This window comes from Actinophytocola xanthii, assembly GCF_001921205.1.
Taxonomy (GTDB): Bacteria; Actinomycetota; Actinomycetes; order Mycobacteriales; family Pseudonocardiaceae; genus Actinophytocola; species Actinophytocola xanthii.
This window is the reverse complement of record NZ_MSIE01000032.1, coordinates 57022-113701: the sequence shown is the minus strand read 5'-3', so window position 1 is coordinate 113701 and position 56680 is coordinate 57022. Positions and strand designations below refer to the sequence as shown.

At 72.2% G+C, this 56680-nt stretch carries 54 protein-coding genes (2 of these 54 running past the window's edge); 21 read left to right on the top strand and 33 right to left on the bottom strand.

The genetic code is table 11. The features are described from left to right. From BU204_RS18595 to BU204_RS18580, 4 genes are all read right to left on the bottom strand, one after another. Positions 1-1717: the 5' portion of a helix-turn-helix transcriptional regulator gene (locus BU204_RS18595; RefSeq protein ID WP_075126956.1), read on the bottom strand. The gene continues 1316 nt to the left of window position 1, outside the view; only the first 1717 of its 3033 coding nucleotides appear in the window; its start codon is at positions 1715-1717; its stop codon lies off the left edge, out of view. 11 nt (positions 1718-1728) lie between these two features. Continuing rightward, positions 1729-1914: a hypothetical protein gene (locus BU204_RS40125; protein WP_075126955.1), complete on the bottom strand. Its 186-nt coding sequence runs from the start codon at positions 1912-1914 to the stop codon at positions 1729-1731. Positions 1915-2195: 281 nt separating this feature from the next. Continuing rightward, complete coding sequence (locus tag BU204_RS42275; protein WP_408608018.1) at positions 2196-2321, bottom strand: DUF397 domain-containing protein; 126 nt, start codon at positions 2319-2321, stop codon at positions 2196-2198. Between the two features lie 102 nt (positions 2322-2423). After that, a complete protein-coding gene (locus BU204_RS18580) occupies positions 2424-3275 on the bottom strand; it encodes a helix-turn-helix domain-containing protein (protein WP_075126953.1) in 852 nt (283 codons plus the stop codon). Positions 3276-3613: 338 nt separating this feature from the next. On the opposite strand from BU204_RS18580, the gene BU204_RS18575 reads away from it, so the two are divergent. Beyond that, entirely contained in the window at positions 3614-3982 is a 369-nt protein-coding gene (locus tag BU204_RS18575) for a hypothetical protein (RefSeq protein WP_075126952.1), read from the top strand. A 147-nt stretch (positions 3983-4129) separates the two neighbouring features. Here BU204_RS18575 and dacB read toward each other — a convergent pair whose 3' ends face one another. From dacB to BU204_RS18550, 5 genes are all read right to left on the bottom strand, one after another. Continuing rightward, positions 4130-5692, bottom strand: a complete 1563-nt coding sequence (gene dacB, locus BU204_RS18570) for a D-alanyl-D-alanine carboxypeptidase/D-alanyl-D-alanine endopeptidase (RefSeq protein ID WP_233160400.1) — start codon at positions 5690-5692, stop codon at positions 4130-4132. 95 nt (positions 5693-5787) lie between these two features. Further along, a complete protein-coding gene (gene tesB / locus BU204_RS18565; RefSeq protein WP_075126951.1) occupies positions 5788-6714 on the bottom strand; it encodes an acyl-CoA thioesterase II in 927 nt (308 codons plus the stop codon). Positions 6715-6741: 27 nt separating this feature from the next. Next, positions 6742-8166 carry a pyruvate kinase gene (pyk, locus tag BU204_RS18560; RefSeq protein ID WP_075126950.1) on the bottom strand — a complete coding sequence of 475 codons (1425 nt, stop codon included), beginning with the start codon at positions 8164-8166 and terminating at the stop codon, positions 6742-6744. Between the two features lie 86 nt (positions 8167-8252). Further along, positions 8253-8927, bottom strand: coding sequence for a DUF2461 domain-containing protein (locus BU204_RS18555; RefSeq protein ID WP_075126949.1), 675 nt, complete (start codon positions 8925-8927; stop codon positions 8253-8255). A gap of 62 nt (positions 8928-8989) precedes the next feature. After that, positions 8990-9958 (bottom strand): trypsin-like serine peptidase, encoded by a 969-nt coding sequence (locus BU204_RS18550; protein WP_075126948.1) that lies wholly within the window; start codon positions 9956-9958, stop codon positions 8990-8992. Between the two features lie 165 nt (positions 9959-10123). On the opposite strand from BU204_RS18550, the gene BU204_RS18545 reads away from it, so the two are divergent. Both BU204_RS18545 and BU204_RS18540 read left to right on the top strand, forming a co-directional pair. Then, positions 10124-11575 (top strand): aromatic amino acid ammonia-lyase, encoded by a 1452-nt coding sequence (locus tag BU204_RS18545; protein ID WP_075126947.1) that lies wholly within the window; start codon positions 10124-10126, stop codon positions 11573-11575. 66 nt (positions 11576-11641) lie between these two features. Further along, positions 11642-12031, top strand: a complete 390-nt coding sequence (locus BU204_RS18540; protein ID WP_075126946.1) for a VOC family protein — start codon at positions 11642-11644, stop codon at positions 12029-12031. Between the two features lie 35 nt (positions 12032-12066). Here BU204_RS18540 and BU204_RS18535 read toward each other — a convergent pair whose 3' ends face one another. After that, positions 12067-13581: a glutamate synthase subunit beta gene (locus BU204_RS18535; protein WP_075126945.1), complete on the bottom strand. Its 1515-nt coding sequence runs from the start codon at positions 13579-13581 to the stop codon at positions 12067-12069. Then, positions 13574-18142, bottom strand: a complete 4569-nt coding sequence (gene gltB / locus BU204_RS18530; protein ID WP_075126944.1) for a glutamate synthase large subunit — start codon at positions 18140-18142, stop codon at positions 13574-13576. Before gltB ends, BU204_RS18535 begins: the two co-directional genes overlap by 8 nt. A 373-nt stretch (positions 18143-18515) precedes the next feature. On the opposite strand from gltB, the gene BU204_RS18525 reads away from it, so the two are divergent. From BU204_RS18525 to BU204_RS18500, 6 genes are all read left to right on the top strand, one after another. Beyond that, positions 18516-19898, top strand: a complete 1383-nt coding sequence (locus BU204_RS18525) for a glycoside hydrolase family 16 protein (protein WP_075126943.1) — start codon at positions 18516-18518, stop codon at positions 19896-19898. 251 nt (positions 19899-20149) lie between these two features. Further along, the gene (locus BU204_RS18520; protein ID WP_075126942.1) at positions 20150-21439 is read left to right on the top strand and encodes an ABC transporter substrate-binding protein; all 1290 of its coding nucleotides are present in this window, start codon (positions 20150-20152) and stop codon (positions 21437-21439) included. Further along, on the top strand, positions 21436-22434 hold the full coding sequence (locus BU204_RS18515; RefSeq protein WP_083661415.1) for a carbohydrate ABC transporter permease: 999 nt from the start codon (positions 21436-21438) through the stop codon (positions 22432-22434). Before BU204_RS18520 ends, BU204_RS18515 begins: the two co-directional genes overlap by 4 nt. A gap of 1 nt (position 22435) precedes the next feature. Beyond that, complete coding sequence (locus BU204_RS18510) at positions 22436-23299, top strand: carbohydrate ABC transporter permease (RefSeq protein ID WP_075126941.1); 864 nt, start codon at positions 22436-22438, stop codon at positions 23297-23299. Beyond that, positions 23296-24669, top strand: coding sequence for a GH1 family beta-glucosidase (locus BU204_RS18505; RefSeq protein WP_075126940.1), 1374 nt, complete (start codon positions 23296-23298; stop codon positions 24667-24669). Before BU204_RS18510 ends, BU204_RS18505 begins: the two co-directional genes overlap by 4 nt. Beyond that, positions 24666-25688, top strand: a complete 1023-nt coding sequence (locus BU204_RS18500) for a LacI family DNA-binding transcriptional regulator (RefSeq protein WP_075126939.1) — start codon at positions 24666-24668, stop codon at positions 25686-25688. The genes BU204_RS18505 and BU204_RS18500 overlap by 4 nt, the downstream gene beginning before the upstream one ends. On the opposite strand, the gene BU204_RS18495 is transcribed toward BU204_RS18500, so the two are convergent. Next, positions 25689-26309 carry a DJ-1/PfpI family protein gene (locus BU204_RS18495; RefSeq protein ID WP_075126975.1) on the bottom strand — a complete coding sequence of 207 codons (621 nt, stop codon included), beginning with the start codon at positions 26307-26309 and terminating at the stop codon, positions 25689-25691. An 11-nt stretch (positions 26310-26320) separates the two neighbouring features. After that, on the bottom strand, positions 26321-27283 hold the full coding sequence (locus BU204_RS18490) for a GlxA family transcriptional regulator (protein ID WP_075126938.1): 963 nt from the start codon (positions 27281-27283) through the stop codon (positions 26321-26323). Between the two features lie 345 nt (positions 27284-27628). On the opposite strand from BU204_RS18490, the gene BU204_RS18485 reads away from it, so the two are divergent. The 5 genes from BU204_RS18485 (at position 27629) to BU204_RS18465 (ending at position 32496) form a co-directional block, all read left to right on the top strand. Beyond that, a complete protein-coding gene (locus BU204_RS18485) occupies positions 27629-28594 on the top strand; it encodes an ABC transporter substrate-binding protein (protein WP_075126937.1) in 966 nt (321 codons plus the stop codon). Continuing rightward, positions 28594-29643: a FecCD family ABC transporter permease gene (locus BU204_RS18480; RefSeq protein WP_075126936.1), complete on the top strand. Its 1050-nt coding sequence runs from the start codon at positions 28594-28596 to the stop codon at positions 29641-29643. The genes BU204_RS18485 and BU204_RS18480 overlap by 1 nt, the downstream gene beginning before the upstream one ends. A 23-nt stretch (positions 29644-29666) precedes the next feature. Further along, on the top strand, positions 29667-30461 hold the full coding sequence (locus BU204_RS18475; RefSeq protein ID WP_075126935.1) for an ABC transporter ATP-binding protein: 795 nt from the start codon (positions 29667-29669) through the stop codon (positions 30459-30461). 182 nt (positions 30462-30643) lie between these two features. After that, complete coding sequence (locus BU204_RS18470; protein ID WP_075126934.1) at positions 30644-31432, top strand: SDR family oxidoreductase; 789 nt, start codon at positions 30644-30646, stop codon at positions 31430-31432. After that, a complete protein-coding gene (locus tag BU204_RS18465) occupies positions 31429-32496 on the top strand; it encodes an NAD(P)H-dependent amine dehydrogenase family protein (RefSeq protein ID WP_075126933.1) in 1068 nt (355 codons plus the stop codon). Before BU204_RS18470 ends, BU204_RS18465 begins: the two co-directional genes overlap by 4 nt. A 21-nt stretch (positions 32497-32517) precedes the next feature. Here the strand turns inward: BU204_RS18465 and lgt are convergent, their stop codons facing one another. From lgt to BU204_RS18435, 6 genes are all read right to left on the bottom strand, one after another. After that, a complete protein-coding gene (gene lgt, locus BU204_RS18460) occupies positions 32518-33744 on the bottom strand; it encodes a prolipoprotein diacylglyceryl transferase (RefSeq protein WP_083661420.1) in 1227 nt (408 codons plus the stop codon). A gap of 51 nt (positions 33745-33795) precedes the next feature. Beyond that, the gene (trpA, locus tag BU204_RS18455) at positions 33796-34584 is read right to left on the bottom strand and encodes a tryptophan synthase subunit alpha (protein WP_075126932.1); all 789 of its coding nucleotides are present in this window, start codon (positions 34582-34584) and stop codon (positions 33796-33798) included. Then, complete coding sequence (gene trpB, locus BU204_RS18450; protein WP_075126931.1) at positions 34584-35855, bottom strand: tryptophan synthase subunit beta; 1272 nt, start codon at positions 35853-35855, stop codon at positions 34584-34586. Before trpB ends, trpA begins: the two co-directional genes overlap by 1 nt. Beyond that, entirely contained in the window at positions 35852-36661 is an 810-nt protein-coding gene (gene trpC / locus BU204_RS18445) for an indole-3-glycerol phosphate synthase TrpC (RefSeq protein WP_075126930.1), read from the bottom strand. Before trpC ends, trpB begins: the two co-directional genes overlap by 4 nt. Before the next feature lie 193 nt (positions 36662-36854). Next, entirely contained in the window at positions 36855-37334 is a 480-nt protein-coding gene (locus BU204_RS18440) for a Trp biosynthesis-associated membrane protein (protein WP_075126929.1), read from the bottom strand. Next, the gene (locus BU204_RS18435) at positions 37327-38874 is read right to left on the bottom strand and encodes an anthranilate synthase component I (RefSeq protein WP_075126928.1); all 1548 of its coding nucleotides are present in this window, start codon (positions 38872-38874) and stop codon (positions 37327-37329) included. The genes BU204_RS18440 and BU204_RS18435 overlap by 8 nt, the downstream gene beginning before the upstream one ends. Positions 38875-38986: 112 nt before the next feature. Here BU204_RS18435 and BU204_RS18430 point away from each other — a divergent pair, with 112 nt between their 5' ends. Then, positions 38987-39601, top strand: a complete 615-nt coding sequence (locus BU204_RS18430) for a TetR/AcrR family transcriptional regulator (protein ID WP_233160399.1) — start codon at positions 38987-38989, stop codon at positions 39599-39601. Here the strand turns inward: BU204_RS18430 and hisI are convergent. Together hisI and hisF are read right to left on the bottom strand one after the other, a co-directional pair. Continuing rightward, positions 39594-39935 (bottom strand): phosphoribosyl-AMP cyclohydrolase, encoded by a 342-nt coding sequence (gene hisI / locus BU204_RS18425; RefSeq protein WP_075126926.1) that lies wholly within the window; start codon positions 39933-39935, stop codon positions 39594-39596. The two genes, BU204_RS18430 and hisI, sit on opposite strands and share 8 nt — an antisense overlap. Beyond that, positions 39932-40693, bottom strand: coding sequence for an imidazole glycerol phosphate synthase subunit HisF (gene hisF / locus BU204_RS18420; protein ID WP_075126925.1), 762 nt, complete (start codon positions 40691-40693; stop codon positions 39932-39934). Before hisF ends, hisI begins: the two co-directional genes overlap by 4 nt. A gap of 79 nt (positions 40694-40772) precedes the next feature. On the opposite strand from hisF, the gene BU204_RS18415 reads away from it, so the two are divergent. From BU204_RS18415 to BU204_RS18405, 3 genes are read left to right on the top strand one after another with little or no spacing between them, the layout of a single operon-like run. Beyond that, positions 40773-41495 (top strand): ABC transporter ATP-binding protein, encoded by a 723-nt coding sequence (locus BU204_RS18415; protein ID WP_075126924.1) that lies wholly within the window; start codon positions 40773-40775, stop codon positions 41493-41495. Continuing rightward, on the top strand, positions 41492-42226 hold the full coding sequence (locus BU204_RS18410) for an ABC transporter permease (RefSeq protein WP_075126923.1): 735 nt from the start codon (positions 41492-41494) through the stop codon (positions 42224-42226). Before BU204_RS18415 ends, BU204_RS18410 begins: the two co-directional genes overlap by 4 nt. 53 nt (positions 42227-42279) lie before the next feature. Further along, entirely contained in the window at positions 42280-42660 is a 381-nt protein-coding gene (locus tag BU204_RS18405; RefSeq protein ID WP_075126922.1) for a PPOX class F420-dependent oxidoreductase, read from the top strand. Here BU204_RS18405 and priA read toward each other — a convergent pair. The 4 genes from priA to BU204_RS18385 are packed head-to-tail and all read right to left on the bottom strand — an operon-like array spanning position 42647 to position 45680. Further along, positions 42647-43387 (bottom strand): bifunctional 1-(5-phosphoribosyl)-5-((5-phosphoribosylamino)methylideneamino)imidazole-4-carboxamide isomerase/phosphoribosylanthranilate isomerase PriA, encoded by a 741-nt coding sequence (priA, locus tag BU204_RS18400; protein WP_075126921.1) that lies wholly within the window; start codon positions 43385-43387, stop codon positions 42647-42649. The genes BU204_RS18405 and priA overlap by 14 nt on opposite strands. A 42-nt stretch (positions 43388-43429) precedes the next feature. Then, positions 43430-44062, bottom strand: coding sequence for an imidazole glycerol phosphate synthase subunit HisH (gene hisH / locus BU204_RS18395; protein ID WP_075126920.1), 633 nt, complete (start codon positions 44060-44062; stop codon positions 43430-43432). Between the two features lie 35 nt (positions 44063-44097). Continuing rightward, on the bottom strand, positions 44098-45006 hold the full coding sequence (locus BU204_RS18390; protein ID WP_075126919.1) for a transketolase family protein: 909 nt from the start codon (positions 45004-45006) through the stop codon (positions 44098-44100). Further along, positions 45003-45680 carry a thiamine pyrophosphate-dependent enzyme gene (locus BU204_RS18385; protein WP_075126918.1) on the bottom strand — a complete coding sequence of 226 codons (678 nt, stop codon included), beginning with the start codon at positions 45678-45680 and terminating at the stop codon, positions 45003-45005. Before BU204_RS18385 ends, BU204_RS18390 begins: the two co-directional genes overlap by 4 nt. Positions 45681-45763: 83 nt before the next feature. Between BU204_RS18385 and soxR the strand changes: the two genes are divergently transcribed. Then, positions 45764-46228: a redox-sensitive transcriptional activator SoxR gene (gene soxR / locus BU204_RS18380; protein WP_075126917.1), complete on the top strand. Its 465-nt coding sequence runs from the start codon at positions 45764-45766 to the stop codon at positions 46226-46228. On the opposite strand, the gene BU204_RS40790 is transcribed toward soxR, so the two are convergent. The 6 genes from BU204_RS40790 to BU204_RS18355 form a co-directional block, all read right to left on the bottom strand. Next, a complete protein-coding gene (locus BU204_RS40790) occupies positions 46221-46379 on the bottom strand; it encodes a hypothetical protein (protein WP_198942911.1) in 159 nt (52 codons plus the stop codon). The genes soxR and BU204_RS40790 overlap by 8 nt on opposite strands. Before the next feature lie 18 nt (positions 46380-46397). Beyond that, positions 46398-46997 (bottom strand): imidazoleglycerol-phosphate dehydratase HisB, encoded by a 600-nt coding sequence (gene hisB, locus BU204_RS18375; protein ID WP_075126916.1) that lies wholly within the window; start codon positions 46995-46997, stop codon positions 46398-46400. Next, complete coding sequence (locus BU204_RS18370) at positions 46994-48091, bottom strand: histidinol-phosphate transaminase (protein WP_075126915.1); 1098 nt, start codon at positions 48089-48091, stop codon at positions 46994-46996. The genes hisB and BU204_RS18370 overlap by 4 nt, the downstream gene beginning before the upstream one ends. Continuing rightward, positions 48088-49410 (bottom strand): histidinol dehydrogenase, encoded by a 1323-nt coding sequence (gene hisD, locus BU204_RS18365; protein WP_075126914.1) that lies wholly within the window; start codon positions 49408-49410, stop codon positions 48088-48090. The genes BU204_RS18370 and hisD overlap by 4 nt, the downstream gene beginning before the upstream one ends. A 398-nt stretch (positions 49411-49808) precedes the next feature. Further along, entirely contained in the window at positions 49809-50999 is a 1191-nt protein-coding gene (locus BU204_RS18360) for an aminotransferase class V-fold PLP-dependent enzyme (RefSeq protein WP_075126974.1), read from the bottom strand. Then, positions 50996-52546, bottom strand: a complete 1551-nt coding sequence (locus BU204_RS18355) for an ABC transporter substrate-binding protein (protein WP_075126913.1) — start codon at positions 52544-52546, stop codon at positions 50996-50998. Before BU204_RS18355 ends, BU204_RS18360 begins: the two co-directional genes overlap by 4 nt. Positions 52547-52624: 78 nt before the next feature. On the opposite strand from BU204_RS18355, the gene BU204_RS18350 reads away from it, so the two are divergent. Beyond that, a complete protein-coding gene (locus BU204_RS18350; RefSeq protein WP_075126912.1) occupies positions 52625-53416 on the top strand; it encodes a carbon-nitrogen hydrolase family protein in 792 nt (263 codons plus the stop codon). Positions 53417-53420: 4 nt separating this feature from the next. Here BU204_RS18350 and BU204_RS18345 read toward each other — a convergent pair whose 3' ends face one another. Beyond that, a complete protein-coding gene (locus BU204_RS18345) occupies positions 53421-54731 on the bottom strand; it encodes a cytochrome P450 (RefSeq protein WP_075126911.1) in 1311 nt (436 codons plus the stop codon). 147 nt (positions 54732-54878) lie between these two features. Between BU204_RS18345 and BU204_RS38335 the strand changes: the two genes are divergently transcribed. Then, a complete protein-coding gene (locus tag BU204_RS38335; protein WP_143229577.1) occupies positions 54879-55493 on the top strand; it encodes a GNAT family N-acetyltransferase in 615 nt (204 codons plus the stop codon). Positions 55494-56409: 916 nt separating this feature from the next. On the opposite strand, the gene nadC is transcribed toward BU204_RS38335, so the two are convergent. After that, positions 56410-56680 carry the 3' portion of a carboxylating nicotinate-nucleotide diphosphorylase gene (gene nadC, locus BU204_RS18335; protein ID WP_075126910.1) on the bottom strand. Its footprint extends 578 nt past the window's final position, so only the last 271 of its 849 coding nucleotides appear in the window; its start codon lies beyond the right edge, outside the window — the gene reads right to left on this strand; its stop codon occupies positions 56410-56412.

Sequence of the window (56680 nt, the reverse complement as noted above, 5' to 3'; positions counted from 1 at the left end):
CGCGGGCGTCGCGCACCGCGAGCTCGGCGAACGTGCGGGCCTCCACGGGCTCCCGGCTGCCGCGCAGGATCGTCGCGTACACGGCGAGCACCCACGCCTTCTCACAGCTCGCCGGCAGGCCGGCGATGAGCTCCCAGGCCTCCTCGATGACCCGCCTCGCCTCCCCGTCCCGGCCCTCCAGCCCGAACAGCGCCGAGGCCAGCCTGCGCCTGGTCAGCGCGGCCTCCTCCGGGTCGCCGGTCTGGTCGACGAGCTTGACCGCCTGCTTGGCGAAGGCCACCGCCCGCTCCGGCTCGCCGGCGATCCGGGCGAGGTAGGAGGCCTGGCGCAGCAGGTTCGCCTCGTCGGGGCCGCTGGGCCGGTCGGCCTCCGCCACCGCGTCCCAGAGCTTGAGCGCGCGCTCGTAGTGGTGCAGCCCTTCGGTCGGCGCGCCGGCATGCTTGGCCTCCTTGCCGGCCCTGATCGAGGCGGCCAGCGCCTGCGGCAGCTGGTGGCTCTCCATGCTGTGGTGCGCCAGTGCCGCCGCGGTCCCCCGCCGCTGCGGCCCCCGGGCCAGACAGCTGGCGTAGGCGGCGTGCAGTCGCACCCGCTCGCCGGGCAGGAGGTCGGAGTAGACGGCCTCGCGCAGCAGGGCGTGGCGGAACACGTACACCGGCAGGCCCTGGTCCTGCGTGGCAACCAGGACGTGGTGCTGAACCGCCTCCCGCAGCGCCTCCTCGAGCTCCTGCTCGCCGAGGTCGGCGACCTCGAGCAGCACGTCGTGGCCGCAGCGGCGCCCGGCCACCGACGCCACCCGGACCACGTGCTGGGCAGGCTCGGCGAGCCGCTCGACCCTGGCCAGCAACACGTCGACGAGGGTCGCCGGCAGGCCCGCACCGTCCTCGGTGTACGCGGCGACCAGCTCCTCGGCGAAGAACGCGTTGCCCTCCGACCGCTCGGCGACCTCGCGCAGCATGTCCTCGGCCAGTACCTCGTCGGCGAGCGCCGCGACGAACGTGCGCGAGTCCTCCGCGCCGAACGGGGCCAGCTCCAGCCGTTCGGTCGCCGGCAGCCGGACCAGCTCGGCCAGCAGCGGGCGCAGCGGGTGGCGCCGATGCAGGTCGTCGCCGCGGTAGGTGCCCACCACGAGCACCCGCTGCTGACGCAGCCGGGAGACCAGGAAGGCGAGCAGCCACCGGGTCGACCCGTCGGCCCAGTGCAGGTCCTCCAGCACCAGCACGACGCAACGCTGCGCGGCGAGGTCGGTCAGCACCCCGTGCACGGCGTCGAAGACCTGCAGCTGGCCGACGTCCTGCTCGGGCCGCGCGCCGGTACGCGCGCCGACGCCGGCACGCAGGGCCGGCATGACCTCGCGACCGGCGGCCGGCTCCCCGGCCGACAGGACGACGTCCGGCAGCAGTCTGGCGAGCGCGGGGTGGGCGAGGACCGCCTGCTCCGGGTCGGGGATCTGCGCCATCGCCTCCGCGAACGGCAGGTAGGGCAGGCCGGCCTCGCCGGCGTCCAGGCAGCGCCCGGTCAGCACCAGGGCGTCCTTCTCCCTGGCCAGTGCGGCCAGTTCCTCGGTCAACCGGGTCTTGCCGACCCCGGCGTCGCCGGAGATGAGCACGGCGGCCGGGGTTCCGGCGGCGGACTGCTCGAGGGCGGCACGCAACCGGCCGAGCTCCCGGTCACGTGCCACCAGTTCGATTCCGGATCCCAGGCGTGCCACGCTGTGCATGCTCGCACACCTCAGGCGGCGAGCCGCGCCTCATTATTGGCCGCCGGCGGCTCCTCGGTGTGGTGGCCGAACACGCGCTGCCACCAACTGGCCCGCAGCGCGCGTGCCTCGCGCCGGTACTCGAGCGCGATGCCGCCGCTCGCCTGCTCCATGCGGTAGTCCATCTCGGCCTTGACGACCTCGGGGGTCACGTACATCTCGACTCCTCGTTGCGTTGATTCGCTGACGATGTCGAGAGTCGTGCTGAGGCGGGGTGTCCGGCATCGGGTGACCACGCACGGACTGAGGTCGGGATGGCCCGGTGCGGTCGGATCGGGAGGTAAGGGTGGAGGTAAGGGCTCGCCGGCAGGTAAGGCCCCGGGTAAGGGCGGGTAAGGAGCCGGTGCTCCAGGGTCTGGAGAGCACCTGGCGACGAGATCGACGTGGCGGTGCGGTGACGGTCGGACACCGTCACCGAAGGGGTCAGACGGCGGCCGGGTCAGGCGTTGTCGAGCTGCCCGTCCTTCAGGACCCTCATGAAGTCGCCCCACCCGGTCACCTCGAAGGCGATGTGGCCGGAGCCGGGGCTCTTGGAGTCACGCACCGCTGCGCCGTTTCTGGCCACGACAAGCTCGACGCAGTCGTTGTACGCACCGCTACGGCTGCTCTTCCGCCAGCGTGCACCTGTCAGGTCAGAAAGGGTCACAGTCTGCTCCTCTCGGAATCGTCACTGGGCGAGCCGGGCGGCCGCCCGTTCGACCATGGCAGCGGTATCGTCCGGTTTCAACGCCGCCGCTCGTAAATGGTCGAACATCAACGTATACCGGCGGACGTCCGCTTGCTGTTCCAAGTAGACACCGGCTGTGGTGTTCTCGACGTAGACCACGTCCGGGTCTGCCTGCTCGGGGAACCCGAGGATGAGGAACGGACCCTCCATCCCGGCGTGGGCCCCGGCCGAGAACGGCACCACCTGCAGTGTGACCTGCGGCAACGCGGCGAGATCGACGAGCCGAAGCAGTTGCTCCCGCATGATCTCCGGACCGCCGACGACCCGGTGCAGCACCGCCTCGTCGAGGATCGCCCAGTACTCGGGAGGGTTAGTGTCGGTGAGCAGCCGCTGGCGGGCGAGGCGGGCCTGCACCCGGCGTTCGATCTCCTGCTCCGTCGCGTCTGGACGGCTCGCCCGGTGCACCGCACGGGTGTAGTTCTCGGTCTGCAGCAGACCGGGCACGAGCAGCGCCTGGTGGGTGTGCAAGAAGGACGCGTCGGACTCCAGCCCCACGAAGGAGCCGGTGAAGACCTCGTTGTAGGAGTGCCACCACCCCTTCTTGCGCGCCTCGCGTGCCAGTTGGACGAGCGCCTCGCGCTGGTCGTCCTCGATCCCGTACACCTCCAGCATGTCCCGCACGTCACGCGGTGTCACACCGACGTGGCCCGTCTCGATGCGACTGATCTTGGACGCCGAGCACTCCAGCTTCTCGCCGACCTCGTCGATGGTCAGCTCGGCGGCCTCCCGTAGCCGGCGCAGCTCGCTGGCGAGCCGTCGGCGTCGGACCGTCGGGCTTGGACCTCGGGTCACTGGGGATCACCTCATGTGTTCGTCATGCGCGAGTTGCTCTGGGGGAACGATGCTCTCACCCCTGCTTCGAGCAACCGCGCGGGAATGCGCGAAACCGGCACAAGAGTGCATGCGGGGCGGAAGCAATTCCACACACGCTCCTACCTCTCACCCGATCGTGTATTGCAAGTTGCAGAGTGCCGCTGACATGCCGCAAGCTGCTATTCACGCCGGACGTTGCTGTCGAAGGCGAACGCGCCGATTCGCTCGTCGCGCCGCAATGTGCCCCGGTTGCAGGGAGTACGCAACTCCCGGACGTCAGGTTAACCGCTCGTCATCACCGGTCAACAGGAGTCGTAGTGGGTAGTTCTGCCTTTGGCCAGCTCAGAACCTCCCTGGCCGAGTACCTGGCCGAGATCTGGTCGTCGACCAAGCAGGGCGACGACCGGGCTGTCGCCGTTCTGGCCAGGAAAGCGCTGCCCCGGCTCGTCGAGGCGCTCAACGCCGTGCTCGACGAGCACTCTCCCGACGCGGACGGGCGGTGCGCCAGCTGCCGCTCGCGCCGGTTCGGGCGCACGCCGCGGCCCTGCCGCGCCTACCTCAGCGCGCACCTGTGCCTGCTGCCCGCGGCCGACGAGCCCGAACCGGTGCCGGTGGCCCCCCAGCCCCGGCGGTCGGTGGTCGTGGCCGAGCCCGCCAGACGTTCCGTGCTGCGCACCCCGAGCTGACACCCCGGACCGCGAGCGCGTGGTTTGCCCGAACCCCGCGGCTCGCGCGGGCGACCCGTCTCCCCCACTTCTCCCCCGGGTCGCCCGCACGGCGAGGCCCGGGACCCGCGACAGCGCGGATCCCGGGCCCGCCTCGTGAACCTTTCCTCAGCAGGCCTTGCGCCAGCTGCACTCCAGTTCGGTCTCCTGGTCGACCGCGTGGTCGCTCCGCTGGTCGGCACCGCGTGGAGCGACTCGCGGGGAGACCGGTCCGCCCTCCTCGGCCAGGCGGATCGCGACCTTGTCCTCGATGGCCTTCGCGTTCACCCCGATGGTGTTGTTGCTGACCATCGAGAAGATCCACCGCTCCCCGCTCGCCGTGTCCACGTAGCCGGACAGGCCGGTCACCCCGGTCAGCGTCCCGGTCTTGGCGTGCACGACACCCGCCGCGGCGGTGCCGCGCATCCGGTTGCGCAGCGTGCCGCCCACCAGCCGGTCGGGCTCGCCGGCAATCGGCAGGGCCTCGTACCACTCGCCGAACCAGGGGCGGTCGGCCGCGCCGGCGAGCAGCTGGGCGAGCTGGTCCGGCGAGATCTGGTCCATGCGGGACAGGCCGGAACCGTCGGCCATCGACAGCCGTCCGGTGACCCCGAGCCGGGTCAGCGCGTCGACCAGGACGGGCCGTCCGGCATCCCAGCTGCCCTGCCCAGCGCTCGCCCGGCCCATCGACTTGACCAGGATCTCGGCATGCAGGTTGTTGCTCAGCTTGAGGAACGGCACCTGCAGCTCGCGCAGCGGCATCGACTCGCGCCTGGCCAGCTCGGTGGCGCCGGCCGGGGTCGCACCGCGGGTGGTCGGGCCCAGCACGGTGACCCCGTGGCGCCGCAGCGCCGAGCGGAACAGGGCCGCGGCGTACCCGGTCGGCTCCCAGACCGCCATCCACTCGCTGGTCACCGCGCCACCGGCGGGGATCGAGCCGGTGACGGTGAACGTGTTGGACCCGTGCTCGCGGTCGACCGAGATCGTGTTCGCCGACCCGGGCGCGCCGGTGGTCGCCGTGTTGACGACCCGCACGTAGTCGGTCGGCGGCTCGGTGGTCACCTTCGCCTTGGCGCCGGCGGCACCCGGTGCCACCCGGACGATGACCGAGCCCGCGTCGTAGTCGGTGTCGGGAGACGCGGTGAGCGCTGAGACCTGGGCGTTGTAGTAGTACGGCTCGTCGTCCCAGGCCCAGGACAGGCCGAGCCGGACGTCGTCGAACCAGGTGTCGTCGGCGGTCAGCGGGCCTCGGACCACCCGGATCCCGCTCCGCGCGACCCGCGCCGCCAGGGCGTCGTAGTCAGCGGCGAGCATCGTCGGATCGCCGGTCCCGCGCAGGTACAGCCCGCCGTGGAGCACGGGGCCGTGCCGCCGGCCGGTGCTCGCCACCGTCGTGGTGAACGTGTGGTCGGGCCCGAGCACCTCGAGCGCTGCCGCCGAGGTGGCGAGCTTGGCGTTGGACGCCGGCTGCTGGCGGCGCTCGCCCGCCCGCCGGTAGACAGGCTCCCCGTCCAGGGTGGTGACGACCAGACCGACGTCCGCGCCGGCGAGCCCGGGGTCGGCGAGGATCGCGTCCAGGTCGGCACCGAGCTCGGAGCGGTCCTGCGCCTGCACGGGGGCGGCGGCCCCGAGAAGGATCAGGCCAGCCAACAGGGCGGTCGACATCGCGGTCGGGCGGTGGGGTCTGCGCACGAGGACTCCCGGGGTGTCTACGGCATCGTCAAGTGAGGAATCCTCCTACTCGACGAGCGCCCTGACAATCACCAACAAGGGTCCTCTTCGGAACGTCAGTCCTCGAGGATGCGCAGCAGGCCCTCCTGCACCACGGTGGCGATCAGCGTGCCGTCCCGGGCGAAGAACCGGCCGGTGGCGAGCCCTCGGGCACCCGAGGCGCTGGGCGAGGCGCAGTCGTAGAGGAACCACTCGTCGGCACGGAACGGCCGGTGGAACCAGAGCGCGTGGTCCAGGCTGGCCCCGACGACCTTGTCGAAACCCCAGTAGGCGCCGTGGCGGACCAGGATCGAGTCGAGCAGCGTCATGTCCGAGGCGTAGGTCAGCACGCAGACATGCAGCCGCTCGTCGTCCGAGAGCGTGCCGTCGGCCCGCATCCACACCTGGCTGCGGGCCGCGCTGGGGCCGTGCTCCCGGCGCACCCACGGCGGCTCGCCGACGTAGCGGATGTCGATCGGGCGGGGTGCCGTGGCGTAAACGCCGAGCTTGTCGGCGTGCTCGGCCATCAGTTGGGAGCGCTGCGGCAGCTCCTCCGGGCCCGGCACCTCGGGCATCGGCTCGGCGTGCTCCAGCCCGGGTTCCCGCTGGTGGAACGAGGCGGACAACGCGAAGATCGCCTTGCCGCGCTGGACCGCGACCACCCGGCGGGTGGTGAACGAACGCCCGTCCCGGATGCGGTCGACCTCGTAGACGATCGGAACGCTCGGGTCGCCCGGCCGGATGAAGTAGGCGTGCAGCGAGTGCACCCCGCGCTCCGGGGCCACCGTGCGCCCCGCCGCCACCAGCGCCTGGCCGGCCACCTGCCCGCCGAACACCCGCACCGGCGACTGGGCAGGGCTCACCCCGCGGAAGATGTTCTCCTCGATCCGCTCCAGGTCGAGCAGCGCGACCAGCCGGTCAAGTACCGGCTGGCCCTGCGCCGCTCGTTCCCCTGAGCGCAGCTCGGCCAGATCCAGGGCCGCCTGCCGCGCCGCTTCAGTCATCAACCACTCCTCAAGCCACGAGCTGGCTCAGGCGTGGTCCTCCTCGCCGAGCCGGTGCACCCGGATGAGGTTAGTCGAGCCCACCGTCCCCGGCGGGGATCCTGCGACGACCACCACGAGGTCTCCCGGTTGGTAGCGCCCGATCGACAGCATCGAGGTGTCGACCTGGCGGACCATGAGGTCGGTCGAGTCGACCTCGGGGACCATGAACGTCTCCACGCCCCAGGTCAGCGAGAGCTGGCTGCGCACCGAGGGCTCCGGGGTGAACGCCAGCAGCGGCAGGTGGGTGTGCAACCTGGCCAGCCGGCGAACGGTGTCCCCGGACTGGGTGAAGGCGACCAGAGCCTTGGCGTTGAGCCGCTCGCCGATGTCGCGGGCCGCGTAGGACAGCACGCCCCGCTTGGTCCGCGGCACGTGGGTCAGCGGCGGAACGACCGTCGACTCGCTCTCCACCGCCTCGACGATCCGGCTCATCGTGCGCACGGTCTCGATCGGGTACCGGCCAACACTGGTCTCGCCGGAGAGCATGACCGCGTCCGCGCCGTCGAGCACGGCGTTGGCGACGTCGGAGGCCTCGGCCCGGGTCGGCCGAGAGTTGTTGATCATGGACTCCAGCATCTGGGTCGCCACGATCACCGGCTTGGCGTTCTCCCGCGCGATCTGGATCGTGCGCTTCTGCACCAGCGGCACCTGCTCGAGCGGCAGCTCGACACCCAGGTCACCGCGGGCGACCATGACGCCGTCGAAGGCCAGCACGATGGCCTCGAGGTTCGACACCGCCTCCGGCTTCTCCAGCTTCGCGATCACCGGCAGCCGCCCGCGCCCGACGCGGTCCATCACCTGGTGCACGAGGTCGATGTCGGCCGGGGACCGGACGAACGACAACGCGACGAAGTCCACCCCGAGCTGGAGGGCGAACTCCAGGTCCTCGATGTCCTTCTCCGACATCGCGGGGACCGAGACGTCCATGCCCGGCAGGGAGATTCCCTTGTTGTTGCTGACCTTGCCGCCCTCGGTGACCTCGCAGACGACGTCCGGGCCCTCGATCTTGAGCACGGTCAGACCGACGTTGCCGTCGTCGACCAGGAGCCGGTCGCCCGCCTTCGCGTCCTTGGCCAGACCTTTGTAGGTGGTGGACACGCGGCCGTGGGTGCCCTCGATGTCCTCCACGGTGATCCGGACGACGTCGCCGACGTGCCACTCCGCCTTGCCGCCGGCGAACGTGCCGAGACGGATCTTGGGACCCTGCAGGTCGCCCATGATGCCCACGGCGCGGCCCGACTCGTCGGAGGCGGCCCGCACCAGGTCGTAGACCTGCTTGTGGTCGCTCTGACTACCGTGGCTGAAGTTCATCCTGGCGACGTCCATACCGGCCGCGACCAGGTCGCGTACCTTCTCCGGGGTCGCCGTCGCCGGTCCCAGAGTGCAGACAATCTTCGCTCGTCGACTCACGGGTATGCAGCCTAGCCCTCGATCCTGGAACGATCCCGAAGTACTCAGCAGTAATACACGCATCGATCCAGAACGTCACCGGCTGGTCACCGCCGCGTCGACTTCTCGGTGACTCCAACGTGGTCACGGGCCCACTCGTTGAGGGGGCGCAGCGCGCGGAACGCGGTGCGCACCCGATCGAGCAACGCCCGTTCGTGCAGGACGTCGTCCGGCGGCCAGCCGCGCATGGCGTAGACCGAGCGGTAGCGCAGCAGGTCGATCCGCGGGTGTTCCGGGTCGACGCCGCGCGGCCGGGTGCGCAGCCGGTCCCCCTTGAGCTCCCAGCCCGACTTCTCCAGCGTGCCGAGGATCCGGTCCAGGGCGACGCCGTGGATCTCCTCGGCGACGGCCGTCCGGAAGCGCGCGAGCTGGTCGGACTCGAGGTGGAAGCAGCCGCCGCCCGCCCGCACCCCCGCCGGGCCCACCTCGACGTAGTAGGCGCCGGCACCGCGGCCGTGCTCGATCACGCCGCCGCAGTGGTCCTTGTACGGCCGCTTGTCCCTGGCGAAGCGCACGTCCCGGTAGGGCCGGAAGACCGAGACCCGCGCCTGCTCGGTCGCGAACTCGGCGGACAGCTCCGCGAGCAGCGCCTCCATCGGCTCGCGGACGTCGGACTGGTAGACGTGCCGGTTGTCGGTCCAGTACGGCTTGGAGTTGTCGGCGACCAGCCCGTCGTAGAAGTCGATCGCGTGCTCGCCGAAGCCGGTGAATCGGGTGCGCATCGCCGCCGAGGATATGCCGGCCGCGGGTGGCGCCGGGCCGGCGCCACCCGCGGCGGCGTCTCTCAGGCGGCCTGCGCCGTGGTGTACACGCCCTGCGCGTCCGTGCCGAAGTACGGCCCGAACATCCAGGTGGGAATGAAATTGATCTTGTAACTGTTCACCGAGTTCTGGATCCCGGTCCCGGTCGACTCGGTGAAGTTCAGCAGCCAGGGGCCGCCGCTGGACCCCCCGGTCATGTCACAGGTCATGCCGATCCCGTCGCTGATCAGCGCGTTGAACGTGCGGCCGCTGCAGTAGACCATCTGGCTGCCGTCGTAGGGCGCGGCGGCCGGCCAGCCGAACGCGTACATGTTCTGGCCGCGCGCCTGGTTGAACGCGATGCCCTGGGCGCCGACGACGTCGGTCAGGCTCTGGCCGGACAGCGGGGCGACCACCGCGGCGCCGACGTCGTAGTTGATGTCCTCGGTCGCGGTCCACTGCGGGGTGGCGAAGGTCGCCCGCGCGCTCCAGGTGCCGTACGGGGTGGCGCCGTTGTCGTAGGCGGGCACGAACACCCAGTCGGTGTGCCAGGCGCCGTCGAGCTTCACGCAGTGCCCGGCGGTCATCACCACGCTCTTGTTGGCGCTGGTCACGGCGTTGCCACTGCAGGAGGCCCGACGGCCGGCGTAGGTGAAGAAGACCCGCCCCGCGGTGGACTCGATCGCGCCGCCACCGGGCCAGGGCGCGCCGCCCTCGGGGAAGGCCATCGGTGTCACGTCCCTGGCCGGCGGGCTGGTCGGCGGGACGACCTGCGGGGTGCCGCGCCGGACGTCGCGGGTGAGCTCCCGCGCGTCCGCCGCTGGGAGGAGCCGCTCGATCGGCACCGCGGAGCGCATCGCCTCGGGTGTCCACCGCGCCGCGACCGACTCGGGGCTGGCGGCGACGCGGTGCACACCCACCGGGGAGGCGGGGGCCGCGGTGGCGGGTCCCGCGAGGGCGGTGACCGCCAGACCGGTGACGGCGAGGAGGGTGGGCCAGTAGAGCTTTCTCATCCGAACCTACCTTTCGTAGACCACCCGCACGGGGGTCATCCAGCAGGGGACGGGCGGTCACAGGGAGAACCGGAACAGGAGGAGCCAGCGTTACCGCGAAGGACCGCACCGGTCGCGGAACGTGATGTCCACACTTGAGCACAGCGACGAGTTCCGGGAGGTGCCATGGGTGAACGCGAGGTACTGGTGGTGGACGGCGCCACCCTGGACTGCACGGACGTGGCCCTGGTGGCCGACCGGGAGGTGGTCGTCGAGGTCTCGCCGGAGGCGGAACGGCGGGCGGGGGCCGCATGGCGCCTGGTCGCCGACCTGTCCGCCACCCGGGAGATCTACGGTCGGACGACCGGTGTCGGCGCGAACCGCGACCTCACGATCGGCCCGCACGAGGGCCCCGAGCACGGCCGACGCCTGTTACGCAGCCATGCCGGCGGCACCGGGGAGCTCCTGCCGGCCAGGACGCTGCGGGCGATGCTGCTGATCCGGCTGAACCAGCTGGCGGCCGGCGGGTCCGGCGCCCACCCACGTCTGCTCGCGGCACTGGCCGCAGCCCTGACCGCGGGAGCCGTTCCCCAGGTGCACCGCACCGGGTCGATCGGCACCGGCGACCTGACCGTGCTGGCCGAGACCGCGCTGACCCTGTCCGGCGAGCGACCGTGGGTGGTGGGGGGCCTGCCCCCGGTGCCGCTGGACACCTCCGACGCGCTGGCGTTCATGAGCAGCAACGCCGCGACGCTGGCCGAGGCGGTCCTGGCCACGCTCGAGCTGGACCGGCTGCTGCGGGCGAGCCACGTGGTGGCGGCGCTGTCCTACGTGGTGCTCGGCGGGTCGCCCGAGGCCTACGCGTCGCCGGTGCACCAGGCGCGCCCGCACCCCGGCCAGGTGCGGTGCGCTGCCGAGCTGCGCCGGCTGCTGGGGATGTCGGGGATTCCGCAGCGGGGGCGCCGGATCCAGGACCCGTACGGCCTGCGCGCGTTCCCCCAGGTGCAGGGGCCGGCCCTGGACGCGGTCGCGTACCTGCGCCGGGTGCTGACGATCGAGATCAACGCGGTGACCGAGAACCCGATGGTGAGCCTGGCGGCCGGGGACGTGTTCCACCACGCCCACTTCCACACCGCCTACGTGGCGGTGGCCCTGGACCAGGCCCGGGCGACGATCCACCACGTGGCCGAGCTGTCCGCCGCGCGCCTGGGCGACCTGGTCGAGCCGTCGTTCACCGGCCTGCCGGCGTTCCTGGCGTCCGGGCCGCCGGGAAGCTCGGGGGTGATGATCCTGGAGTACGTCAGCCACGACGCGCTGGCCGCACTGCGCCAGGCCGCGCTGCCGGTGACGCTCGGAACGGCGGTGGTGTCGCGGGGCGTGGAGGACCACGCGAGCTTCTCCACCCAGGCAGCACGCCAGGCGGCGCAGGTCGCGCGGGCCTACCGGCAGGTGCTGGCGTGCGAGCTGGTCGCCGCGGTACGGGCCCTGCGCATGCGGCCCGCGGACCTGATGGACCTCCCCGTCCGCGACGCCTTCGCCCTGGCCGACGCCGTCCTGGACCCGGACCTGAGCGACCGCCCGCTGTCCGCCGACCTGTCCGCGGCCGGCGCGCTACTGGACCGATTGGCCGAGTTCTAGCGATACCTCAGACAGCCACCTGATACAGTCTGTGCTTATATAAGAGAGACCTACAGGAGTTCGTCGATGCCGCAGAAAATCCACACCTTCCTGATGTTCCAGGGGCAGGCCGAGGAGGCGATGAACTACTACGTCTCCCTCTTCGACGACGGCGAGGTTCTCTCCGTCGTCCACTACGGACCGGACGGGCCCGGCAGGGAGGGCTCGGTCGTGCACGCGCTGTTCCGCCTGGCCGGGCAGGAGTACATGTGCGTCGACTCCTCGCAGGAGCACGACTTCGGTTTCACGCCAGCGGTCTCGCTCTACGTGAGCTGCGCGGACGAGGCCGAGATCGACCGGCTGTACCAGGCGCTCGCGGACAAGGAGCTCATGCCGCTCGGCGACTACGGCTTCAGCGCGAAGTTCGGTTGGGTCGTGGACCGGTTCGGCGTCTCCTGGCAGCTGAACCTGGTGTGAGCGCGGAGCCCGGCGACGCTGCCGGGTCTCCCGGCTCACACCACCGCGAGCGGCAGCGCCGTCGGGTGTACCGGTGCGGGCAGGTCCGACGCGCCGGTCAGGTACGCGTCCACCGCCTGGGCGACCGAGCGGCCCTCGGCGATGGCCCAGACGACCAGGGACGCGCCGCGGTGCGCGTCGCCGCAGACGAAGACGCCTTCGGTGGAGGTCTGCCAGTCGGAGCCGCAGGAGAGGGTGCCGCGTTTGGTCAGGGACAGGCCCAGGCCCTCCAGCAGCGGCATCCGCTCCACGCCCTCGAAGCCGATCGCCAGCAGCACCAGGTCGACCGGCACCTCCTCGACGTGGTCGCCGACCGGGATGACCTCGCGGCGGCCCGTCTCCGGGTCCTTGCGGACGACCACCTCGCGCAGGCGTACCGACTCCACCCGCTCGGCGCCGACGAACTCCTCGACGGCCACGGCGAACCGGCGCTCCCCCGTCTCCTCGTGCACGGGGTAGTTGCGCAGGATCACCGGCCACACCGGCCACGGCGTGAGGTCCGCGTCGCGCACCTCCGGCGGGCGCGGGTACTGGTCGAGCTGGGTGACCGACAGCGCGCCCTGCCGGGTCGCCGTGCCGTAGCAGTCGGCGCCCGTGTCGCCGCCACCGATGATCAGCACGTGCTTGCCCTCGGCGGAGATCGGCGTGGGGCCGTCGCCCTCGCACTCCTTGTTCGCCGCGACGAGGTGCTCCATCGCGAGGTGGATGCCGGCCAGCGAACGGCCGGGGACCTCGGGCGCGTCCCGCCCCTGGAGCGCGCCGACAGCGAGGACCACCGCGTCGTAGGACTTGCGCAACGTGGCCACCGACAGGTCGCCCGGCTTGTCGCCGCCGACCTCGCAGCCGGTCACGAACCGGGTGCCCTCCTCGCGCAGCTGCGCCAGGCGCCGGTCGAGGACCTTCTTCTCCATCTTGAACTCGGGGATCCCGTAGCGCAGCAGGCCACCGAGCCGGTCGTCGCGCTCGTAGACGGTCACCTCGTGGCCGGCGCGGGTCAGCTGCTGCGCGGCGGCGAGACCCGCCGGCCCGGAGCCGACGACCGCGACCCGCTTGCCGGAGGACACCGCCGCCTGCCGCGCCCGCACCAGGTCCCGCTCCCAGGAGACGTCCGCGATCGCCTCCTCCACCCGCTTGATCGCCACCGGGCCGCCGGACTCCGGCGAGATCGACAGCACGCACGCCGCCTCGCAGGGCGCCGGGCACAGGCGGCCGGTGAACTCGGGGAAGTTGTTGGTGGCGTGCAGACGTTCGCTGGCCGACGCCCAGTCGCCGACGCGGACCAGGTCGTTCCACTCCGGAATCAGGTTCCCGAGCGGACACCCCGCGGATCCCGAGTGGCAGAACGGGATCCCGCAGTCCATGCACCGCGTCGCCTGGGCGCGTACCTGCCTGTCGCGCTCCTCGGCCGGCAGGTCCTGGTAGACCTCGCGCCAGTCGGACAGCCGCTCGGGCACCGGCCGCTTGGGCGCCTCGGCCCTGCCGTGCTTGAGAAAGCCTGATGGGTCAGCCACGCGAAGCCTCCATGACCGCCTTGTCGACGTCGCGTCCCTCGGCGGCCGCCAGCCGCATCGCCTCGAGCACGCGTTGGTAGTCGCGCGGCATCACCTTGGTGAACGACGCCGCACGTCGGGTCCAGTCACCCAGCAGCGACGCCGCCACCGCCGAGCCGGTGTACCTGTGGTGTGCGGTGACCACCTCGCGCAGCCACCGGAGGTCCTCCCCGGTCGGCCGCTGGAGCTCCACCATGGCGGTGTTGACCATCTTCTTGTTCAGGTCGAGCACGTAGGCGATACCGCCGGACATGCCCGCGGCGAGGTTGCGACCGGTCGGACCGAGCACCACCGCCCGACCGCCGGTCATGTACTCGAACGCGTGGTCGCCGACGCCCTCGGCGACCGCGACCGCGCCGGAGTTCCTGACGCAGAACCGTTCCCCGACGCGGCCGCGGAGGAAGAGCTCGCCGCCGGTGGCGCCGTAGCCGATCACGTTGCCGCCGATCACCTGCTGCTCGGCGGCGAACGGGGAGTCGGGGTGGGGCCGCACGATGATCCGTCCGCCGGACAGGCCCTTGCCGACGTAGTCGTTCGCGTCGCCGACGAGGTCCAGGGTGATGCCGGCCGGCAGGAACGCGCCGAGCGACTGCCCGGCCGAGCCCTCGAGTCCGATGTGGATCGTGTCGTCCGGCAGGCCCTCCCCGCCGTAGCGGCGGGTGACCTCGGAGCCGAGCAGCGTGCCCACGGTCCGGTTCACGTTGCGCACCGGCAGTTCCAGCCGAAGCGGGTGCGCGTCCTCGAGCGCGGCCTCGGCGAGCTGGATCAGCGTGCGGTCCAGCGCCTCGGCCAGCCCGTGGTCCTGCGGACGCACCCGGCGCCGCGCGCTGCTGTAGCCGGTGTCGGGCACCGCGAAGATCGGCGTGAGGTCGAGCCCGCGCGCCTTCCAGTGCTCGACGGCGTCGTCGACGTCGAGCAGCTCGGCGTGCCCGATCGCCTCGTCGAGCGTGCGGAACCCGAGCTCGGCCAGCAGCTCCCGTACCTCGTTCGCGACGAAGTGGAAGAAGTTCACCACGTGCTCGGCCTGGCCGGTGTACCGCTCGCGCAGCGCCGGGTCCTGCGTCGCCACGCCGACCGGACAGGTGTCCAGGTGGCACACCCGCATCATCACGCAGCCGGCCACGATCAGCGGTGCGGTGGCGAAGCCGTACTCCTCGGCGCCGAGCAACGCGGCGATCACCACGTCCCGGCCGGTCTTCATCGCCCCGTCCACCTGGACGGTGATCCGGTCGCGCAGGCCGTTGAGCATCAACGTCTGCTGGGTCTCGGCGAGGCCGACCTCCCACGGCGTGCCCGCGTGCTTGAGCGAGTTCAGCGGGGAGGCACCGGTGCCGCCGTCGTGCCCGGAGATCAGCACGACGTCCGCGTGCGCCTTGGACACGCCCGCGGCGACCGTGCCGACACCCAGCTCGCTGACCAGCTTCACGTGGACGCGAGCCTGCTCGTTGGCGTTCTTGAGGTCGTGGATGAGCTGGGCGAGGTCCTCGATGGAGTAGATGTCGTGGTGCGGCGGCGGGGAGATCAGACCGACGCCGGCGGTGGAGTGCCGGGTGCGGGCGATCCACGGCCACACCTTGTTCGGCGGCAGCTGCCCACCCTCGCCCGGCTTCGCGCCCTGTGCCATCTTGATCTGCAGGTCGGTCGCGTTGACCAGGTACTCGCTGGTGACGCCGAACCGCCCGCTGGCGATCTGCTTGATCGCCGACCGCCGCTCCGGGTCGTAGAGGCGGTCGGTGTCCTCGCCGCCCTCGCCGGTGTTGGAGCGCCCGCCGATGCGGTTCATCGCGATCGCCAGCGTCTCGTGCGCCTCCGCGCTGATCGAGCCGTAGGACATCGCGCCGGTGTTGAACCGGCGGAGGATGTTCTCCACCGGCTCCACCTCCTCCAGCGGCACCGGCGTGCGCTCCTCGGTGCGCATCCGGAACAGCCCCCGCAGGGCGCCACCCTCGCGGTTGAGGCGCTCGACCTCGTCGACGTAGCGGCGGTAGACCTCCTCCTTGCGGGTCTTTGTCGCGTGCTGCAACAGGAAGACGGTCTCCGGAGTGAACAGGTGCAGCTCGCCCTCGCGCCGGTAGGCGTACTCGCCGCCGGCCTCGAGCCGCCGGTGTGCCCGGTCGGTCGGGTTCTCCGGGTAGGCCCGGCGGTGCCGCAGGGCCACCTCCTCGGCGATCACGTCGAGGCCGACGCCGCCGAGCTTGGAGCTGGTTCCGGTGAAGTACTCGTCGAGGACGTCCTGCGCGAGCCCGAAGGCCTCGAAGACCTGGGCCGCGGTGTAGGCACCCACCGTCGAGATGCCCATCTTGGACATGATCTTCAGGACGCCCTTGACCAACGCCGTGACGTAGTTGCGGATCGCCTGGGCGGGCTCGACACCGCTGACCACGCCGCGGCGGATCTGGTTCTCGATCGTCTCGAACGCCAGGTACGGGTTGACCGCCGCGGCGCCGTAGCCGAGCAGCAGCGCGACGTGGTGCACCTCGCGTGCGTCACCGGTCTCCACCACCAGCGCGACCCGCAGGCGCTCCTTGGTGCGCACCAGGTGGTGGTGCACGGCGGACACCAGCAGCAGCGACGGGATCGGGGCCATCCGGTGGTCGGAGTCCCGGTCGGAGAGCACGAGGATCCGCGCGCCGGCCGTGATCGCCTCGGAGGCCTCCCGGCGCACCCGGGCGACGGCCTCCACCAGCGCCTCGCCTCCGCCGTCCACTTCGTACAGTCCGTTGACGACCGTCGAGGCGAAGCCGGGCATGTCGCCGTCGTCGTTGACGTGGATGAGCTTGGCGAGCTCGTCGTTGTCGATGACCGGGTACGGCAGCTGGATGTGCCGGCAGGAGGCCGGGTTCGGCTGCAGCAGGTTCTGCTCGGGGCCCATGATCCGCTCCACCGAGGTGACGATCTCCTCGCGGATCGCGTCCAGCGGGGGGTTGGTCACCTGGGCGAAGTTCTGCTTGAAGTAGTCGTAGAGCAGCCGTGACCGCTGCGACAGCGCGGCCGGCGGGGTGTCCGAGCCCATCGAGCCGATCGGCTCGGCACCGGTCAGTGCCATCGGCGCGAGCAGGATCTTGAGCTCCTCCTCGGTGTAGCCGAAGGAGAGCTGGCGGCGCAGGACGGACTCGTTGGTCTGCACGACGTGCTCGCGGTCGGGCAGGTGCGCGATCTTGAGCAGCCCGGCGTGCAGCCACTCCTCGTAGGGCAGCTCCGCGGCGAGCGCGGTCTTGATCTCGTCGTCGTCGACGATCTTGCCGGCCGCGGTGTCCACCAGGAACATCCGGCCCGGCTGGAGGCGCCCCTTGGCCACGACCTGGTCCGGCGGCACGTCGAGCACGCCGGTCTCGCTGGCCAGCACGACGCGGTCGTCGCGGGTCCGCCACCACCTGGCCGGGCGCAGGCCGTTGCGGTCGAGCACCGCTCCGACCAGCGTTCCATCGGAGAAGGTGACGCTGGCGGGCCCGTCCCACGGCTCCATCAGGCTCGCGTGAAACCTGTAGAACGCCTTCCGCTTCGGGTCCATCGCGGTGTTGTTCTCCCAGGCCTCCGGGATCATCATCAACACCGAGTGCGGCAGCGACCGCCCGCCGAGGTGCAGCAGCTCCAGGACCTCGTCGAAGGAGGCGGAGTCGGAACCGTCGGGGTCGCAGATCGGGTAGAGACGGCTCAGGTCGCCGGGGATCCGGTCGCTGGCCAACAACGCTTCGCGGGCCCGCATCCGGTTGCGGTTGCCGCGGATCGTGTTGATCTCACCGTTGTGCGCGACGAACCGAAAGGGGTGGGCCAGCGGCCAGGAGGGGAACGTGTTGGTCGAGAACCGGCTGTGCACCAGGGCGATCGCGCTGGTCAGCCGCTCGTCGGTGAGGTCGGCGAAGAACACCGGCAGCTGCGCGGTGGTCAGCATTCCCTTGTAGACGAGCGTGCGCGCGGACAGCGAGGGGAAGTACACCCCGCAGCCGGCCGCGACGCTCTCGTGCTCGGCACGCTTGCGCAGGCAGAGGGTCAGCCGGTCCAGCTCGATGCCGGCCGGCCGGTTGCTCGAGGCACCCGCCCGGGCGGTCACGAACGGCATGGCGAAGTACGGCATGACCGACAGCGCCGTCGGTCCGACGTCGGCGGCGGTGGGGGCGACCGGCACCTCGCGCCAGCCGAGCACCTCCAGCCCCTCCTCGCCGGCGACGCGCTCGATCAGCGAGACGGCGTTGGCCCGCTGGTCGGGGTCCTGGGGCAGGAACGCGAGCCCCGTCGCGTAGGTGTGCGCGCCCTGCTCGTCGGGCTCGGGCAGGTCGAAGTCGACTACGGCGCGGAGCAGCTCGTCGGGCAGCTGGAGCAGGATGCCCGCCCCGTCGCCGCTGGTCGGCTCGGCGCCCGCGGCCCCTCGGTGCTCGAGGTTGGCCAAGGCGACCAGGGCGTCGGTGACGATCCCGTGGGACCGGCGACCCTGGATGTCGGCGACCATCGCCACGCCACACGCGTCACGCTCAGCATCGGGGTCGTAGAGACCCTGCGCAGTGGGAATGGCAGAAAAAATCACGCGTCGACCTCCCTCGTCGTCCTCGCGCTCAGTGGTGGTACCTGGGCGCGGGACGCCAGTGGCCCGCGTGTTGACGCGAGCTTAACAGTCCCGAAACCCAGTGAGCTACGCGTCGAGCGTGGAATCGAGGGCATCGGGTGTAACGATTTGCCTGATCCACGCGATATGCGGGCCCCCGCCCCGGGTGAGGGACGTCCGGCCGGTCGGCTCCGAGCTACTCCAGGGTAACCGAGCATGGGGGAAAGGGAAGCGTGACGCTGAGTGAGCACCGGTTGACATCCGGACGTGAGAGCGCTTCCATTGGCACCGGCAATATCTGCGGCCTGCATAGGCACTCGGAACCCTGCCCGAGCGTGACGAGGAGGTCACCGCCATGCCCCAATCTCCCCCTGCCCACCGCCGGCTGTCCCGACTATCCGCCATCGGCGCCGCCGTCGCGGTGGCCGTGCTCCCCCTGGCCGCCCCCGCGCAGGCCGCCATCCCGCCACCGGACCCCGGCTGGACCCAGGTCTGGGGTGACGACTTCACCGGCGCGGCGAACACGCTCCCCTCCAGCGCCAACTGGATCATCGACCTGGGTCACGGCTATCCCGGCGGTCCGGCCAACTGGGGCACCGGCGAGATCGCCGCGCACACCAACAACCCCGCGAACCTCAGCCACGACGGCGCCGGAAACCTGCGCATCACCCCGCTGCGCGACGCCGCCGGGAACTGGACCTCCGGGCGCATCGAGACCCAGCGGTCGAACTTCCGGCCGCCGGCCGGCGGCGTGCTGCGCATCGAGGGCCGGATCCAGATGCCGAACGTGACCGGCAACGCCGCCCTCGGCTACTGGCCGGCGTTCTGGGCGCTCGGCTCGCCCTACCGCGGCAACTACTGGAACTGGCCGGGTATCGGCGAGTACGACATCATGGAGAACGTCAACGGGATCAACTCCGTCTGGGGCGTGCTCCACTGTGGCGTCTCGCCCGGCGGGCCGTGCAACGAGACCAACGGCATCGGCGCGAGCCGCGCCTGTCCCGGCGCGAGCTGCCAGTCGGCCTTCCACACCTACCGCTTCGAATGGGACCAGAGCGTCTCGCCCAACCAGCTCCGCTGGTACGTCGACGGCCAACAGTTCCACAGCATCAGCCAGAACCAGCTGCCGGCCGACACGTGGAACCAGATGACCAGCCACGCCGGCTACTTCATCATCCTCAACGTCGCCATGGGCGGCGGCTTCCCCGACGGTGTCGCCGGCCGGGCGACGCCGGTGCCCGAGACCGTGCCCGGCCGCTCGATGCTGGTCGACTACGTGGCGGTGTGGACCCGCGGCGGAGGCGGCCAGGAGCCGCCGCCGCCCGGCGGCAACGCCTACGAGCGCATCCAGGCCGAGGGCTTCCAGCAGCAGAGTGGGCTGTCCACCGGCACCACGACCGACGTCGACGGTGGCGGCTACGTCGGCTGGGCCGCGAACGGCGACTGGGCCCGGTACAACCGCATCGACTTCGGCTCGACGCCGGCCAGGCAGTTCGTGGCCAGGGTCGCCTCCGGGGCGGCCGGCGGGGTCAGCGGGTTGGTCGAGGTGCGGCTGGGCTCGCCGACGGCGACGCCGATCGGCAGCTTCTCGGTCGGCAACACCGGCGGCTGGGAGAGCTGGCGCACGGTGCCGGCCAACATCAGCCCGACGACCGGCGTGCACGACGTCTACCTGACGTTCAGCAGCGGCCAGCCGGCCGACTTCGTGAACGTCAACTGGTTCAACTTCGCCCGCTGATCCCGGCGCGGCACCGACAGCGGTCCGCCTGACCAGATGGCCACCTGGAAACGGATCGCCCGCCGGTTCTCCCGCACCCCGTCCCTTGGTGCGGGAGAACCGGTTCCCCGGCTCGGCAACAGCCCGGTTACGAACTCTTGACATGCGCATGTGGGGACGACATTCTTCGGGCGTTCATGAGAGCGCTCTCACGTTCGAACCGCGACACACCACAGCGACGTGGCCGGTCGGCCGGCCGCAGGAGGCCCCACATGCGAACGTCACGACGACCCGCGCGCGCTATGGCGGCGCTCACCGCGGCCAGCGCCCTCGTGCTCGCCGCGTGCGGGAGCGGCGAGGAGGGCGCGGACCCCAACGGTGAGATCACGTTGACGGTCAACGTCTTCGGCGACAGCTTCTCGTTACCGGACAACCGGTCGCTCTACGACGAGTACGAGCGCCAGCACGACAACATCAAGATCGTGGAGAACCGGAGCGACTTCGGTACCCACCACCAGAACCTCCAGGCCAGGCTGACCGCCGGCTCCGGCGCGGCCGACCTCGAAGTGATCGAGGTCGGGCAGATCTCGGGCTACATCGGCCAGCCGGACAAGTTCGTCAACTTCCGCGACCAGAACGTGGACACCGGGCAGTGGACGGAGTCGACGGTCCAGCGGGCGTCCACCGTGGACGGGAACACGCTGATCGGCCTGCCGACCGACATCGGCGGCCTCGCGATCTGCTACCGCAAGGACCTGTTCGCCGCCGCCGGCCTGCCCACCGAGCGGGACGAGGTGTCCGCGCTGTGGAGCACGTGGGAGGACTACGTCGCCGTCGGCGACCGGTTCCTGAGCAAGTCGCCGAAGGTCAAGTGGTTCGACGCGGGCGGTCACGTGTTCACCGGCATCATCGGCAACGAGGAGGAGACCTACTACAACGCCGAGGGTGACCTCGTCGTCGAGGAGAACCAGGCCGTCCGCGACGCCTGGGACCTGTCGGTGCAGGCCATCGAGAAGGGCCAGTCCGCCGCGTTGGCGGAGTTCTCGCCCGAGTGGAACACCGGTTTCCAGAAGGGTCAGTTCGCCACGGTCACCTGCCCGGCGTGGATGATGGGCTACATCCAGGCCAACGCCGCCGACACCAAGGGCAAGTGGGACATCGCGAAGATCCCCGGCGGCTCGGGCAACTGGGGCGGCTCCTATCTGACGGTGCCCAGCCAGGGCGCCAACACCGAGGCCGCCGTCGAGCTCGCCAAGTGGCTGACCGCTCCCGAGCAGAACATCAAGCTGTTCAAGATGATCGGCAACTTCCCGAGCCAGACCAGCACCTGGACCGAGCCCGAGGTCGCGGACTACACCTCGGAGTTCTTCTCCAACGCACCGGCGGGCAAGATCTTCCCCGAGTCGCTGGAGAACGCGCCGGTGCAGATCTACGGCCCGGAGAGCGGGGTCATCGGCAACACCTTCGCCGGCGCGCTGAACAGCGTCGAACAGGGCACGGATCCCGACGAGGCCTGGGAGTCGGCGATGAACGACATCAAGGCCGCCGCGGGCGAAGGATGACAGCCGACCTGGACCACCGGGGGGCGCCGCCGGGACAGACCCGGCGGCGTCCTCCGGGACAGGCGTCGCCGCACCGGCAGGCCTGGCGCTCCCGTCTCTACCGCCTGGACGTCAAGGGCTCGCCGTACCTCTACATCTTCCCGTTCTTCGGGCTGTTCGCGGTGTTCGGCCTGTTCCCCCTGATCTACACGGCGGTCATCTCGACGACGTCGTGGAGCCCGCGCCGGCCCGGCAGCGAGGACACCTCGGTCGGGTTGGAGAACTACCAGAACCTGCTCGGCGACGAGAACTTCCACAACGCCCTGCTCAACACGTTCGGCATCGGCCTGGTCTCGACGGTGCCGCAGCTGTTGCTGGCGCTGGGGATCGCGCACCTGCTGAACTACAAGCTGCGCGGCCGGCTGTTCCTGCGAATGGGCGTGCTCGTCCCCTACATCACCTCGGTCGCGGCGGTCGCGCTGATCTTCAACCAGATGTTCGCCCGGGACTTCGGGCTGCTGAACTGGTTCCTCCAGCCCTTCATCGAGAACCCGATCGACTGGCGGGCGGAGAAGTGGAGCTCCTGGCTCGCCGTCTCGGCCATGGTGACCTGGCACTGGACCGGCTACAACGCGCTGATCTACCTGGCCGCGATGCAGACGGTCCCCTACGAGCTCTACGAGTCGGCCTCGATCGACGGCGCGAGCAAGTGGCAGCAGTTCTGGCACGTGACGATCCCCAGCCTGCGCCCGACGATCATCTTCACCGTCGTCGTCTCCACGATCGGCGCGTTGCAGCTGTTCGCCGAACCGTTCCTGTTCGACACCACGCGCAACAACAACGGCGGCTCGGAGCGGCAGTTCCAGACCGTCGTGCTCTACCTGTACCAGCAGTTCTGGACCAACGGCCGGTACGGCTACGGGGCCGCGATCGCCTGGACGCTGTTCCTCGTCACGGTGGTCGTCGCGCTGGCCAACTTCCTGCTGGTGCGCCGGATCCGCTCGGCGGAGGACTGACATGACCACAACGGTCGCCACCCGACCCCGACGCCCCGTCAAGGATCCCGCCGCGGCCGGCCGTGGCGTGTACGTGATCCTGTTCGTGATCATCCTGTTCTCGATCTTCCCGCTCTACTGGTCGCTCGTGGTCTCCTCGCGGGACCAGTCGGCGGTCAGCAACTACCCGCCGCCGCTGGTGCCGGGGGGCAACCTCTGGGACAACCTGTCCACCGCGTTCGAGCAGGGCAAGTTCGGGCTGGCGCTGACGAACTCGGTGATCGTCGCCGGGACGATCACCGTGGCGGTGGTGTTCACCTCGACGCTCGCCGGGTTCGCCTTCGCCAAGCTGGCCTTCCGCGGCCGCAACGCCCTGTTCACCAGCGTCGTCGCGACGATGCTGGTGCCGACCCAGCTCTCGATCATCCCGCTGTACATCATGGTGACGCAGTGGTTCGGGTGGGCCAACGACCTGCGCGGGGTGATCCTGCCGGCCCTGATGAGCGCGTTCGGCGTGTTCTTCATGCGCCAGTACCTGTCCTCTGCGATGCCGACCGAGCTGCTCGAGGCCGGCCGGGTCGACGGGGCGAGCACGGCACGCATCTACTGGAGCGTGGTCCTGCCGGTGGCCCGGCCCGGCGCCGCGGTACTGGGCCTGCTCACGTTCATCACCTACTGGAACGACCTGTTCTGGCCGCTCATCCTGCTCAACACGCAGAACCCCACGGTTCAGGTGGCGATCGCCAACACGGCGAGCGGTATCGAGGTGGACTACTCGCTGGTGCTCGCGGGCACGGTGATCGCCACCTTCCCGATGTTGCTCGTGTTCCTGCTGCTCGGTCGTCAGATCATTGGAGGCATCATGCAAGGGGCGGTGAAGGGATGACAGGCAGGCTCACGTTCCCACCGGATTTCGTGTGGGGCGCTGCTACGGCCGCGTACCAGATCGAAGGGTCGACCACTGTAGACGGTCGTGGTCCGTCGATCTGGGACACGTTCGCGCACACGCCGGGTCGGGTTCTGGGCGGCGACACCGGTGACGTCGCCGCCGAGCACTACCGCCAGTTCCGCTCCGACGTCGCCCTGATGGCCGAGCTCGGCCTGCCGGCGTACCGGTTCTCGGTGTCCTGGCCGCGGGTGCAGCCGGGCGGCCGGGGACCGGCCAACCAGGCCGGGCTGGACCACTACGAGCGGCTGGTGGACGAGCTGCTCGGGCACGGCATCACCCCGGTGCTGACGCTCTACCACTGGGACCTGCCACAGGAGCTGGAGGACCTCGGCGGCTGGGGCGCCCGCGACACCGCGTCGCGCTTCGCCGAGTACAGCCGGCTGGTCGCCGAGCGCCTCGGCGACCGGGTTCCCATGTGGACCACGCTGAACGAGCCGTGGTGCGCGGCCTTCCTCGGCTACGCCTCGGGTGAGCACGCACCCGGCCACACCGACCCGGCGCTGGCCCTGCGCGCTGCCCACCACCTGCTGCTGGCCCACGGCCTCGGCGTCGAGGCACTGCGTGCCGAGCTGCCGGCCGGCGCCCAGGTGTCGGTCACGCTCAACCTCTCCGCGGTCATGCCGGGTGCGACCTCGCCCGAGGCGACCGACGCGGTGCGCCGCATCGACGGGCTGGCCAACCGGCTGTTCCTCGACCCGCTGTTCCGTGGCCACTACCCGGCCGACGTGCAGCGCGACACCTCGGCGCTGAGCGACTGGTCCTTCGTCGAGGACCGCGACCTCGCGGTGATCTCCCAGCCGCTGGACGTGTTGGGGATCAACTACTACGCGCCGACCCTGGTCGACGCCGGCGAGCCGAAGGAGGGGCCGTCGCCGTGGCCGGCGTGCGAGCACGTCCGGTTCGTCGACCAACCGGGGCCGACGACGGCGATGGGCTGGGCGATCGACGCGCAGGGGCTGCGCGCGGTGGTGCACCGGCTGCACGAGGAGTACGCCCCGATCCCCCTGATGATCACCGAGAACGGCGCGGCGTTCGACGACCAGCTGGCGCCCGACGGCGTCCGGGACCACGAGCGCATCTCCTACCTGCGCGATCACCTGACCGTCGTGCACCAGGCGATCGAGTCAGGGGTGGACCTTCGTGGATACTTCGTGTGGTCGCTGCTGGACAACTTCGAGTGGGCCTACGGTTACTCGAAGCGGTTCGGCATCGTCCACGTCGACTATCCGACACAGCGCCGGGTCTGGAAGGACAGCGCGTACTGGTACCGCCAGGTGATCACGACGAACGGCATCGACACGGCATGAGTGGGCTCTCGGTCGGGCGGCAGAAGCCGACCCTGGACACGGTCGCGGCGGAGGCAGGGGTGTCCCGTGCGACCGTGTCCAGGGTGATCAACGGCTCACCGCGGGTGTCCCCCGAGGTGAAGACCGCCGTGGAGACCGCCATAACGCGCCTGGGCTACGTGCCCAACCGGGCGGCCCGGAGCCTCGCCATGCGCCGCACCGACTCGATAGCCCTGGTCATGCGCGAGCCAGACGCCACGGTGCTCGCCGACCCCTACCTCGGCAACATCATCATCGCCACCAGCCAGGCCCTGGTCGGGACCGGCGTGCAGCTGGTGTTGGTGAACGCCCAGAACGACGCGGAACACTCGCGGCTGGCCGACTACGTCCGCAGCGGCCATGTCGACGGGGTGCTGCTGGCCTCGATGCACGACGACGACCCCCTCCCCCGGCTGCTGCTGGAGGCCGGCATCCCGACGGTCGTCGGCGGCCGTCCACAGCGGCACCTGCCCGGCCTGTCCTACGTCGACGTGGACAACGTGGGCGGCGCCCAGATGGCGACCGAGCACCTGCTCGCCTCCGGCCGGCGCCGCATCGCGACGATCGCGGGACCGCAGGACATGACGGCCGGCGCGGACCGCCTCGGCGGCTACCGCCGCGCCCTGGCCGACGCCGGCCGCAAGGCCGACCGGGTGGCCTACGGCGACTTCACCCGCGAGTCGGGCGAGCAGGCGATGGCGGCGCTGCTGTCCCGCCACCCCGACCTCGACGGGGTGTTCGCCGCCAACGACCTGATGGCCGTCGGCGCCCTGCGCGCCCTCCGCGCCGCCGGCCGCACCGTCCCCGACGACGTGGCCGTGGTCGGCTACGACGACATCGAGATGGCCCGCCACACCGAGCCCCCGCTCACCACCATCCACCAGCCGATCATCGACCAGGCCAGGACGATGACGGAGCTCCTCCTCACCCAGATCGGCGGCGACCCGGTAGGCGACCCGGTCGTCCTGCCCACGGAACTGGTGGAACGCGGCTCGGCCTGATCACCCCATCAGGGCCACGGCGGCGGCGAGGGTCTCCGGCGTGGCCCGGGCCGGCGAGCCGCTGTCGAACGGTGGCTGCGGGTCGTACTCGAGCATCAGCTGCACCACTCGCGCCACCTCCTCCCCCCACAGCGACGCGGCCAGCGTCAACCCCATGTCGATGCCCGCCGACACCCCGGCGGCGGTGATCAGCCGCCCGTCGCGGACCACGCGCTCGTCGCGCACCTCCACCCCGTACGCGGCGAGCACGTCATGTACGCCCCAGTGGGTCGTCGCCGGGCGGCCGGTCAGCAGACCGGCCTCGGCCAGGAGCAGCGAGCCCGTGCACACCGAGGTAGTCCACGTCGCCGTCGGAGACGCCGAGCGCAGCCAGCTCACCAGTGCCGTGTTGGCCAGCGCGTCGCGCCACCGGGAGCTCCCGGGCACGACGATCAGGTCCGGCCGGGGCAGCTCGTCGAACGCCGTGTCGGCGTGCAGGGTCAGGCCGTTGTCGGCCCGGACCGGTCCGACGCGGTCGGCCACGAAGTGCGCGCGCACCGACGCGTGGGCGGCGAGCGTCTCGTAGGGGCCGACCAGGTCGAGCGCGGTCAACTCGTCGTACAGCACGAAGGCGGTGTCCACCACGGGTCCTCTCAGTGTGCGGCCAGCGATGGCCGAAAACGTCGTCGGTACTCGGTCGGCCCGACGCCCAACTGCCGGTGGAACGCCCGGCGCATGGTCTCGGCGGTCCCGAACCCACACCGCGCCGCGACCACCTCCACCCCGTCCGCACCGCCGGTCAGCTCCCGGCGGGCAGCCTCCACCCGCGCCCGCTCCACGAACGCGCCGGGCGTCATCCCGAACTCGCGCTGGAACACCCGGGCGAAGTTGCGCGGGCTCATGCACGCACGCTCGGCGAGCACCTCGACCCGCAGGTCCGCCGCGAGGTTCGCCAGCACCCACTCCCGCACGTCGCCCAGCACCCCCCGCCCGCCGCCGGGCGGCGGCACCAGCGGACCGCGGAACTGCGACTGACCCCCCGGCCGCCGCACGTACCAGACCAGCCACCGCGCCAGCTCGAGCGACACCTCCCGCCCGAGGTCGTCCTCGACCAGCGCCAACGCCAGGTCCATCCCGCTGGTCACCCCGCCGGAGGTCCACACGTCGCCGTCCCGCACGTACAGCCGGTCCTCCTCGACCAGCACGTCCGGGTAGCGCCGCGCCAGCGCCCGGGCGGCCACCCAGTGGGTGGTGGCGCGCCTGCCGTCCAGCAGACCGACGTGGGCGAGCAGCAGTGCGCCGGTGCACACCGAGGCGACCCGACGCGAGCGCCGCGCCGCTCCGGCGAGCCAGCCGACCAGTTCCTCGTCGGCCAGGGCCAGCTCGACACCCGGGCCGCCGACCACCACCAGCGTGTCGATCTCCCCGTCGGGAAGCGGGCCGTCCGGGGTCAGCGGCAGGCCGCTGGAGGTCGTCACCCCCTCCCGCGCCACGACGTCGGCGACGTAGCTACCCGGGATCAGCTGGGCGGCGCCGCGGAAGACCTCGAGCGGGCCGGCGATGTCGAGCAGCTGCGCCCCGGGGTAGGCCACGAGGACGACCGGTCGGGGTGCCATGGCTCCATCCTGGGGAGGGGACAGGGCTGGCGGCAATGACAAAGACCCCTCGGTTCCTGCCACGCGTGGCAGTCCCCAACCGGGGTGGTAGCGTCCTTCTGCTGGTCAGCGAGCTGACCGGCGACGCGAACAGTTCGCCCGCCACCCGGCGGGCGGCAGGTGGTAGCGAAGTCCGGTGCGAACCCGGCGCTGTCCCGCAACTGTGGAGGCCCCGCCCGGCGGTGCCCGAGCCAGGTCGCCTACTCCCTCCCCGCGTCGACGCCAACCGCCCCCGGAGCAGGGATGCGGCGTCCGCCGCTTCGGGGGCGCACGCGACCGCGCCGGACGACACCCCGAGGTGGTCCCATGTCCGTACCCACCCCCAGGCGCGCGCGACGCCTGGCGGTCCTCACCCTGGCGAGCGCGTTCGTGCTGGCCGGCTGCGCCGAGCGCGCCGAGGAGCCGGCCCCGCCGAGCTCCAGCGCCGAGGAGGCCGCCGCCACGTTCCCGGTCACGCTCACCCCGGCCGAGGGCGAACCGGTCACGATCGAGGAGCGCCCGGAGCGCATCGTGTCGCTGTCGGCGAGCAACACCGAGACCCTGTTCGCGATCGGCGCCGGCGAGCAGGTGGTCGCGGTGGACGACCAGTCGACCTACCCGGAGGAGGCGCCGCGGACCGACCTGTCCGGGCTGACGCCGAACGTGGAGGCCGTCGTCGGCTACGACCCGGACCTGGTCGTGCTCTCCGACGACGCGAACAACCTGGTCGCCTCGCTGACCCAGCTGGACCGGGACGTGCTGATCGTGCCGGCGGCGGCGACCCTGGACGACCTGTACGAGGGCATGGAGCTGCTCGGTGAGGCCACCGGCCACGCCGAGGAGGCAGGCGACGTTGCCGAGCGCGTGCGCGGGGACCTGGAGAAGGTCGTCGCCGACACCCCGAAGCCGGACGAGCCGCTCAGCTACTACCACGAGCTGGACACGACCTTCTACAGCGCGACGTCCAAGACGTTCATCGGCCAGGTGTACGGCCTGTTCGGGCTGACCAACATCGCCGACCCGGCCGACAAGGACGCGGGTGGCTACCCGCAGCTGTCGGTCGAGCACATCCTGCGGTCCGACCCGGACCTGATCTTCCTGGCGGACGTGAACTGCTGCGGCCAGAACGCGCGGACCGTCGCGGCGAGGCCGGGGTGGAACGCGTTGACCGCGGTGCGCGAGGGCAACGTGGTCGAGCTCGACGACGACCTCGCCTCGCGCTGGGGACCGCGGGTCGTCGACCTGGCCGAGTCCGTCGCGGAGGCGGTCACGAAGGCGAGCCAGGGTCGCTGATGCTCGACCGCTCGAGCTCCGGGGTCCGCCCGACCAGGCTCGCCCCCGGCGTCCTGGTCGTGGCGGTCGTCGGGCTCGTCGCCGTGATGGCCGTGTCGACACTGCTCGGGGCGGCGAACCTGGGCTGGACGCGGGTCGTCGCGGAGTTCTGGGCCCAGGTCAGCGGCGGCGTGTCGCCGTTGTCGAGCACGGAGGCGGCCATCGTGTGGGAGGTGCGGCTGCCCAGGGTCGTGCTGGCCGGGCTGGTCGGTGCCGCACTCGCGATGGCCGGCGCGGCGTTCCAGGGCGTGTTCCGCAACCCGCTGGCCGACCCGTACCTGCTGGGCGCGGCCGCGGGCGCGGGGATGGCGGCGACGATCGTCGTCGTCGCCGCGCCCGCGGTGGTCGGGTGGGTGGTCGGTCCGCTGCCGCTCGCCGCGTTCGCCGGCTCGATCGGCGGTGTGACGCTGACCTGGCTGCTCGGCCGCTCGGCCGGCGGCGGGACGGCCGTGCTGCTGCTGGCCGGGGTGGCCGTGGCGTCGTTCCTGACCGCCATCCAGACGCTCGTCCAGCAGCTCAACACCGACACGATCCGCCAGGTGTACAGCTGGATGCTGGGCGGGCTGAACACGACCGGCTGGCGGGAGGTGCTGGTCACGCTGCCCTACATCGTGCTGGCCGCCGCGGTGCTGTGCCTGTGCGCGCGCCTGCTCGACGTGCTGGGCGTCGGCGACGACGAGGCGGCCTCGCTGGGCGTGCACCCGGGCCGGGTGCGGATCGTGGTGCTGCTGGCGGCGTCGCTGGCGACCGCGGCGGCCGTGGCGGTGAGCGGGTTGATCGGGTTCGTGGGGATCGTGGTGCCGCACGTGGTCCGGCTCCTGGCCGGGGCGAGCTACCGGGTCGTGGTGCCGTTGTCGATGCTGGGCGGCGGGATGTTCCTGATCGTCGCCGACCACATCGCCCGGACCGCGTTCGCGCCGGCGGAGCTGCCGATCGGCGTCATCACGGCGTTCACCGGAGCCCCGTTCTTCCTGCTGGTGCTGCGGACGAACCGGGGCCAGCTCCGATGAGACCCTCCCGTGGAGGCGGCGCGGTGCTGGAGCTTCGGGCGGTGTCGGTGCGGTACGGGCCGCGGGCGGTGGTCAGGTCGGTGTCACTCGACCTGCCGGCCGGGAGCTGGCTGGCCGTCATCGGCCCGAACGGGGCCGGGAAGTCGTCGCTGCTCAAGGCCGTCGCCGGGCTGGTCGCCCACGACGGCGAGGTCCTGGTCGGCGGGCGGCCGTTGGGCGGTCTGACGAGCCGGGAGCGGGCCCGCGCGGTGGCGTACGCGCCGCAGACCCCCGAGCTGCCCGACCGGCTCACGGTCACCGACTACGTGTTGCTGGGGCGCACCCCGCACCTGCCGCCGCTGGCCAGGGAGCGCCGCTCGGACCTGGTCGTCGTGGAACAGGTTCTGTCCCGTTTGGACCTTTCGACGTTGGCCGACCGTCCTTTGAGGACCTTGTCGGGCGGCGAACGGCAGCGAGCGGTACTCGCGCGGGTGCTCGCCCAGCAGGCGGGCCTGCTGCTGCTCGACGAGCCGACGACCGGGCTGGACATCGGGCACGCCCAGGCGCTGCTGGAACTGGTCGACCGCCTGCGCACCGAGGAGGGCGCGACGGTGGTGTCGACGCTGCACGACCTGACCCTCTCCGCCCAGTACGCGGACCGGCTGCTGCTGCTCGACGGAGGGCGGGTGGCGGCCGCCGGAAGCCCGGCCGAGGTGCTCACGAGGGAGACCGTCGAACGCCACTACGAGGCGAGGGTGGAGGTGCTGCACACGGCGGCGGGCAACGTCGTCATCACCCCCACCCGCCACCCGGCCACCCCCGCCGGCGACCTCCGGTAGTGCCGCGGCTCTCTGCCGGCGTTTCGACTCAACTCCGCGCCGCCGCGGTCGATGGAGCAGGTAGCGGCTCCGGCCCCTAGACTCCGGCGGGCATGGCCGGCCCCAAACGGGCATGTCCGCCGGACCCATCCCGGACAGTCGAAGGCGATCTCCGTATCGGTAGAACGTGTTACAGTTCCGCCGTGATCCTGGACCGGTTCCTGCTCACCGACCGCGTAGCGGTGGTGACCGGGGCCGGACGTGGCATCGGCGCCGCCACGGCTGTGGCGCTCGCCGAGGCGGGGGCCGACGTGGTGGTCTCGGCCCGGACCAAGGACGACCTCGACGCGGTCGCCGAGCGGGTCTCCGCGGTCGGGCGCCGGGCGCACGTGGTCGCCGCCGACCTGTCCGACCCGGACACCGTCGCCGGGCTCGCGGAAACCGCCCGCGAGGCGTTCGGGCGGCTGGACGTCGTGGTCAACAACCTGGGTGGGACCTACCCGCGGCCACTGCTCGACACCAGCACCGAGTTCCTCGAGCAGGCGTTCCGCTTCAACGTCTCCACCGCGCACGCGCTCACCCGCGCCGCCGCGCCGGTGATGCTCGCGGGCGACGGCGGCGCGGTCGTCACCATCTCCTCCATCATGGGCCGGGTCAGCGGGCGGGGGTTCCTCGCCTACGGCACGGCCAAGGCCGCACTGGCCCAGCTCACCCGGCTCGCCGCCTACGACCTGGCGCCGAGGATCCGCGTGAACGGGGTCGCGGTCGGCTCGGTGGCGACCTCGGCACTGGACCTCGTCCTCGACAACGACGAGGTGCGCGGGCGGATGGAGCGGGCCACCCCGCTGCGCCGCATCGGCGAGGCGCAGGACGTCGCCGCGGCCGTGCTGTACCTCGCCTCGCCGGCGGGGGCGTACCTCACCGGCAAGGTGCTCGAGGTCGACGGCGGGTTGCAGGCACCGAACCTCGACCTGGGACTGCCCGACCCATGACCTACCGCGTCGTCCAGTGGAGCACCGGGAACGTGGGCCGCCACGCGATCGCCGGGATCCACGCGCGCCCGGATCTCACGTTGGCGGGAGTGTGGGTGTCCACGCCCGGCAAGGTCGGGCGGGACGCCGGGGAGCTCGCGGGCCTCGGCAGGCCGCTGGGGGTGGCGGCGACCGACGACGGCGAGGCCCTCCTCGCGGCGCGGCCGGACTGCGTGGTCTACACCGCCATGGCCGACCACCGGATCACCGAGGCGCTCGCCGACCTGGAGCGCATCCTCCGGGCCGGAGTCAACGTGGTGGCCAGCGGACCGGTGTTCCTCCAGTACCCCACCGGCGTGCTGCCCGAGGAGCTGATCGACCCGCTGCGCCGCTCCGCGGCCGAGGGCGGCGCCTCGCTGTGGGTGAACGGGATCGACCCCGGGTTCGCCAACGACTGGCTCCCGCTCGTGCTGACCTCGGTGTGCCAACGCGTCGACCAGGTCCGCTGCCTCGAGATCCTCGACTACTCGACCTACGACAACCGCACGGTCCTCGTCGACATCATGGGGTTCGGCCGCCCGATGGACGAGACGCCGACGTTGCTCGGGCCCGGCGTGCTCACCCTCGCCTGGGGCAGCGTCGTGCACCAGCTCGCCGCCGGGCTCGGCGTCACCCTCGACGAGGTCGAGCAGGAGTACACCCGCCTGCCGGCCCCGGAGACGTTCGAGATCCCGGCCGGCACCATCGAGGCCGGCACCGCCGCCGCGCTGCGGTTCGAGGTGCGCGGGCTCGTCCGGGGACGGCCGGTGTGCGTCCTGGAGCACGTGACCCGCCTGCGGCCGGACCTCGGGGCCGACTGGCCCCAGCCCGGCGGGCAGGGCGGCTACCGGGTCGAGATCACCGGGGAGCCCAGCTGCATGCTGGACCTGCGGCTGCTCTCCGCCGAGGGCGACCACAACACGGCCGGGCTGAAAGCCACCGCGATGCGCCTGGTGAACGCCGTACCGGCGGTGGTCGCGGCGGCGCCGGGGCTGCTCACCGCGCTGGACCTGCCGCTGGTGACCGGGCGGGGCCTCGTCCCCTGACCGGCCGGACGCGACCGGCGGTCAGGATTCCTTGCGGCTTGGCTCGGCGGCGTCGCCCGGGACGGCGTCCTCGCCGGGCGTCGTCCCGTTGGCATCGGCCGGCGTCTTCGCGCGGGTCGCGCCGGCCGTCACCGGCTCGGCCTCGGACTCGGCCTTGAGATCGGCCTTGGGATCGGCCTTGGACTCAGCCTTGGACTCGGACGCGGCCTTGGCCGTGGATGCGGGTGCCGCGTCCTTGGCCGGCTCGTCCTTGGCCTTCTCCGACGTCGCGTCCTCGTCGTCGGACGGCTCGCGCTCGGCGTCCTCGTCCCGCGCGTCGTCGGTGTCCGTGTCGGCCGGCTTCTCGGCGGCGTCGGTGTCCTCGGGGGACGGGGCGGTGCCCTGGATGGCCGCCAGGTCCTCGCGCGGCCCGCGCCGCTTGGCCAGGACCAGGTACACGATCGCACCGACGAAGACCAGGATCGACACCCAGACGTTGACCCGGAGGCCGCCCACCATCGTCGCCTCGTCGGTGCGCATCAGCTCGATCCAGGTGCGACCAAGCGTGTACCCGGCCACGTACACGGCGAACGCGCGGCCGTGGCCGAGCCGGAACCGCCGGTCAGCCCACACGACGAGCGCGGCCACCGCGAGGTTCCACAGCAGCTCGTAGAGGAACGTCGGGTGCACCACCTGCTCGGGGATGTGGTTGACCGCCACCCCGTTGAGGTTGTCCACCGCGCCGTTCTCGTTAACCCGCCGGTAGATCTCCAGGCCCCACGGCAGGTCGGTCGGCCCGCCGTAGAGCTCCTGGTTGAAGTAGTTGCCCAGCCGGCCGATGGCCTGGGCGGTGACGATGCCCGGCGCCGCCGCGTCACCGAACGCCGGCAGCGGCACCTTCTTCACCCGGCACCCGATCCACGCGCCGACCGCGCCGAGCGCGATGGCACCCCAGATGCCGAGGCCGCCATCCCAGATGCGCAGGGCGTCAAGCGGGTTGCGGCCCTCACCGAAGTACCGGTGGTAGTCCGTCGCCACGTGGTAGAGCCGGCCGCCGACCAGGCCGAACGGCACCGCGAACACCGCGATGTCGATGATCGTGCCCGGTGTGCCGCCGCGTGCGGCCCACCGCCGCTCGGTCCACCAGATCGCCACGACGATGCCGGCGATGATGCACAGGGCGTACGCCCGGATCGGGATGGGTCCGAGCTCCCACACACCGCGGTCAGGGCTGGGGATGTTCGCCAGGTACAGGGCGGGCGTGCTCATCACGGCGCCCACGGTAACGGCTCTCACTTACGTCCGGTGTCCGACCCCGCCTCAGCGCGCGGGCGCGGGCGCCCGGACCCCCTCGGCGAGCTCCTCGGCGAGGGCGCGGACCGCGGTCACGTCCTCCGCCCGCGAGACGAACGCCGACCCGACCACGACGCCGTCGGCGAAGCCGGCGACCTCCGCCGCCTGCTCCCCCGAACGCACGCCGAGGCCCACGGCGATCGGCAGGTCGGTGTGCTCACGCGCCCGGGCCACCAGGCCCTCCGCCGAGCTGCCCACCTGGTCCCGCGCACCGGTCACGCCCATGACCGCCGTCGCGTACAGGAAACCCGTCGTCGCGGCCGTGGTCAGCGCGAGCCGCTCCGGCGAGGAGGACGGCGCGACCAGGAAGATCCGGTCCAGGTCGTGCTCCTCCGCGGCGGCCAGCCAGTCGGCGCCCTGGTCCGGGATCAGGTCCGGCGTGATCAGCCCGAGGCCCCCGGCGGCGGCCAGGTCGCGGGCGAACCGGTCGACGCCGTACCGGTGCACGGGGTTCCAGTAGGTCATCACGACGGCGTGTCCGCCGGCCGCGGCCACCCGCTCCACCACCGTGAACAGGTCCCGGAGCCGGAACCCGCCGCGCAGCGCCCGGTCGGCGGCGGCCTGGATGGTCGGCCCGTCCATCACCGGGTCGGAGTAGGGCACGCCCACCTCGACGATGTCGCAACCGGAGTCGATCATGGTGGTCAGCAGCTCGGCGGAGCCGTCGACGGTCGGGTACCCGGCCGGCAGGTAGCCGATCAGCGCCGCCCGCCCCTGCTCACGGGTGTGGGCGAACACCGGGTCGAGGCGTCCCATCAACTCTCCATGAAGCCGAAGTACGTGGCCGCGGTGTCCATGTCCTTGTCCCCCCGCCCGGACAGGCACACCACGATCAGCCCGTCCGGTCCCAGCTCCCGACCCAGCCGCAGGGTGCCGGCGAGCGCGTGCGAGGACTCGATCGCCGGGATGATGCCCTCGGTCCGCGACAGCAGCTGGAACGCCTCCATCGCCTCGGCGTCGGTAACCGAGTGGTACTCGGCGCGGCCGGTGTCCTTGAGCCAGGCGTGCTCGGGGCCGACGCCGGGGTAGTCCAGCCCGGCCGAGATCGAGTAGGCCTCGACGGTCTGCCCGTCCTCGTCCTGCAACAGGTAGGACAGCGCGCCGTGCAGCATGCCGGGGGTGCCCTCGCTGAGCGTGGCGCCGTGCTCGCCGGACTCGATGCCGTGGCCGCCGGGCTCGTAGCCGACCAGCCGGACACCGGGATCGTTGATGAAGCCGTGGAACATGCCGATGGCGTTGGACCCGCCGCCGACGCAGGCGGTGACCGCGTCCGGCAGCCGGCCGGCCTTCTCCAGGACCTGGGCGCGGGCCTCCTGGCCGATGACCTTGTGGAAGTTGCGCACCATCATCGGGAACGGGTGCCCGCCGGCCGCCGTGCCCAGCAGGTAGTGGGTGGTCTCGACGTTGGTGACCCAGTCACGCAGCGCCTCGTTGATGGCGTCCTTGAGCGTGCGCGACCCGGTGCGCACCGGGATCACCTCCGCGCCGAGCAGGCGCATCCTGGCCACGTTGAGCTTCTGCCGCTCGGTGTCGACCTCGCCCATGTAGACGACGCACTCGAGGCCCATCAGCGCGCACGCGGTCGCGGTGGCCACCCCGTGCTGGCCCGCGCCGGTCTCGGCGATGACCCGCTTCTTGCCCATCCGCTTGGTGAGCAGCGCCTGGCCAAGCACGTTGTTGATCTTGTGCGAGCCGGTGTGGTTGAGGTCCTCGCGCTTGAGGAAGATCCGGGCGCCGCCGGCGTGCTCGGCGAACCGGGGCGCCTCGGTGAGCAGCGAGGGCCGGCCGGCGTAGTCGCGCAGCAGCCGGTTGAGCTCGTCGACGAAGTCCGGGTCGAGTCGGGCCTTCTCGTAGACGGTCGCGAGCTCGTCCATCGCGCCGATCAGGGCCTCGGGGAGGAAGCGGCCGCCGTAGGGGCCGAAGTGGCCGCGGGCGTCCGGGTCGTGCCGGTCCGGCTCGTGCTCGCTGCCGGGCTCGACCTCCGTCGGCTCGGCGGAGCGGACCCGGCCGTCCTCCGGCGAGGTCACCGGCTCGGCCTCGGGCAGGCGGGGTGTGAGCCGGCCGTGACCAGCTGGACCACCGCCGCCTTGGGGTCCGGGCTCGCCACCAGGCTCTCGCCGACCAGCACGGCGTCGGCGCCGGCCCCGGCGTGGGTCATCAGGTCGCCGGGGCCGCGGATGCCCGATTCCGCGATCTTGATGACCTCGAACGGCAGCCCGGGCGCGAGCCGGCCGAAGACCTCGCGGTCCACCTCGAGGGTGTGCAGGTCGCGGGCGTTGATGCCGATCACGGTCGCGCCGGCCTCCAGCGCGCGGTCGGCCTCCTCGGCGGTGTGCACCTCGACCAGCGCGGTCATGCCGAGGGACTCGACCCGGTCGAGCAGCGAGACCAACGCGTTCTGCTCCAGCGCGGCCACGATCAGCAGCACCAGGTCGGCGCCGTGCATCCGGGCCTCGTGCACCTGGTACGGGCTGACCACGAAGTCCTTGCGGAGCAACGGAACGTCGACCGCCGCGCGGACCGCGTCGAAGTCGGCGAGCGAGCCGCCGAAGCGCCGCTCCTCGGTGAGCACGCTGATCACCCGTGCGCCGGCGTCGGCGTAGTCCTTGGCCAGCGCGGCCGGGTCGCTGATCGCCGCCAGGTCACCCTTGGAGGGGCTGCGCCGCTTCACCTCGGCGATCACCCCGATGCCGGAGCCGCGCAGCGCGGCCATCGCGTCCCTGGGCGGCGTCGCCTTCACGGCCCGCTCCTTCACCACGTCGAACGGGAGCGCCGCCTCCCGCTTGGCGAGGTCCGCCCGCACACCCTCGATGATCGACTCGAGCACGCTCACGACAGGTCCTCGCTGGCTCGGTCGTGAGGCTGACGGACTCCCAGGTCCGACTCGCCGGCGTCGGTCGGTCGAGGCGCGAGCGCCACTTCCGATGTGTCGCAGGTGCTACCAGTCACCAGCCTTGCCCCTTCCCGCCACAGGGATGCTAACCCCGCACCGGGCGAGGACCCCGTACCGGGTCCGTGCTCGGTGTTCATCCGTCGGTCACTCCCCGGCGTTCGTCCTCGCTCCCGCCCACCGTGGGGTCCCGCCCCTGCGACAGCCCGTCCCACAGGTCCTTGTCCGGGTCGCCGGAGCCGCCGGCGGGCGCGACCGCCCGGTAGCGCGCCCCGAGCGTGGGCAGCTCCCCGGCCCACCGGACCACCAGCGCACCGGCCAGGACCAGCAGGACGGCACCCAGCAGCGCCGTCCACCGGCCGATCCCGGCGCCGGGCGAGCCCAGCGCCTGCCAGCCGGCGAGCAGGCCGGCGAGGACGACCACCACCCCGACCACCCGGCGCGCCCAGCCGCCGACCGCGACCACGCCACCGGCGCCGGCCAGGGCGAGGAGCGCGAGCCCGGTGCCCGAGCCGGGACCGCCGTCCAGTCGCGTCGCGCCCCACAGCGCGGCGGCGGCGCCGAGCAGCAGGACCACGACCATCCACAGTGGACGTCGAGGGGTGGGCTCAGTCATCGGACTGGCCGGCCGCGCGCATGGTCTGCGCGGTGGCGATCGCGACCAGTACGGCGCTGGCCTTGTTCACGCACTCGGTGTCCTCCGCGACCGGGTCGGAGTCGGCCACGATCCCCGCCCCGGCCTGGACGTAGGCGGTCCCGGCGCGGATCAGGGCGGTCCGGATGGCGATCGCGGTGTCCGCGTTGCCGGCGAAGTCGAGGTAGCCGACCACGCCCCCGTAGAGGCCGCGCCTGGTCGGTTCGAGCTCCTCGATGAGCTCCATCGCCCTGGGCTTGGGCGCTCCGGACAGCGTGCCCGCCGGGAAGCAGGCCGCGACCGCGTCGAAGGCCGTCCGCCCGTCGTCGAGCGCCCCGGTGACCGTTGACACGATGTGCATCACGTGGCTGTAGCGCTCGACCCGGAAGAAGTCGACGACGTGCACGCTGCCCGGCCGGCAGACCCGACCCAGGTCGTTGCGGCCGAGATCGACCAGCATGACGTGCTCGGCACGCTCCTTGTCGTCGTGGAGCATGTCCTTCTCGAGGATGGCGTCCTCCTCCGGGTCCATGCCCCGCCACCGGGTTCCCGCGATCGGGTGAGTCGTGGCCACGCCGTCGCGGACGGTGACCAGCGCCTCCGGGCTCGAGCCGACGATGTCGAACCCGTCGAGGCGCAGCAGGTACATGTACGGGCTGGGGTTCGTCGCGCGCAGGACGCGGTAGACGTCGAGCGGGTCGGCGTCGGTGGCGATCTCGAACCGCTGGGAGAGGACGACCTGGAAGCACTCCCCGGCACGGATGGCCTCCTTCGCCGCGCGCACCGCCGCGGTGTAGTCGGCCTGGTCGCGCCGGCGCAGGTAGTCCGGCCGGGGGCGGTCGAACACGGCGACCGTGGGCGGGGTGGGCCGGGTGAGCCGCTCGGTCATCCGGTCCAGCCGCTCGATCGCGGCGTCGTAGGCGGCGTCGACCCGTTCGGGGCTGTCGTCCCAGTTCACCGCGTTCGAGATGAGGGTGACGGTGCCCTCGTGGTGGTCGAGCGCGGCGAGGTCGGTGGCGAGCAGCATGGCCAGCTCGGGCAGCTCCAGGTCGTCCTCGGTCAACTCGGGGAGGCGCTCGAGACGGCGGACCGCGTCGTAGCCGATGTAGCCGACCATGCCCCCGGTCAGCGGCGGGAGGCCGGGCAGCTGCTCGGTGCGGAGGATCTCGACGGTCTCGCGCAGCGCCGCGAGCGGGTCGCCGGTCTCGGGGAGCCCGACCGGCCGCGTGCCCGCCCAGTGCGCGCGCCCGTCGCGCTCGGTGAGCACGGCCGTGCTGTGCACCCCGACGAACGACCAGCGCGACCAGGAGCGCCCGTTCTCGGCCGACTCGAGCAGAAACGTGTTCGGCCGGCCCTGGGCGAGCTTGCGGTAGACCCCGACCGGCGTCTCCCCGTCGGCGAGCAGCCGGCGTACGACGGGGATGACCCGGTGGTCCGCGGCCAGCCGGTGGAACTCCTCACGGGTCGGCCCCACCTCCCCCAGCCCGCGCCGGACGCCCTCGGACCCCATGACACTGACCATGCGCCCATTGTCCCGTGCCACCGCGGCCATCCCGCGAGTCCCCCGCCGGCGGGCGCGCCGAGGAAGATCCACCGCCCGGCGGCCGGGGACGCCGATGCCGCATGATGAAGGGGTGAGCAAGGGTGCGAGGCAGGACGCCCCCCGGCGCCGAGGACGGCGTCCGGGTGGGACGGACACCCGGGCCGCGCTGGTCGACGCGGCTCGGGCCGTGTTCATCGAGCAGGGCTACGACGGCGCCACGGTCCGGGCCATCGCCGCGCGGGCCGAGGTCGACGCGGCCATGGTCAACCACTGGTTCGGCGGCAAGGAGGGACTGTTCGCCGAGGCCGTGCTCAAGCTCCCGTTCAACCCGCAGGACGTGGTCGAGCGGCTGCTCGCCGGGGACGTGACCGACCTCGGCCAGCGGATCGTCCGCACCTTCCTCACCGTCTGGGACACCACCGGCGGCGGCGTGTTCGCCGCCCTCATGCGCAGCATCACCAGCCACGAGCTGGCCGCGAACACGCTGCGGGACTTCCTGGTCAAGAACATCGTCGAGCGGGTGCTGTCCCCGCTGGTCGACGACGACCTGGACTTCCGGGCGACGCTGGTCGCCTCGCAGCTGGTCGGGATGGGCATGGTCCGCTACGTCGTGCGGTTCGAGCCGTTCGCCTCCGCCGACATCGACACGGTGGTGGTCGCGGTCGCGCCGACGCTGCAGCGCTACATCACCGGCACGGTCAGGTGAGCAGGACGTCGCGGTCGAAGCAGGTCGCCGCCCCCGTGTGACATGCGGCACCCTCCTGGTCGACGACGAGCAGCACGGTGTCGCCGTCGCAGTCCAACCGGACCTCGTGCACGTACTGGGTGTGCCCGGAGGTCTCGCCCTTGACCCAGAGCCGCCCGCGGCTGCGCGAGTAGTAGGTGGCCTCGCGGGTGGTGAGGGTCCGGTGCAGCGCCTCGTCGTCCATCCAGGCGACCATCAGCACCTCGCCGGTGCCGCGCCGCTGGGCGACCGCGCAGACCAGTCCGTCGGCGTTGCGCTTGAGCCGGTCCGCGATCTTCGGGTCCAAAGTGGTCATCGGACCTCGACTCCTCGCTGCCGCAGGGCGTCCTTGACCTCGCCGATCCGCAGCTGTCCGAAGTGGAACACACTCGCGGCGAGCACCGCGTCCGCGCCGGCGGCCACCGCGGGCGGGAAGTGCTCCGGCGCGCCCGCTCCCCCGCTGGCCACCAGCGGCACGTCCACGGCGGCCCGCACCAGCCTGATCAGCTCGAGGTCGAACCCGGCCTTCGTGCCGTCGGCGTCCATCGAGTTCAGCAGGATCTCGCCGACACCCAGCTCCTGGCCGCGGGCGGCCCACTCGACGGCGTCGATGCCCGTGCCCTTCCGCCCGCCGTGGGTGGTGACCTCGAACCCGGACGGCGTGCCGGGCGCGCGCCGGGCGTCCACCGAGAGCACGACGCACTGCGCACCGAACCGCCGCGAGCACTCCTCGAGCAGCTCCGGGCGCAGGATCGCCGCGGTGTTGATCGAGACCTTGTCCGCCCCGGCCCGCAGCAGACGGTCCACATCGGAGGCCGCGCGGACGCCGCCGCCGACCGTCAGCGGGATGAACACCTGCTCCGCGGTCCGGCGCACCACCTCGAAGGTCGTCTCCCGGGCGTGCGAGGACGCGGTGACGTCCAGGAAGGTCAGCTCGTCGGCCCCCTCGGCGTCGTAGGCCGCGGCCAGCTCGACCGGGTCGCCCGCGTCCACGAGGTCGGTGAAGTTGACACCCTTCACCACCCGCCCTGCGTCGACGTCCAGGCAGGGGATGACACGCACCGCGACCGACATGCGCCGGAGGATACTGCCGCCCCACCCCAGGTCCGGCGACCGCTTGACGGAGAAACTCAACAAGCGTAGAAATTAGGCCATGACCAGTGACGCCGTCGTCGTCGAGGGGCTGCGCGTGCGGCGCGGGGCCCGCGAGGTGTTGCACGGGGTGGACCTCGCCGTCCCGCGCGGGTCGGTCACCGGGCTGGTCGGCCCGTCCGGCTGTGGCAAGACCACGCTCATGCGCTCGATCGTCGGCGTGCAGGTCGTGGCCGGCGGCCGGGTCACGGTGCTCGGCGAGCCCGCCGGCAGCCCGGTTCTGCGCGGGCGGATCGGCTACGCCACCCAGAACCCGGCGGTGTACGCGGACCTCACCGTGCGCGAGAGCCTGCGGTACTTCGCCGCGATCCTGCGCGCCCCGCGGGAGGACGTGAACCGGGTGATCGAGGAGGTCGGGCTCGGCAGCCACGCCGACCACCTGGTCGGCCGGCTCTCCGGCGGCCAGCTCAACCGCGCCAGCCTGGCCGTCGCCCTGCTCGGCGCCCCGGAGCTGCTCGTGCTCGACGAGCCAACGGTCGGGCTGGACCCGCTGCTGCGCGACGAGCTGTGGGCGATGTTCCACCGCCTGGTCGAGCGGGGGGCCACCCTCGTCGTCTCCAGCCACGTGATGGACGAGGCCGCCCGCTGCGACCGCCTGCTGCTGATGCGCGACGGCCACATCCTCGCCGACGACACCCCGGCCGCCCTCCGCACGAGAACCGCCACCGACGACCTCGAACAGGCCTTCCTCACCCTCGTCCGCGAACGGCAGGTCACCTCATGAGCGCGGCGTTGACGCTGGCGACCTCGCGGCGGATCCTCACCCAGCTGCGCCACGACCACCGCACGGTGGCGATGATGGTGCTGCTGCCGTCGCTGCTGCTGGTCCTGCTCCGGTACGTGTTCGACGACCAGCGGGCCTTCGGGGCGGCCGCGCCGGCCCTGCTCGCGGTCTTCCCGTTCGCGATCATGTTCATCGTCACCTCGATCACCACGCTGCGCGAGCGCACCACGGCGACGCTCGAACGCCTGATGACGCTGCCGATCGGCAAGCTCGACCTGCTCGGCGGCTACGCGATCGCGTTCGGGCTGGTGGCGGTCGCCCAGGTGCTGGTCGCGACCGGCATCTCGCTGTCCTGGCTCGGCCTGGAGATCGAGGGGTCGGTCTGGCTGCTCGTGGTGATCGCGGCGCTCGACGCGCTGCTCGGCACCGCGCTCGGCCTGCTCGCGAGCGCCTTCGCCCGCACCGAGTTCCAGGCCGTCCAGTTCATGCCGGCGGTCGTGATGCCCCAGATCCTGCTCTGCGGGCTGTTCGCCCCGCGCGAGTCGATGACCCCGGTCCTGGAGTGGCTGTCGCACCTGATGCCGCTGTCCTACGCGGTCGACGCGCTCGACCAGGTCACCCGGTCCAGTGCGGTGGACGGGACCCTGGTGCGCAACCTCCTGGTCGTCGCGGCCTGCGTGGTGGCGGCCCTGGTCCTCGGCGCGGCGACGTTGCGCCGCCGCACCGCCTGACCGGCGCACCGCGCTGAGAGGCCTCACAGCGGCCGGTGGGTACCGTCGGGCGCATGACCTCCGAGATCGACCGCCTGAGCCGCAGCAGCTACCTGCTGGTCACGACGTTCCGCCGGGACGGGACGCCGGTGCCGACCCCGGTGTGGGTCGGCCGCGACGGCGACGAGCTCATCGTCTGGACGCAGACCGCGGCCGGCAAGGTCAAGCGGATCCGCAACAACCCGGTCGTCGAGGTGGCCGAGTGCGACCTGCGGGGCCGGCCGAAGGGCACGCCGGTCAAGGGCACCGCGCGGATCCTGGACGCGGAGGGCACCGAACACGGACGACGCGTGCTCAAGCGCAAGTACGGGATCAGCGGCCGGGTCGTGATCGGCACGAGCAAGCGGTTCCGCGGCGCCGACGGCACGGTGTGCCTGGCGATCAGCCTCGGCTGACCCGCGCGAGGGCCTCGGGCAGGGTGAACGCCCCGGCGTAGAGGGCCTTGCCGATGATCGTGCCCTCGACACCGAGCGGCGCGAGCTCGGCCAGCGCGGTCAGGTCGTCCAGGCTGGACACCCCGCCGGAGGCGACGACGGGTGCCTTCGAGCGGGCGCAGACCTCCCGCAGCAGCTCCAGGTTCGGCCCCCTGAGGGTGCCGTCCTTGGTGACGTCGGTGACGACGTAGCGCGAGCAGCCGTCCCGCTCGAGCCGCTCCAGCACCTCCCAGAGCGAGCCGCCGTCGCTGGTCCACCCGCGGGCGGCCAGGCGGTGCTCCCCGGCCTCGTCGATCCGCACGTCCAGGCCCACGGCCACCCGCTCGCCGAACTCGCCGACGACCCTGGCGCACCACTCGGGGTGCTCGAGCGCGGCGGTGCCGAGGTTGACCCTGGCGCAGCCGGTGGCCAGCGCCGCGGCCAGCGAGTCGTCGTCGCGGATCCCGCCGGACAGCTCGACCCGCACGTCCAGCCGGCCGACGATCTCCGCGAGCCGCTCCCGGTTGTCCCCGGTGCCGAAGGCCGCGTCGAGGTCGACCAGGTGGATCCACTCCGCGCCGTCCCGCTGCCAGGCCAACGCAGCGTCCCACGGGTCGCCGTACCCGGTCTCGGTGCCGGAGCGGCCCTGGAGCAGGCGTACGGCCTTGCCGTCGCGGACGTCGACCGCGGGGAGAAGCGTGAAGGTCACGGTGGCAGCGTATCGACCGGCCGCCGCGCCGACCGCCAGCGGTCAGGTGAGGCTCTTGACCCAGTTCGTCAGGAGGTGGGCGCCGGCGTCGCCGGACTTCTCCGGGTGGAACTGGGTGGCCGCCAGCGCGCCGTTCTCGGCCGCGGCCACGAAGTCGCCGCCGTGCTCGGCCCAGGTGACGAGGGGCTCGGGCAGCGGCGGCTGGGCGGCGAGCTCCCAGGACTGCGCGGCGTAGGAGTGGACGAAGTAGAACCGGGCGTCCGCGCCCAGCCCGTCGAACAGCACCGACCCGGCCGGCGCGCGCACCGTGTTCCATCCCATGTGCGGCACGATCTCCGCCTGGAGCCGGTCGACCGTCCCCGGCCACTGCCCGCAGCCGTCGGTCTCCACACCGTGCTCGATGCCCCGCTCGAACAGGATCTGCATGCCCACGCAGACGCCCAGCACCGGACGCCCACCGGCCAGCCGCTGGCCGATGACCCGCTCCCCCTGGACCGAGCGCAGCCCCGCCATGCACGCGGCGAACGCGCCGACCCCGGGCACCACGAGGCCGTCGCACTCGAGTGCCGCCCGGTGGTCGGCGGTGACCTCGACCTCCGCGCCGACGCGGCGCAGCGCCCGCTCGGCCGATCGCAGGTTGCCCGATCCGTAGTCCAGTACGACGACTCGTGTCACGCCTCCAGGCTACGAGATGTCGGGCGGCCGGGCGGTCAGCCGGTCAGCGCCCGCACCGCGGCGGCGATCCCCGCGGCGTCCAGGCCGTGCACGGCGTCGTGGTCGGCCGCCGTGCCGTACGCGCGGACCTCGACGTCGCGCCGCACCCCGAGTGCCCGCAGCCGGTGCGGCACGTCGGCGAGCGCCTCGGCGACCTCGTGCGCGGACGTGCCGGCCAGGTAGGGCTCGACCAGCACGACCTCGGGGCCGGCCGCGGCGACGGCGGCCCGCAGGCCGGCCCGGTCGAACGGGCGCACCGTGCTCGCGTAGAGCACCGTGACGTCGAGTCCGGCCACGGCCTCCAGCACGGCGTCCAGGGTCGGCCCGACGGCCAGGACGACCCCGCCGCGGCCCGGGCGGACCAGGGTGAACCCGCCGGTCGGATGGGCCTCCCGGTTGCGCCGGGAGGACAGCCTCAGGTAGACCCGGTCGTCCCCGGCCAGCGCCGCCCGCAGCAGCGGCTCGACCTCGTCGGGGTGGCCGGGAACGTGGACGGTCCAGCCGGGCAGCGTGTCCAGCAGCGCCACGTCGCCCGGTCCCTGGTGGGTGCGGCCCCACACCGGGTCGTCGTAGGAGCCGCCGATGGAGGCCAGCACCGCCCCCACGTCCTGGTGCCCCAGGTCGAGCTTGAGCTGCTCGAACGGGCGCTCCACGAGGAACGGCGTGTAGCTGTGCACGACCGGGCGCATGCCGGTGAGCGCGAGCCCGCCGGCGACACCGATCATCGCCTGCTCCCGGATCCCCACGTTGATCACCCGGTCCGGGTGGCGGGCCCTGGCCGCGGCGAACGCCGCCGCGGAGATGTCGGCGGTCACCACCGCGATCCGCGGGTCGCGGTCCAGTGCGGCCGAGACGGTGTCGACGAACACCTCGCGCATGAGCCTGTCGGTGTCCTGGCTGGTCATCCCCACTCCCCCGGGTCGATCACGGCGACCACGGCCGACGGGCGGCCGGGGTGCTCCGCGGTGAACGCGCGGTACAGCGCGTCGTGGTCACGGCCGTCGACGGTGGCGGTGTGCCAGCCCTCGACGGCGAACCGACCGGCGATGCCGCCGGGCCAGCCCAGGCTCGCCGAGCCGTTGTCGACGACGACAGCGGTCAGCCGGTCCAGCCCGAGCCGCGCGGCGAGCGCGATCGACTCGTGGTTGCTGCCCTCGTCCAGCTCCCCGTCGCCGAGCAGCACCACAACCCGGCTCTGGCGCCGCTGGGCCCGCAGTCCGAGCGCGGTCCCGACGCCCAGTCCCAGACCGTGGCCGAGCGAGCCCGAGCCGATCTCGGCACCGGGCACCAGAACCCGGTCGGGGTGCTGGCCGAGGGGGGACCCGAACTCGGTCCAGGTGCCCAACAGGTCCGGGTCCAGGAAGCCCTTCGCCGCGAGTACGGCGTAGAAGGCCATCGGCCCGTGGCCCTTGGACAGCAGGAACCGGTCCCGGTCCGGGTCGTCGACCGTGGCCGGTCGAACGTCGAGCACCCGGTCGTAGAGCACCCACAGAACGTCTACAGTGGACGCGGCGGCCCACTCGTGCTTCTCGTCGCCGGTCATCCGCTCGAAGAGACCGGCCAGTTCTCGTGTGGCCATGACCCGAGGGTGCAACCTCGAGTTCGGTCGAGGTCAAGCCAGCCTTGCTCTACCTTGGTCGAGGTTGCCGGTAGGGTCGTGGTGTGTCCAAACTGCCGGACGTACTCACGATCGGTGAGGTGGCCAGGCGCAGCGGCGTCCCCCACACCGCACTGCGGTTCTACGAGGAACGGGGCCTGATCACCTCGGAGCGGACCGTGGGCAACCAGCGGAAGTACTCACGTGCGGTGCTGCGCCGGCTGGCGTTCATCCGCACCGCCCAGCGCGTCGGCCTGACCCTGGAGGAGATCGGCGACGCGCTGGCCACGCTGCCGGAGGGCCGGACGCCGACCAAGGCCGACTGGGCCAGGCTCTCCCAACGCTGGCAGCACGAGCTCGACGCGCGGATCGACGCGATGCAACGACTGCGCGACCGGCTCACCGCGTGCATCGGATGCGGGTGCCTGTCGCTGAAGTCGTGCCACCTGAACAACAAGGACGACGTGATGGCCGTCTTCGGGCCGGGCGCGCCCCGGCTGCGCGCCGCCTCCGAGGGCGGGATCAGCTGACCAGCCACACCACCGCGCCGCCGATCGCGAGCAACGCCGCCGCCCCCAGCAGCACGGCGAGGCCCCGGGCGGTCCGGTAGGTCGAGTAGACCCCGCCGAGCAGGAACCCCGCGAGCGCCAGCAGACCGATGACGACCACTTCCTTGGACACGGCGCGAGCCTAGAGCAACTAGAGCACACCCTTCGTGCTGGGGACGCCGGTGAGCCGCGGGTCGGCCTCGGACGCGGCACGCAGGGCCCGGGCCAGCGCCTTGTACTGCGCCTCCGTGATGTGGTGCGGGTCGCGGCCGTGCAGCACGCGCAGGTGCAGGGCGATCCGCGCGTGGAAGGCCAGCGACTCGAACACGTGCCGGTTGAGCACGGTCGGGTAGTTGCCGCCGACCGTGAACCCGGTCATCACCTCGGGCTCGCCCAGGTGGACACAGTACGGCCGGCCGGACACGTCCACCGCGGCGTGCGCGAGCGTCTCGTCCATCGGGACCCAGGCGTCGCCGAAGCGGCGGATGCCCTGCTTGTCGCCCAGGGCCGCGCCGAGTGCCTGGCCGAGCACGATCGCGGTGTCCTCGACGGTGTGGTGGGCGTCGATCTCGACGTCGCCGGTGGCCCGCACCGACAGGTCGAACGCGCCGTGCACCCCGAACGAGGTGAGCATGTGGTCGAAGAACGGCACCCCGGTGGAGACGTCCACCTTGCCGGCCCCGTCGAGGTCGATCTCGACGGTCACCGACGACTCCCTGGTGGTCCGCTCGATCCTGCCGACCCGGTTCACCTGACGATCTCCTTACTGGCGGCGAGGAACGTGTCGTTCTCGTCGGGGGTGCCGATGGTGACGCGGAGGTGCTCCGGAATGCCGACATCGCGGATCAGCACCCCCTGGTCCAGGTAGGACCGCCAGGTGGCCCGCGCGTCGGCGAACCGGCCGAACAGCACGAAGTTGGCGTCGCTCGGGACGACGTCGAAACCCAGGTCCCGCAGGGACTCCACGACCCGCTCGCGTTCGGCGGACAGGGCGTGCACCGAGCGCAGGGTCTCCTCGGCGTGGCGCAGCGCCGCCCGCGCGGCCGCCTGGGTGAGCACCGACAGGTGGTAGGGCAGCCGGACCAGCTGCAACGCGTCCACCACCGCCGGGGCCGCGGCGAGGTAGCCCAGCCGGCCGCCGGCGAAGGCGAAGGCCTTGCTCATCGTCCGGGACACGATCAGCTTGGCCGGGAACTCCTCGAGCAGGCCGACCGCGCTGGGCCGCGAGGAGAACTCGACGTAGGCCTCGTCGACGACGACGAGACCCGGCGCGGCGGCCACCAGCTCGCGCAGCTCCGGCAGCGGGATCGACCCGCCGGTGGGGTTGTTCGGGCTGGTGAGGAACGCGACGTCGGGGGCGCGCTCGGCGAGTACGGCGGCGGCACGGGGCGTGTCGAGGCTGAAGTCCGGCCGCCGCGGTGTCCGGACCCACTCGGTGCGGGTACCGGCGGCGATGATCGGGTGCATCGAGTACGACGGCTCGAAGCCCAGCGCCGTGCGGCCCGGCCCGCCGAACGCCTGCAGGAGCTGCTGCAGGATCTCGTTGGACCCGTTCGCCGCCCACACGTTGCCCACCTCGAGCGGCACGCCGGAGGAGGCGGTGAGGTACCGCGCGAGGTCCGCCCGCAGCTCGGTCGCGTCGCGGTCGGGGTAGCGGTGCAGTGCGGCCGCCGCCTCGGCCACCGCCGCGCTCACGTCGGCGACCAGTGCCGCCGGCGGCGGGTAGGGGTTCTCGTTGGTGTTCAGCCGGGTGTGGACGTCGAGCTGCGGAGCGCCGTACGGGGTGCCGCCACGGAGGTCCTCCCGCAGCGGCAGGTCGTCCAGGCCGATGCCGTCGCCGATCACCCGGCGCCCCCGAAGCGGGCGGTGACGGCCTGCCCGTGCGCCGGGAGGTCCTCGGCCTCGGCGAGGGCGACGACGTGCGGTGCCACGGCCTCCAGCGCCTCGCGGGTGTAGTCGACGACGTGGATGCCGCGCAGGAACGTCTGCACCGAGAGCCCGGACGAGTGCCGGGCACAGCCACCGGTGGGCAGCACGTGGTTGGAGCCGGCGCAGTAGTCGCCGAGCGACACCGGGCTGTGCGGCCCGACGAAGATCGCGCCCGCCGAGCGGACCCTGGCCGCCACCGCCGAGGCGTCCGCGGTCTGCACCTCGAGGTGCTCGGCGCCGTAGGCGTCCACGACGGTCAACCCGTCCTCCACAGAGGACACCAGGACGCAGCCGGACTGCTTGCCGCGCAAGGCGGTGGTGATGCGCTCGCGGTGCCGGGTGCGCTCGACCTGAGCGACGAGCTCGGCGTCCACCGCGTCGGCCAGCTCGGCCGAGTCGGTCACCAGCACGCTCGCGGCGAGCGTGTCGTGCTCGGCCTGGCTGATCAGGTCCGCCGCAACGTGCACCGGGTCGGCCGTGGCGTCGGCGAGGATCGCGATCTCGGTCGGACCGGCCTCGGAGTCGATGCCGACCAACCCGCGCAGCAGACGCTTGGCGGCGGTCAGGTACACGTTGCCGGGGCCGGTGACCATGTCCACCGGCTCGAGCTCGGCGCCGTCGGTGTCGGTCCCCCCGTACGCCAGCAGCGCCACGGCCTGCGCGCCGCCCACCGCCCACACCTCGCCGACGCCCAGCAACGCCGCGGCGGCGAGGATCGTCGGGTGCGGCAGGCCGCCGAACTCCGCCTGCGGCGGCGAACAGACCACCAGCGACTCGACGCCGGCGGTCTGGGCCGGGACGACGTTCATCACCACGCTCGACGGGTAGACCGCGAGGCCGCCCGGCGCGTAGAGGCCGACCCGGCGCACCGGGACCCACCGCTCGGTCACCGTGCCACCCGCCACGACCTGCGTCGTGACGTCGGTGCGGCGCTGGTCGGCGTGCACCGCGCGGGCCCGGCGGACCGACTCCTCCAGCGCGTCGCGCACCGCCGGGTCGAGCCGGTCCAACGCCTCCTTCAGCGCGTCCTCGGGCACCCGGACACTCGCCGGGCGCACCCGGTCGAACCGCTCGGTGTGGTCGAGCACGGCCGGCACCCCACGGTCGCGGACGTCCTCGACGATCGGGCGGACCCGGTTCAGCACCGCGTCCACGTCGGTCTCGGCGCGTGGGAGCATGGCGCGCAGGGCGGCCGGCGAGGGAACTCGACCACGCAGGTCGGTGCGGCTGAGCATCGGCTTCCTCTGGCTCGTGCTGGCGACGGACCTCCAGGGTAAGCGGTGGGGCGAGCCCGCCGAACGGCCTACCACCTTCGTCGTGCACACGGGTGGCGCCACCCGTTCCCGCTAGGGCACGTCCGCACAGCCCTCGATCGCGGTCTTCGCGCCCAGTTCGCCGCTGGCGGCGTTGTCGGACAGGCCGAGTACGACCCGGTACGAGGCCTGCCCTCCGCCTTGCCAGCGACGACCTGGATCACGAAGCCCATCGACCAGGACTGTGCGGACGCGCCCTAGGGCCAATGCCGGTCGCTTAAGCCGACGCAAGATCAACTCCGCGATCGGCGAGCAGCGAAAACAGGCACGTTCAAGACCAATAAGGGGCCTTCCGGGCAGCTAAACGACCGGCATTGGCCCTAGGGCACGTCCTCAGACACGCGCTCCACCGCCGCGACCGCCTCGTCGAGCTGGTCGAGCGTGAGGAAGTAGTGCGGCGAGGCACGCACGAGCTCGGGCAGGCCGCGCCGGGTCATGTCGTGGCGGGTCGAGCTCGCCCCGGTGACCGTGACCGTCACGCCGTGGTCGGCCAGCTCGTCCCGGACCTGCCGGGGCGAGCGGCCCTCGACGGTGAAGCTGACGATGCCGCACCGGGTCGTGCCGAGGTCGTGCACGGTCACGCCGGGGACCGCGGCCAGGCCGGCCCGGAGCCGCTGGGCCCGCTCGCCCACGGCGGCGGCGATGGCCTCGAGCCCCAGCTCGACGGCGTAGCGGACCGCCGCCAGCAGGCCCAGCCGGTCGGCCGTGCTCGTCTCCCACAGCTCGAACACCCTGGCGTCGGTCCGCAGCTCGTAGCGCTCCGGCGCCGACCACGTGCCGGAGTGCAGATCCACCAGCCGGGGCCGCAGCCGCGGCAGCACCGCCCGGCGCACCACCAGGAACCCGGTGCCGCGGGGGCCGCGCAGCCACTTGCGGCCGGTCCCGCTGAGCATGTCGACACCCAGCTCCGCCGCGTACACGGGGAGCTGGCCGACCGACTGGCAGGCGTCGAGCAGCACCAGCGCGCCGACCGAGTGCGCCGCCTCGACCACCTCGGCGACGGGGTTCACCAGCCCGCCGTTGGAGGGCACGTGCACCAGCGACACCAGCGCCACCCGCTCGTCCAGCAGCTCCCGCAGCGCGGCCACGTCCACCTCGCCGGTGGGCGTCGAGGGCACCGTCTCGACCGAGGCGCCGACCTCGGCGGCCCGGTGCAGCAGCGGGATCGCGTTGCCGGCGTACTCGACCTCGGTGACCAGGATCCGGTCGCCGGCCTTCAGCGGCACCGCGTCGAACGCGGCCAGCCAGGACCGGGTGGCGCTGTCGGTGAACGCGACCTCGTCCGGCTCGCAGCCCAGCAGCCGCGCCATCAGCGCGTAGCCGTCCTCCAGCTCGGCCGCGCGCTCGTCGTGCGCGCGGTAGCCGCCGACCTCCGCCTCCCGGCGCAGATGACCGACCACCTCGTCGAGCACCTGGACCGGCGGCAACGAGGACCCGGCGCTGTCCAGGAACACCCCGCGCGGGCAGGCCGGCGTGTCCGCCCGGACGGCGGCGAGGTCGATCGTGCTCATCGGGGTGTCCACTCCTCCAGGTTCCACCACGGCCCCCAGGTCGCGTCCTCGGTCGCCGCGTCGACGACCGGCTCGTAGCCGTCCCAGCTCTCCCGCATCACGTAGGTGTGGTTGAGCGAGGCGATCACCACCATCCCCGGTGCGGCCACGTAGGCCCGCTGCATCCGCCGGTACGCCGTCGCCCGCTGCGCCGGGTCGGTCGCCATCCGCCCGACCCGCAGCGCCTCGTCCACCGTCTCGTTCGCGTAACCGCCGAGCGACCCCGCCTTGGAGTGCAGCACCCGGTACACGCTCAGGTCGGGGTCGAACGGGTCCCCGAAGCCGACCAGGGCCGCGCCGTCGAGGGAGTCGCGGGCCACCGGCGCCAGGTCCACCTGGATCCCGACCGAGCGCGCGTTGGTCGCGAACGCCTCGGCGAGACCGGCCGACACCGCGTCGGAGGCCGGGTAGCGCAGGGTGAACCGGGCAGCCCGGCCGTTGCGGGTCCGCACCCCGTCCGGCCCGGTGACCCAGCCCCTGGACTCCAGCTCGTCCAGCGCGCGGGTGATGTCGTGGTCGAAGTCGGCGCCGGCCTCGACGAACTCGGCGAGCACCGCGGGCATCGGCGTGAAGGCGACCCGTCCCTGCCCGGCGAGCACCTCGGACACCGCCGCCTCGCGGTCCATCGCGTGGTTGAGCGCGAGCCGCACCGCCGGGTCCCCGGTCACCGGGTTCCCCTCGGGCAGCACCACCGCCCGCACGTCGGCCGCGCTGTGCGCGACGACCCGCAGGCCGTCGATGTTGTCGAACTCCGCGGCCAGCTCCGGCGGCAGCGCGACGCCGTCGAGCTTGCCCTCGCGCATGCGCTCCGCGCGGGCCTCGTCGTCCGGCACGAACTCGACGGTGACCTCCTTGATCGCCGGCGCGTCGCCCCAGTAGTCCTCGTTGGCCTTCAGGACCATCCGGGTACCGCGCTGCCAGTCGGCCAGGACGTAGGGCCCGGTGCCGACCGGTGCGGTGTCGTCGCCGGCCGCGTCGCCGGAGACCGACTCGCTGGAGGTGACGCCGAGCACGAGCAGCTCGGGGAACGGCGCGTAGGGCGCGGTCAGCTCGAAGCGGACCACCGCCTTGTCCACCGCGACCACCCGCGCCAGCATGGGGAAGCGCTGCCGCACCGGCGACTCGCGGGCCGGGTCGAGCACGGCCTGGTAGGTGGCGACCACGTCCTGGGCGTCCAGCGGGGTGCCGTCGGAGAAGGTCACGCCGGGGCGCAGCCTGACCGTCCAGGCGCGGCCGTCGGGCGAGGGCTCGGGCAGCTCCGCGGCGAGACCGGGCCGCAGCTCGAGGTCGGCGTCGTGCTCGAGCAGCCCGTCGAAGATCTTGGCCGCGCCGTGCCCGGCGAAGCCGGCGAGTGGGTCCACCGTCCCGGGCTCCTGCGCGACCGCGATCACCAGCGAGGTGCCGTCCGGGTCGCCGGAGGCCGGCGGCACCGGGTCTGCGGTGCACCCGGCGAGCAGCAGCGCGGCAAGGAGCACCGGCACGGCGCGACGGGGGGACACGGTAGACACGGGCACCGACCCTAGCCGGGCCGCCTATCCTCGTGGAGGTGGATCGGCGAACACCGGTCGGCGAGTTCGGGAGGTAGCGTGCGGGTCGCACTGAGCCAGATCACGTCCACCGGGTCACCGGTGGAGAACCTCGGCCTCGTCCGGTCCTCGGTCGAGCGGGCCGCCGGGGAGGGCGCCTCGGTCGTGCTGTTCCCGGAGGCGACGATGGCGTGCTTCGGCACGTCGCTGGCGCCGCTGGCCGAGCCGATCGACGGTCCCTGGGCGACCTCGGTCGCCGAGATCGCCGCCGAGCACGACGTCCTGGTCGTCGCCGGCATGTTCACCCCCTCGCCGGACGGCCGGGTGTTCAACACCCTGCTCGCCACCGGGCGCGGCCAGCACGTCGGCTACGACAAGATCCACCTGTTCGACGCGTTCGGCTTCGCCGAGTCCAGGACCGTCGCCCCCGGTTCGGAACTGGTCACCGTCACGCTCGACGAGGCGGTGCTGGGCCTCGCGACCTGTTACGACATCCGGTTCCCCGAGCTGTTCACCAGGCTCGCCGACCGGGGCGCGTCCGCGGTCCTGCTCGGCGCCTCGTGGGGGGCCGGCCCGGGCAAGCTCGCGCAGTGGGAGCTGCTCGTGCGGGCGCGCGCACTGGACTCGACCTGCTGGGTGGTGGCCTGCGGGCAGGCCGACCCGGCGGCGGGCGGCGGGACAGCCCATGGCAGGGCGCCGACCGGGATCGGGTTCAGCACGGTCGCCGACCCCTCCGGTGAGGTCGCAGCCCAGCTCGGCGCCGACCCGGACCTGCTGCTGGTGGACCTGGACCTCCCCCTCGTCGAGAAGACCCGGGCCGCGATCCCGGTCCTGGCCAACCGCCGCCTCTGAGGGGTCAGCGCCGGCGGGGCGTCGCGACGATCCGCGCGCCGCGGGCCGGCACCAGCGTGATGTTGCGTGGCTTCGGGTACTCGGGCCTCGCCCGTTCCGGGTGGAGTTCGTAGCGGGTCAGCACCTCCCGCAGTACGGCCGCCGCCTCCTGGAGGGAGAACCCGGCACCCAGGCAGCGCCGCACCCCGCCGCCGAACGGGATCCACGTGCCGGCCTCCGGCTGCTTGCCGATGAACCGCTCCGGGCGGAAGTCCGTCGGTTCCTCGTGCAGCGTCGGGTCCCGGTGCACCAGGGAGATGCTCGGCCCGACGACGGTCCCCGCCGGCAGCAGGTAACCGGCGATCTCGGTCGGCTCGGTCAGCCTGCGTGCCACGTTCTGGATGACCGGCCGCCGGCGCATCGCCTCCTTCGCGACGGCCTGCAGGTACTCGCCGTCGCCGTCGTCGGCGTCGCGCCGCGCCCGGCGCTGGATCTCGGGGTGGCGGGCCAGCTCGTGGAAGGACCAGGCCAGGGCCGTGGCGGTGGTCTCGTGGCCGGCGAGCAGGAGCGTGACCATCTGGTCGCGCACCTCGGCGTCGGTGAGCTCGCCCCCGCCCGCGGTCAGCAGGCGGGACAGCACGTCGCCGCGGTCGGCGAGGTCGTCCGCGCCGCGGCGCTCGGCGATCTCGGCGTACAGCAGCCGGTCCACCGCGGCCAGGTTCTCGTGGTTGCGCCGCCACGGGCCGTACCGCGCGAGGTTCGGGTAGGTCCAGCCGAGCACGGTGAGCGGGCCGATGTCGGAGACCCGCCGCAGCCGCGGCCGCAGCTCGGTCAGCCGCGGCCCCTCGCCGAGACCGAAGACCACGCGCAGGATGATCTCGAGGGTGACCGCGTTCATCCGCGGATGCGCGGCGAACGGCCGGCCGGTGGGCCAGCTCTCGGCGTCCCGGGCGGCGAGCGAGGCCATCAGCTCGGCGTAGCCCCGCAGCGCGGCGCCGTTGAAGGCGGGCATGAGGAGCTTGCGGGCGCGCTGGTGCTCGCTCTCGTCGGTGACCAGGACCGAGTGGGCGCCCATCACCGGTCGCAGGAGCGCGTTGCCCTCGCCGCCGTGGTAGACCGTCGGCGACCCGGCGAAGACCGTGCGGATGTCCTCGGGACGGGTCAGCGTGACCACGTTGCGGCGCCCGGCGAGGCGGGTGCTGAACACCTCGCCGTAGCGGCGGCGCAGATGGATGTGCAGCTGCCGCCGGGCAACGAGGAACAGCAGCGTCTGCACCGGCGACGGCAGCCGGGATCCGGGCGGCAGTGTCTGGGCGTTGGCCTCGAGCGTCGCCATACCAGTGTTATACGCCCCTGGCCCGCCCCAGCCGAGAGATCGACTTCTCGGCTTTCTGGTCCATCGGTCGGTCGCTGGTCGTAGCGCCGGACATACTCGCTGGTGAGAGGGGTTGTGGAAGTCCGGGTAGCGGTCATAATCGAACATGTGAGCGAACAGGGTCGGGATGTCGGTCGCGGCATGTACGGCACGGCGCGCGCGGTCCGGCCGACCTCGCCGGACGGTGGCCGGCGGTGGTGCCCCCGCGGCCACGACCTGACCATCGGCGGGAAGCAGGCCGGCTACAGCCACCGCCATCGGCTGGACACCGTCACCTGCGGGGTCTGCTGGGACCTCGGCCTGCCGGGGGCGAGCTGGTGCGAGATCGACCCGGCCGAACAGCACACTGAGGAGCAGGCTCCCGACGTGGGCCTGGTGCTCGTGCGGGTTCCGCCGGCGGTGCGCGCGGGAGTCGGGCAGCTGCGGATGCGGTTGGACGGGGTGGTCGTCGCCGACGCCGACCTCGCCGTGTGCGCGCCGTGTCGGCGGGCGGTGCTCGAGCAGGTTCGGGTGGACGAGGCACACCGCCGGCTCGGCTACGGGCGGGTCCTGGTGGCCGCCGCGCTCGCTGTCGCACCACCGGGGCAGGGGTACGACTGGTCGACGACGACCGTGCTCAACTCGCCGGCCACCCGGGCGTTCTGGGCGGCCGTGGGCTGGCCCGGCCAGCTTGGACGCCCGGACCGCTGCACGGACATGGTTCGGGCGGTTGGGGAGGGGTGATATTTTTTGTGACCTTGTTCTTTGTTCTGTGTTTTTTTGTTCGCTTCGCTCAGTCGCTGACCCACCGTCTTCCCTCCTTCGCGTCCTCGGCGCCTGGGGCGCCTGCGGGCGCTGCGTCGGTCCAGACGGTGGACGCTCCTTCGCTCTCGCTCACGCAGCCGCGGGCCTCACCTCGCCCGAGGGAGTTAGCTCCTGTGCGTCCCGGCTTGGGTAAGGCTGGCGCGGGGTTAGGTGTTCTGGGGAGTTGGCTGTTGGTGCGTCCCGACTTGGGGAACGGCTGGCGCGGGGTTAGGTGTTCTGGGGAGTTGGCTGTTGGTGCGTCCCGACTTGGGGAACGGCTGGCGCGGGGTTAGGTGTTCTGGGGAGTTGGCTGTTGGTGCGTCCCGACTTGGGGAACGGCTGGCGCGGGGTTAGGTGTTCTGGGGAGTTGGCTGTTGGTGCGTCCCGACTTGGGGAACGGCTGGCGCGGGGTTAGGTGTTCTGGGGAGTTGGCTGTTGGTGCGTCCCGACTTGGGGAACGGCTGGCGCGGGGTTAGGTGTTCTGGGGAGTTGGCTGTTGGTGCGTCCCGACTTGGGGAACGGCTGGCGCGGGGTTAGGTGTTCTGGGGAGTTGGCTGTTGGTGCGTCCCGACTTGGGGAACGGCTGGCGCGGGGTTAGGTGTTCTGGGGAGTTGGCTGTTGGTGCGTCCCGACTTGGGGAACGGCTGGCGCGGGGTTAGGTGTTCTGGGGAGTTGGCTGTTGGTGCGTCCCGACTTGGGGAACGGCTGGCGCGGGGTTAGGTGTTCTGGGGAGTTGGCTGTTGGTGCGTCCCGACTTGGGGAACGGCTGGCGCGGGGTTAGGTGTTCTGGGGAGTTAGGTGTTGTGCATACCGGCTTTGCATGGGTGGCGCGGGGTTTGCTTGTGGGTGGGGGTTGTCAGCGTAGGTCCATGCCGATGTCCAGTGCTGGGGCGGAATGGGTGAGGGCGCCTACGGCCAGGTAGTCCACCCCGGTGTCGGCGTAGCGTCTGGCCTCCGCCAGGGTGAGGCCGCCGGAGACCTCCAGCTTCGTGGTGAGAGCCCGGTCGGCTACCCGGCGGACGGCCTCGGCGCACTGTTCCGGGCTGAAGTTGTCCAGCAGGACCAGTTCGGCGCCGGCTGCCAGTGCCTCGTCCAGCTGGTCGAGGGTGTCCACCTCGACCTCGCAG

Bases quoted from the DNA above. Each gene is read 5' to 3' on its own strand.
- tesB (WP_075126951.1), bottom strand. From the start codon at position 6,714: ATGACTGAAGCGGCGCGGCAGGCGGCCCTGGATCTGGCCGAGCTGCGC.
- BU204_RS18415 (WP_075126924.1), top strand. From the start codon at position 40,773: ATGACCAGTGACGCCGTCGTCGTCGAGGGGCTGCGCGTGCGGCGCGGG.
- BU204_RS18545 (WP_075126947.1), top strand. From the start codon at position 10,124: ATGGGTGAACGCGAGGTACTGGTGGTGGACGGCGCCACCCTGGACTGC.
- lgt (WP_083661420.1), bottom strand. From the start codon at position 33,744: ATGAGCACGCCCGCCCTGTACCTGGCGAACATCCCCAGCCCTGACCGC.
- BU204_RS18465 (WP_075126933.1), top strand. From the start codon at position 31,429: ATGACCTACCGCGTCGTCCAGTGGAGCACCGGGAACGTGGGCCGCCAC.
- BU204_RS18510 (WP_075126941.1), top strand. From the start codon at position 22,436: ATGACCACAACGGTCGCCACCCGACCCCGACGCCCCGTCAAGGATCCC.
- BU204_RS18435 (WP_075126928.1), bottom strand. From the start codon at position 38,874: ATGGTCAGTGTCATGGGGTCCGAGGGCGTCCGGCGCGGGCTGGGGGAG.
- BU204_RS18385 (WP_075126918.1), bottom strand. From the start codon at position 45,680: ATGGCCACACGAGAACTGGCCGGTCTCTTCGAGCGGATGACCGGCGAC.
- BU204_RS18520 (WP_075126942.1), top strand. From the start codon at position 20,150: ATGCGAACGTCACGACGACCCGCGCGCGCTATGGCGGCGCTCACCGCG.
- BU204_RS18550 (WP_075126948.1), bottom strand. From the start codon at position 9,958: ATGAGAAAGCTCTACTGGCCCACCCTCCTCGCCGTCACCGGTCTGGCG.
- BU204_RS18345 (WP_075126911.1), bottom strand. From the start codon at position 54,731: ATGGCGACGCTCGAGGCCAACGCCCAGACACTGCCGCCCGGATCCCGG.
- BU204_RS18405 (WP_075126922.1), top strand. From the start codon at position 42,280: ATGACCTCCGAGATCGACCGCCTGAGCCGCAGCAGCTACCTGCTGGTC.
- BU204_RS18485 (WP_075126937.1), top strand. From the start codon at position 27,629: ATGTCCGTACCCACCCCCAGGCGCGCGCGACGCCTGGCGGTCCTCACC.
- hisI (WP_075126926.1), bottom strand. From the start codon at position 39,935: ATGACCACTTTGGACCCGAAGATCGCGGACCGGCTCAAGCGCAACGCC.
- BU204_RS18490 (WP_075126938.1), bottom strand. From the start codon at position 27,283: ATGGCACCCCGACCGGTCGTCCTCGTGGCCTACCCCGGGGCGCAGCTG.
- hisF (WP_075126925.1), bottom strand. From the start codon at position 40,693: ATGTCGGTCGCGGTGCGTGTCATCCCCTGCCTGGACGTCGACGCAGGG.
- BU204_RS18540 (WP_075126946.1), top strand. From the start codon at position 11,642: ATGCCGCAGAAAATCCACACCTTCCTGATGTTCCAGGGGCAGGCCGAG.
- hisD (WP_075126914.1), bottom strand. From the start codon at position 49,410: ATGCTCAGCCGCACCGACCTGCGTGGTCGAGTTCCCTCGCCGGCCGCC.
- trpA (WP_075126932.1), bottom strand. From the start codon at position 34,584: ATGGGACGCCTCGACCCGGTGTTCGCCCACACCCGTGAGCAGGGGCGG.
- BU204_RS18555 (WP_075126949.1), bottom strand. From the start codon at position 8,927: ATGCGCACCCGATTCACCGGCTTCGGCGAGCACGCGATCGACTTCTAC.
- BU204_RS18515 (WP_083661415.1), top strand. From the start codon at position 21,436: ATGACAGCCGACCTGGACCACCGGGGGGCGCCGCCGGGACAGACCCGG.
- BU204_RS18440 (WP_075126929.1), bottom strand. From the start codon at position 37,334: ATGACTGAGCCCACCCCTCGACGTCCACTGTGGATGGTCGTGGTCCTG.
- BU204_RS18500 (WP_075126939.1), top strand. From the start codon at position 24,666: ATGAGTGGGCTCTCGGTCGGGCGGCAGAAGCCGACCCTGGACACGGTC.
- BU204_RS18410 (WP_075126923.1), top strand. From the start codon at position 41,492: ATGAGCGCGGCGTTGACGCTGGCGACCTCGCGGCGGATCCTCACCCAG.
- BU204_RS18505 (WP_075126940.1), top strand. From the start codon at position 23,296: ATGACAGGCAGGCTCACGTTCCCACCGGATTTCGTGTGGGGCGCTGCT.
- BU204_RS18390 (WP_075126919.1), bottom strand. From the start codon at position 45,006: ATGACCAGCCAGGACACCGACAGGCTCATGCGCGAGGTGTTCGTCGAC.
- BU204_RS18480 (WP_075126936.1), top strand. From the start codon at position 28,594: ATGCTCGACCGCTCGAGCTCCGGGGTCCGCCCGACCAGGCTCGCCCCC.
- BU204_RS18360 (WP_075126974.1), bottom strand. From the start codon at position 50,999: ATGAGCACGATCGACCTCGCCGCCGTCCGGGCGGACACGCCGGCCTGC.
- BU204_RS18525 (WP_075126943.1), top strand. From the start codon at position 18,516: ATGCCCCAATCTCCCCCTGCCCACCGCCGGCTGTCCCGACTATCCGCC.
- BU204_RS40125 (WP_075126955.1), bottom strand. From the start codon at position 1,914: ATGTACGTGACCCCCGAGGTCGTCAAGGCCGAGATGGACTACCGCATG.